Source organism: Paenibacillus harenae (genome assembly GCF_030812415.1).
In the GTDB taxonomy this organism is placed as follows: Bacteria; Bacillota; Bacilli; order Paenibacillales; family Paenibacillaceae; genus Pristimantibacillus; species Pristimantibacillus harenae_A.
This window is the reverse complement of the sequence record NZ_JAUSST010000008.1, coordinates 115,343-173,013: the sequence shown is the minus strand read 5'-3', so window position 1 is coordinate 173,013 and position 57,671 is coordinate 115,343. Positions and strand designations below refer to the sequence as shown.

Annotated in this window: 56 protein-coding genes and 1 riboswitch (1 of these 57 cut by a window edge); of the genes, 11 read left to right on the top strand and 45 right to left on the bottom strand. The window is 52.3% G+C overall.

From position 1 onward, the window contains the following. Positions 1–137: 137 nt before the first annotated feature. The 7 genes from J2T14_RS26525 to J2T14_RS26495 all read right to left on the bottom strand — a co-directional run bounded on the left by J2T14_RS26525 (position 138) and on the right by J2T14_RS26495 (position 5,375). On the bottom strand, positions 138–566 hold the full coding sequence (locus J2T14_RS26525) for a hypothetical protein (RefSeq protein WP_307475775.1): 429 nt from the start codon (positions 564–566) through the stop codon (positions 138–140). A 33-nt stretch (positions 567–599) separates the two neighbouring features. Further along, positions 600–956, bottom strand: coding sequence for a hypothetical protein (locus tag J2T14_RS26520; protein WP_307475773.1), 357 nt, complete (start codon positions 954–956; stop codon positions 600–602). Between the two features lie 37 nt (positions 957–993). Next, entirely contained in the window at positions 994–1,452 is a 459-nt protein-coding gene (locus J2T14_RS26515; protein WP_307475772.1) for a barstar family protein, read from the bottom strand. Between the two features lie 280 nt (positions 1,453–1,732). After that, the gene (gene rlmD / locus J2T14_RS26510; protein ID WP_307475770.1) at positions 1,733–3,223 is read right to left on the bottom strand and encodes a 23S rRNA (uracil(1939)-C(5))-methyltransferase RlmD; all 1,491 of its coding nucleotides are present in this window, start codon (positions 3,221–3,223) and stop codon (positions 1,733–1,735) included. Positions 3,224–3,334: 111 nt separating this feature from the next. Then, positions 3,335–4,243, bottom strand: coding sequence for a diacylglycerol kinase (locus J2T14_RS26505; RefSeq protein WP_307476053.1), 909 nt, complete (start codon positions 4,241–4,243; stop codon positions 3,335–3,337). Between the two features lie 54 nt (positions 4,244–4,297). Further along, entirely contained in the window at positions 4,298–5,077 is a 780-nt protein-coding gene (locus J2T14_RS26500) for a sirohydrochlorin chelatase (protein WP_307475768.1), read from the bottom strand. A gap of 7 nt (positions 5,078–5,084) precedes the next feature. Further along, on the bottom strand, positions 5,085–5,375 hold the full coding sequence (locus J2T14_RS26495; RefSeq protein WP_020619046.1) for a YerC/YecD family TrpR-related protein: 291 nt from the start codon (positions 5,373–5,375) through the stop codon (positions 5,085–5,087). A gap of 259 nt (positions 5,376–5,634) precedes the next feature. On the opposite strand from J2T14_RS26495, the gene J2T14_RS26490 reads away from it, so the two are divergent. Then, entirely contained in the window at positions 5,635–6,246 is a 612-nt protein-coding gene (locus J2T14_RS26490; RefSeq protein ID WP_307475765.1) for a tyrosine protein kinase, read from the top strand. Between the two features lie 114 nt (positions 6,247–6,360). Here the strand turns inward: J2T14_RS26490 and J2T14_RS26485 are convergent, their stop codons facing one another. The 10 genes from J2T14_RS26485 to J2T14_RS26440 all read right to left on the bottom strand — a co-directional run bounded on the left by J2T14_RS26485 (position 6,361) and on the right by J2T14_RS26440 (position 16,908). Further along, positions 6,361–7,191, bottom strand: coding sequence for a CPBP family intramembrane glutamic endopeptidase (locus J2T14_RS26485; RefSeq protein WP_307475763.1), 831 nt, complete (start codon positions 7,189–7,191; stop codon positions 6,361–6,363). A 15-nt stretch (positions 7,192–7,206) separates the two neighbouring features. Further along, positions 7,207–7,752: a PadR family transcriptional regulator gene (locus tag J2T14_RS26480; RefSeq protein ID WP_307475761.1), complete on the bottom strand. Its 546-nt coding sequence runs from the start codon at positions 7,750–7,752 to the stop codon at positions 7,207–7,209. A 219-nt stretch (positions 7,753–7,971) separates the two neighbouring features. After that, the gene (locus J2T14_RS26475) at positions 7,972–8,970 is read right to left on the bottom strand and encodes an inorganic phosphate transporter (RefSeq protein WP_307475758.1); all 999 of its coding nucleotides are present in this window, start codon (positions 8,968–8,970) and stop codon (positions 7,972–7,974) included. A gap of 32 nt (positions 8,971–9,002) precedes the next feature. Then, positions 9,003–9,614 (bottom strand): DUF47 domain-containing protein, encoded by a 612-nt coding sequence (locus J2T14_RS26470; RefSeq protein ID WP_307475756.1) that lies wholly within the window; start codon positions 9,612–9,614, stop codon positions 9,003–9,005. A 234-nt stretch (positions 9,615–9,848) separates the two neighbouring features. Next, positions 9,849–10,937, bottom strand: a complete 1,089-nt coding sequence (locus J2T14_RS26465; protein ID WP_307475755.1) for a DUF3048 domain-containing protein — start codon at positions 10,935–10,937, stop codon at positions 9,849–9,851. A 175-nt stretch (positions 10,938–11,112) separates the two neighbouring features. Beyond that, complete coding sequence (locus J2T14_RS26460) at positions 11,113–11,934, bottom strand: alpha/beta hydrolase (RefSeq protein WP_307206355.1); 822 nt, start codon at positions 11,932–11,934, stop codon at positions 11,113–11,115. Positions 11,935–12,294: 360 nt separating this feature from the next. Continuing rightward, entirely contained in the window at positions 12,295–13,686 is a 1,392-nt protein-coding gene (locus J2T14_RS26455) for a sensor histidine kinase (RefSeq protein WP_307475753.1), read from the bottom strand. Next, complete coding sequence (locus J2T14_RS26450) at positions 13,683–14,516, bottom strand: response regulator transcription factor (protein ID WP_307475751.1); 834 nt, start codon at positions 14,514–14,516, stop codon at positions 13,683–13,685. The genes J2T14_RS26455 and J2T14_RS26450 overlap by 4 nt, the downstream gene beginning before the upstream one ends. Positions 14,517–14,544: 28 nt before the next feature. Next, complete coding sequence (locus J2T14_RS26445) at positions 14,545–15,993, bottom strand: FG-GAP repeat domain-containing protein (RefSeq protein ID WP_307475749.1); 1,449 nt, start codon at positions 15,991–15,993, stop codon at positions 14,545–14,547. 33 nt (positions 15,994–16,026) lie between these two features. Further along, positions 16,027–16,908: a polysaccharide deacetylase family protein gene (locus J2T14_RS26440; protein ID WP_307206359.1), complete on the bottom strand. Its 882-nt coding sequence runs from the start codon at positions 16,906–16,908 to the stop codon at positions 16,027–16,029. Between the two features lie 697 nt (positions 16,909–17,605). On the opposite strand from J2T14_RS26440, the gene J2T14_RS26435 reads away from it, so the two are divergent. Then, positions 17,606–18,103 carry a DinB family protein gene (locus J2T14_RS26435; protein WP_307475747.1) on the top strand — a complete coding sequence of 166 codons (498 nt, stop codon included), beginning with the start codon at positions 17,606–17,608 and terminating at the stop codon, positions 18,101–18,103. 112 nt (positions 18,104–18,215) lie between these two features. Here the strand turns inward: J2T14_RS26435 and rbsB are convergent, their stop codons facing one another. The 24 genes from rbsB to purE form a co-directional block, all read right to left on the bottom strand. Continuing rightward, complete coding sequence (gene rbsB, locus J2T14_RS26430) at positions 18,216–19,157, bottom strand: ribose ABC transporter substrate-binding protein RbsB (RefSeq protein WP_307475745.1); 942 nt, start codon at positions 19,155–19,157, stop codon at positions 18,216–18,218. Positions 19,158–19,184: 27 nt separating this feature from the next. Next, on the bottom strand, positions 19,185–20,141 hold the full coding sequence (locus tag J2T14_RS26425; protein WP_307206362.1) for an ABC transporter permease: 957 nt from the start codon (positions 20,139–20,141) through the stop codon (positions 19,185–19,187). Further along, positions 20,131–21,639, bottom strand: a complete 1,509-nt coding sequence (locus J2T14_RS26420; RefSeq protein ID WP_307475743.1) for a sugar ABC transporter ATP-binding protein — start codon at positions 21,637–21,639, stop codon at positions 20,131–20,133. The genes J2T14_RS26425 and J2T14_RS26420 overlap by 11 nt, the downstream gene beginning before the upstream one ends. 20 nt (positions 21,640–21,659) lie before the next feature. Next, on the bottom strand, positions 21,660–22,055 hold the full coding sequence (rbsD, locus tag J2T14_RS26415) for a D-ribose pyranase (RefSeq protein ID WP_307475740.1): 396 nt from the start codon (positions 22,053–22,055) through the stop codon (positions 21,660–21,662). 6 nt (positions 22,056–22,061) lie between these two features. Then, complete coding sequence (rbsK, locus tag J2T14_RS26410) at positions 22,062–22,997, bottom strand: ribokinase (RefSeq protein ID WP_307475737.1); 936 nt, start codon at positions 22,995–22,997, stop codon at positions 22,062–22,064. After that, positions 22,994–24,019 (bottom strand): LacI family DNA-binding transcriptional regulator, encoded by a 1,026-nt coding sequence (locus J2T14_RS26405; RefSeq protein ID WP_307475735.1) that lies wholly within the window; start codon positions 24,017–24,019, stop codon positions 22,994–22,996. The genes rbsK and J2T14_RS26405 overlap by 4 nt, the downstream gene beginning before the upstream one ends. Before the next feature lie 238 nt (positions 24,020–24,257). Continuing rightward, entirely contained in the window at positions 24,258–25,253 is a 996-nt protein-coding gene (locus J2T14_RS26400) for an asparaginase (protein WP_307475733.1), read from the bottom strand. After that, the gene (locus tag J2T14_RS26395; RefSeq protein WP_307206367.1) at positions 25,250–25,972 is read right to left on the bottom strand and encodes an amino acid ABC transporter ATP-binding protein; all 723 of its coding nucleotides are present in this window, start codon (positions 25,970–25,972) and stop codon (positions 25,250–25,252) included. Before J2T14_RS26395 ends, J2T14_RS26400 begins: the two co-directional genes overlap by 4 nt. Then, complete coding sequence (locus tag J2T14_RS26390) at positions 25,969–26,622, bottom strand: amino acid ABC transporter permease (protein WP_307206368.1); 654 nt, start codon at positions 26,620–26,622, stop codon at positions 25,969–25,971. The genes J2T14_RS26395 and J2T14_RS26390 overlap by 4 nt, the downstream gene beginning before the upstream one ends. A gap of 34 nt (positions 26,623–26,656) precedes the next feature. Then, the gene (locus J2T14_RS26385; RefSeq protein ID WP_307475731.1) at positions 26,657–27,448 is read right to left on the bottom strand and encodes a transporter substrate-binding domain-containing protein; all 792 of its coding nucleotides are present in this window, start codon (positions 27,446–27,448) and stop codon (positions 26,657–26,659) included. A gap of 340 nt (positions 27,449–27,788) precedes the next feature. Further along, the gene (locus J2T14_RS26380; RefSeq protein ID WP_307206370.1) at positions 27,789–28,682 is read right to left on the bottom strand and encodes a response regulator; all 894 of its coding nucleotides are present in this window, start codon (positions 28,680–28,682) and stop codon (positions 27,789–27,791) included. Then, positions 28,654–29,970, bottom strand: coding sequence for an ATP-binding protein (locus tag J2T14_RS26375; RefSeq protein WP_307206371.1), 1,317 nt, complete (start codon positions 29,968–29,970; stop codon positions 28,654–28,656). Before J2T14_RS26375 ends, J2T14_RS26380 begins: the two co-directional genes overlap by 29 nt. A 235-nt stretch (positions 29,971–30,205) precedes the next feature. Then, positions 30,206–31,471: a phosphoribosylamine--glycine ligase gene (gene purD / locus J2T14_RS26370; RefSeq protein ID WP_307475729.1), complete on the bottom strand. Its 1,266-nt coding sequence runs from the start codon at positions 31,469–31,471 to the stop codon at positions 30,206–30,208. Positions 31,472–31,538: 67 nt separating this feature from the next. Further along, complete coding sequence (purH, locus tag J2T14_RS26365; RefSeq protein ID WP_307475726.1) at positions 31,539–33,086, bottom strand: bifunctional phosphoribosylaminoimidazolecarboxamide formyltransferase/IMP cyclohydrolase; 1,548 nt, start codon at positions 33,084–33,086, stop codon at positions 31,539–31,541. Between the two features lie 129 nt (positions 33,087–33,215). Beyond that, the gene (purN, locus tag J2T14_RS26360; RefSeq protein ID WP_307206374.1) at positions 33,216–33,827 is read right to left on the bottom strand and encodes a phosphoribosylglycinamide formyltransferase; all 612 of its coding nucleotides are present in this window, start codon (positions 33,825–33,827) and stop codon (positions 33,216–33,218) included. Continuing rightward, positions 33,827–34,870, bottom strand: coding sequence for a phosphoribosylformylglycinamidine cyclo-ligase (gene purM, locus J2T14_RS26355; protein WP_307206375.1), 1,044 nt, complete (start codon positions 34,868–34,870; stop codon positions 33,827–33,829). Before purM ends, purN begins: the two co-directional genes overlap by 1 nt. A gap of 59 nt (positions 34,871–34,929) precedes the next feature. Then, complete coding sequence (gene purF / locus J2T14_RS26350; protein WP_307475723.1) at positions 34,930–36,408, bottom strand: amidophosphoribosyltransferase; 1,479 nt, start codon at positions 36,406–36,408, stop codon at positions 34,930–34,932. After that, on the bottom strand, positions 36,393–38,636 hold the full coding sequence (purL, locus tag J2T14_RS26345) for a phosphoribosylformylglycinamidine synthase subunit PurL (protein WP_307475721.1): 2,244 nt from the start codon (positions 38,634–38,636) through the stop codon (positions 36,393–36,395). The genes purF and purL overlap by 16 nt, the downstream gene beginning before the upstream one ends. Then, positions 38,614–39,309: a phosphoribosylformylglycinamidine synthase subunit PurQ gene (gene purQ / locus J2T14_RS26340; protein WP_307475719.1), complete on the bottom strand. Its 696-nt coding sequence runs from the start codon at positions 39,307–39,309 to the stop codon at positions 38,614–38,616. Before purQ ends, purL begins: the two co-directional genes overlap by 23 nt. Before the next feature lie 4 nt (positions 39,310–39,313). Then, positions 39,314–39,559 (bottom strand): phosphoribosylformylglycinamidine synthase subunit PurS, encoded by a 246-nt coding sequence (gene purS / locus J2T14_RS26335; RefSeq protein ID WP_307476050.1) that lies wholly within the window; start codon positions 39,557–39,559, stop codon positions 39,314–39,316. Between the two features lie 586 nt (positions 39,560–40,145). After that, a complete protein-coding gene (locus J2T14_RS26330) occupies positions 40,146–41,042 on the bottom strand; it encodes a phosphoribosylaminoimidazolesuccinocarboxamide synthase (RefSeq protein WP_307475717.1) in 897 nt (298 codons plus the stop codon). 16 nt (positions 41,043–41,058) lie between these two features. Beyond that, positions 41,059–42,354 (bottom strand): adenylosuccinate lyase, encoded by a 1,296-nt coding sequence (gene purB / locus J2T14_RS26325; RefSeq protein WP_307475715.1) that lies wholly within the window; start codon positions 42,352–42,354, stop codon positions 41,059–41,061. Positions 42,355–42,361: 7 nt separating this feature from the next. Next, entirely contained in the window at positions 42,362–43,549 is a 1,188-nt protein-coding gene (purK, locus tag J2T14_RS26320) for a 5-(carboxyamino)imidazole ribonucleotide synthase (RefSeq protein ID WP_307475713.1), read from the bottom strand. Next, entirely contained in the window at positions 43,546–44,031 is a 486-nt protein-coding gene (purE, locus tag J2T14_RS26315) for a 5-(carboxyamino)imidazole ribonucleotide mutase (protein ID WP_053377464.1), read from the bottom strand. Before purE ends, purK begins: the two co-directional genes overlap by 4 nt. Before the next feature lie 238 nt (positions 44,032–44,269). Next, positions 44,270–44,369: riboswitch (purine riboswitch) on the bottom strand. A 297-nt stretch (positions 44,370–44,666) separates the two neighbouring features. Between purE and J2T14_RS26310 the strand changes: the two genes are divergently transcribed. Further along, on the top strand, positions 44,667–45,350 hold the full coding sequence (locus J2T14_RS26310) for a hypothetical protein (RefSeq protein WP_307475709.1): 684 nt from the start codon (positions 44,667–44,669) through the stop codon (positions 45,348–45,350). 126 nt (positions 45,351–45,476) lie between these two features. After that, the gene (locus J2T14_RS26305) at positions 45,477–46,754 is read left to right on the top strand and encodes a LysM peptidoglycan-binding domain-containing protein (protein ID WP_307475707.1); all 1,278 of its coding nucleotides are present in this window, start codon (positions 45,477–45,479) and stop codon (positions 46,752–46,754) included. A gap of 313 nt (positions 46,755–47,067) precedes the next feature. Here J2T14_RS26305 and J2T14_RS26300 read toward each other — a convergent pair whose 3' ends face one another. The 3 genes from J2T14_RS26300 to J2T14_RS26290 form a co-directional block, all read right to left on the bottom strand. Further along, positions 47,068–47,640, bottom strand: coding sequence for a nitroreductase family protein (locus tag J2T14_RS26300; RefSeq protein ID WP_307475705.1), 573 nt, complete (start codon positions 47,638–47,640; stop codon positions 47,068–47,070). A gap of 51 nt (positions 47,641–47,691) precedes the next feature. Next, complete coding sequence (gene msrB / locus J2T14_RS26295) at positions 47,692–48,678, bottom strand: peptide-methionine (R)-S-oxide reductase MsrB (RefSeq protein WP_307475703.1); 987 nt, start codon at positions 48,676–48,678, stop codon at positions 47,692–47,694. Between the two features lie 93 nt (positions 48,679–48,771). Beyond that, positions 48,772–50,487: a stalk domain-containing protein gene (locus J2T14_RS26290; protein WP_307475701.1), complete on the bottom strand. Its 1,716-nt coding sequence runs from the start codon at positions 50,485–50,487 to the stop codon at positions 48,772–48,774. Between the two features lie 584 nt (positions 50,488–51,071). Between J2T14_RS26290 and J2T14_RS26285 the strand changes: the two genes are divergently transcribed. From J2T14_RS26285 to J2T14_RS26265, 5 genes are all read left to right on the top strand, one after another. Then, positions 51,072–52,196 carry a tetratricopeptide repeat-containing glycosyltransferase family 2 protein gene (locus J2T14_RS26285; RefSeq protein WP_307475699.1) on the top strand — a complete coding sequence of 375 codons (1,125 nt, stop codon included), beginning with the start codon at positions 51,072–51,074 and terminating at the stop codon, positions 52,194–52,196. Further along, positions 52,186–52,395, top strand: coding sequence for a hypothetical protein (locus J2T14_RS26280; RefSeq protein WP_307475696.1), 210 nt, complete (start codon positions 52,186–52,188; stop codon positions 52,393–52,395). The genes J2T14_RS26285 and J2T14_RS26280 overlap by 11 nt, the downstream gene beginning before the upstream one ends. A 136-nt stretch (positions 52,396–52,531) precedes the next feature. Continuing rightward, positions 52,532–52,963, top strand: a complete 432-nt coding sequence (locus J2T14_RS26275) for a hypothetical protein (protein WP_307475693.1) — start codon at positions 52,532–52,534, stop codon at positions 52,961–52,963. Continuing rightward, positions 52,960–54,042 carry a phosphodiester glycosidase family protein gene (locus J2T14_RS26270; RefSeq protein ID WP_307475691.1) on the top strand — a complete coding sequence of 361 codons (1,083 nt, stop codon included), beginning with the start codon at positions 52,960–52,962 and terminating at the stop codon, positions 54,040–54,042. The genes J2T14_RS26275 and J2T14_RS26270 overlap by 4 nt, the downstream gene beginning before the upstream one ends. A gap of 117 nt (positions 54,043–54,159) precedes the next feature. Further along, positions 54,160–55,083 (top strand): proline dehydrogenase family protein, encoded by a 924-nt coding sequence (locus J2T14_RS26265; RefSeq protein ID WP_307475689.1) that lies wholly within the window; start codon positions 54,160–54,162, stop codon positions 55,081–55,083. A gap of 173 nt (positions 55,084–55,256) precedes the next feature. On the opposite strand, the gene J2T14_RS26260 is transcribed toward J2T14_RS26265, so the two are convergent. Continuing rightward, positions 55,257–55,529, bottom strand: a complete 273-nt coding sequence (locus J2T14_RS26260; protein ID WP_373458213.1) for a PadR family transcriptional regulator — start codon at positions 55,527–55,529, stop codon at positions 55,257–55,259. A gap of 148 nt (positions 55,530–55,677) precedes the next feature. Here J2T14_RS26260 and J2T14_RS26255 point away from each other — a divergent pair, with 148 nt between their 5' ends. Continuing rightward, on the top strand, positions 55,678–57,255 hold the full coding sequence (locus J2T14_RS26255; RefSeq protein ID WP_307475687.1) for an MBOAT family O-acyltransferase: 1,578 nt from the start codon (positions 55,678–55,680) through the stop codon (positions 57,253–57,255). Positions 57,256–57,266: 11 nt separating this feature from the next. Beyond that, positions 57,267–57,671, top strand: partial view of a hypothetical protein gene (locus J2T14_RS26250; protein ID WP_307475685.1) — the 5' end (the start) only. The gene runs 702 nt beyond the window's last position; only the first 405 of its 1,107 coding nucleotides appear in the window; it begins with the start codon at positions 57,267–57,269; its stop codon lies beyond the right edge, outside the window.

Here is a 57,671-nt window from a genome sequence, read left to right as displayed (position 1 = left end):
CATAATACCCGTGCATACTCGGTATGTCAAATACTTTTTTCGAAAAAAGAAAAGCCACGTGTAGGAATGCCCACAGATGGCTTTAATTCATGATAGTCAGAGGTGTAACCCCATGCTCCTAGATTATTGTTCTTATGCTATCCTACGAACCAAGCATCCCCAACAAATTCATTCCAATAAAGAATAAGACCTTTTGCTTTTACCCTCCATTCGCAGAATTGGTTATCCGAACCGAAAATTTCGTACAAATAATCATCGGGTTGTTTACTTCGGGCAAATTTGAGAATCTCCAATTCCTTAAAGTCAGTACATTCAATTTGTTGGGGAATCTTATCTTCAAGGAAAAGTGTTGCTTCACTAAACGTTGGATGTACGAATATCAATCTGCAATGATCAGTATTCTTAGCCACCCCATAAGGATTGAGTGGATGATCTGCCAGTATGTTTATCGATTCTATATCTACAACAATTTGGTTCTCAAATACTTGAATCTTCTCTACTACAGCATCATGAAAATCCAAGAAATCAAAGTAATCATCGTTAGTTGAATATTTCCATATATTCACGTTCCACACCACCAAAACGTTAATAAAAAATGTCTATAGAACAGTAGGATTTTTCATCCAATCTTCGATAGTATCCCTTATCTCATAACGATTTTTGGAATATTTCTCCCTTATAACTTCCCAAGACTCATTAACTTGTACCAGTCTGTATTGACCAGTGATACGACTATCTGGATACCATCCTAAATCAATGATAAGTTTTTCGGACTTTGGTAATATCCAATTCCCATCAACAATTTTCATCATTGCTATTTGCAAAATATCTTCCGTAAAATACTCGCAGTTTTCAATAAAACCGTCCCCAGTTTTACATGGTATCGGGTCTAAATCTACAAAATTATTAAAACAAATAGCAAATCCCACTGGTACTCTAAGTGGTAATAGGGACATATTGTTACCTCAATTCTGGATAATAAGGTTTCGTTGTCTAAACCCCTCTGCTCTTATTAAGCCATTCATCGTTGTTCCAAAGAACAGTCAATGCTCCAACATTTTGTATATGTAATCGAGGGTCACTTGAATGCAAAAAAGCGATCAACTTCTTTTGATTTCCGACAAGTAATTTCCAAGAATTATTTTGGATAATGTCTAGCACATGATACGCAGTGTCTTTATCTCGTGCATTGAATTTGTCGAAGTTCTTGAAAACAAGCACAAAGCCTTCACCACTAGGGACAATATCGGAGAGGCAATCATTGAAAGCATCTAGGTTTTTTCCGTAGTAATCTGGGAAATCAAGAGCATTACCTATTTCCAAAAGACAACTGTTCTTATCCCATGATTCACAATCAAAGATATAAACGTCGAATCCTTCTTCTCTTATATTTTCAATGTACTTTTCTAATATGCTTTGTCTCCAAAACATAACAATAGAACCGTTAATCATCAACGACTTCCATAGAACTTCCCGTAGCACTTTTCTTTCCCCCTATCATCATCAGAACAATGACCTAGATATACTATACCATATGTTGGCATTTTGCTTTCGTATCGTTTGTATTTTTACGTCTGGTTGCTGAGAAGATGTGTTCCACCCGATATTGCAAACAGATTCATCCATTTAGCTGTAAACCACCCCCGAGTGTCCTATCGCATCCAACTCCCGCTCCCTTGTGAAGAAAAAAAATACCCTCTCAATGAAGAGAGGGGAATCCCACATTAACTTCTCATTCGTTATTTCCGTTCCAAACTAATAGTGAACAGCACTCCACATGCGTCGTATGAGGAAACATATCCACCGGCACAACCTCCACCGTCCGATACCCGCCATCCTCGAGCACTCTCAGATCCCTCGCCAACGTCGAAGGATTACAACTCACATAAACTACCCGCTCAGGCTGCATCTTCAAGATCGTCTCCAACAGCGCCGGGTCACAGCCCTTGCGCGGGGGATCAACGACGATGACGTCTGCGGTGATACCTTCCTCGCGCCATCGAGGAATGACGACCTCGGCCGGCCCAGCCTCGAAAATCGCATTCTCGATGCCATTCAGCTTCGCGTTCCGGGCAGCATCCTCGATCGCCTCCGGCACGATCTCTACACCGTAGACTCGCCCCGCCTTCCGAGCGAGAAACAGCGAGATCGTCCCGATGCCGCAATACGCGTCGATGACATCTTCGTTGCCCGTTAGACCTGCATATTCTACGGCTCTTCTGTACAACTCAACCGTCTGCATCGGATTGACCTGGTAGAACGATCTCGCGGAGATCGCGAAGCGAATGCCGTCCAGTTCGTCATAGATGACGTCGCTTCCCCACAGCGTGCGAGTTTCGTCACCGAAAATAACGTTCGTCTCGCGCGTGTTCACGTTCTGCACAATGCTCTTCACGCCTGGCAGCTCCTCGCGGATGCGCTCTATCCAGCGGTCTGCCGATGGCAGCTTCTTAACGTTGGTTATGAGCACGACCATAATCTCTCCGGTCACGACACCGGTCCGAGCCATGACGTGGCGAAGCACACCGCACCCAGTCTCCTCGTCGTAAGGCGTGACGCCGAGCTCGCGGCCGATTCGCTTGACGACGCGGACAACCTCGTCGTTATGCTCGTGCTCGATGAGGCAATCGTCCATGTCGATGATGCGATGGGTGCCGCGGGCGTAGAAGCCGGCGATCAGCTCGCCGCTCGCGTTATGCGTGCCGATTGGCACGCTAGCCTTATTGCGGTAGCGCCAAGGCTTGTCCATACCAACCGTAGGATGAACAACGATTCCATCCGACGCCTCTCCCTCACCAGCCACATTCAACTTCCCGATCCGCACGAGGTTATCGACGACATGCTGCCGCTTCCATGCCAGCTGCGCTGCATAATCGAAGTGCTGCAGCTGACAACCGCCGCATTCCTTGAATATATCGCAAGGCGGCTCCTGCCGGTCCGCGCTCTTCTCCAGCAATTCTACCAGACGTGCATAGCCGTACTGCTTCTTCACCTTCATGACCTTCGCACGCACGCGCTCGCCGGGCAGCGCCCCTTGGATGAACAGGGTGAAGCCGTTCGCGCGGCCTACGCCTTCGCCGTCATGGGTGAGGCCGATAATATCGACCGTCACCTCTTCGTTCTTCTGGAACGGCGCATCCGCCCGTTCCTTCTCGGCCGCCGCATTGCGTCCTCTATTTGATCTACCGTTATGGCTGCCGCCCTTGTTCGTTCCTTTACGCATGTAATCTCTCCGCTCTGCCTTCATAGCCGTCCTTATTGAAAATCTAACTCCTATCATACAATACGGCCAGCCTCATTGCCATTCGCATGGTCATGGGACTAGCCGCAGCTATTAACGATATGTGGAAATGCCTGTTTCATCCGCAAAAATATTCAGGCGCGACGGCAGCACCGAGAACGTGCACGGCAGCACGCCGCCATATTCGCCGTCCAGATTGATCTGTACATAATCCGGTGTCGTCACCTTAAGCTCATTCGTCCGGAAGTGGATCACATGAGGATCATTCAGATGCTCCCCTCGCAGCGCGAGCGTAACGAGCTTGATGAACTCCGCCAGGTTGCACTTGCGGATGAGCAGCACGTCGAGCAAGCCGTCATCGAGCAACGAATCCGGCGCCAGCCGCTCGAAGCCGCCCACGGAGTTGCTGTTGCAGATCAGGAACATCATGAACTCGTCGTGGAACTCCCCGACGCCGGCCGCTTCGAACTTCAATTCGGTCGGGCGCAGGCGGGTCATTTTCTCCATGCCCTTCATATAATAAGCAAGCTGCCCAACCATCGTCTTGAGCTTGCTCGGTACATCGTAAGTGAGCTCCGTTAACGAGCCGCCGCCGGCGATATTAATAAAGTAACGATCATTCGCCTTGCCCACGTCAATCGGACGGGTATATTGCTGAATGATAAGGTCGCAAGCGTACTCCCAATGCTTCGGAATGCCCGTCGCTCTGGCAAAATCATTCGTCGTCCCCACGGGCAATATGCCCAGCGGAGGAATGTTCGGCTTATTCGCCAGACCGTTAATGACTTCATACAACGTGCCGTCGCCGCCCGCCGCGATAATCATATCGTAGCCGCGATCCGCCGCTTCGGCCGCAGCCATCGTCGCATCGCCTTCGCCGATCGTCGCGTGGCAACTCGTCTCGATACCGCCCTGCTCCAGCCTCTGCAGGATGTCCGGAAGACGCCGCTTCATCTCTTCTCTGCCCGATGTCGGGTTATAGATGAGCCTTGCCCGTTTAATACTCATACTTGATTCACACCCCTAACTATCCCATCCAGCTAACTATTCATCCTATTAATCAACGATTCTCTCCAGCCAGCTCGTCATCTGCCGCGTCAGCCATCGTTCAATCGCCGGATTCGGCAGCATCGCCCGTCCGTTGTACCGATAGGTAAGGCCTGCAAGACGAGTCGGCACGACATGGTTTGTAAAATAGCCCGGGCTCAAGAACAGCGGCACAACGATCACCGCCAGCTCCGGACGCTCGCTCTGCATAGCCGCAAGCTTAGCCGCAGCTTGATCGGGGAGCAGCATCGCATGCTCCGAATGAGCGAAGCCGCCAAGCGCCTCCAGACGCGCAGCCAGCAAAGAAAGTCCATGCTTCCAGCGCTCGTGGAACACCTTCTCCTTGCTGCCGTGCCCGATGAGCAGCACCGCTTCACGCTCCGGCGCCTCTGACAGCTCGGCAATGTTAGCCAGCAGCAGCTCGGCAATCTCCGGATCGTCGTCGATCGGCGAACCATACGTCACCTTCGCTTCTACGCGGAACGTGCCGAGATCGCCTTCGAGATCCGAAACCCATGGCAGACCGAATGCCTGTCCGATCTCATCCACATGCGTGCTGCCGGACGAGACGAACAGCGGCAGCACCAGCATATCCGTGACGCCGGCACGCTCCAGCACGTCGATACCATCCTGAATAAGCCGTCCCTCCACGATCTCCAGGAAGGACGACACGATAGGCACGTCGGCTAGCAGCGGGGAAGCCGAAGCCTGCCGAACGGCAGCATCGACGAGCTCCACCCAGCTGGCTTCCCTGGAGCCGTGACTAATAACGAGAATGCCCGCTTTCATAACGGGCTTACCTTCCAAGACGCTCTAATGCCATTTTATACCCGTCATTGCCGTAATTCAAACACCGTTTTACACGCGAGATCGTTGCCGTGCTGGCCCCCGTCTCCGCTTCGATCTGATTGTATGTACTGCCCTTGCCAAGCATGCGAGCGACTTCCAGACGCTGGGACAGCGACTGAATCTCGTTCACCGTGCACAAGTCGTCAAAAAACACATAACATTCCTCGACCGATTTCAAAGTCAGAACCGCTTCGAACAATTGGTCGATCGCTTTATCGTTCAGCTTCTTAAGCTGCATGAGCATTCACTCCAGTTAGTTATAAGGTATCTCGCGAAATATTGAACTATCGCTATTATTGTAGCTTTTTTGGACCTTTTTTTCAAACATTACCGTATTCACGCTTTACAGGATGGAAGAGCTCGCGGAGGACATGGCATGCCCGCCCCCTATACAAGCACAGGGCGAATATCATGGAAAAAGTTCGTCAATCGGGACATTCGTCCAATCCGACAAAACGCCTATGCATAGACTAATAAAAAAAAGGGTTGTGATCCGTGTGAATTATCGCAATAACCCGAGTGGCGGGGGCCCGCAGTTCCCGACGCACGGCACCTACCGCCAAGGGCAGAGCCAGCACAGCCAGTCGTTCAGGAACCATTCGAGCGGGTACAAATCAGGCGGGTTCAAATCGAGCGGCTTTAAATCCAGCGGGTTCAAAATGGATGCGGAGACGTCGGCCCTCCTTCCTGCCGAGCCGCCGCTTGCTCCGATTGTATTGCCGACGACGCAAGAGCTGCTGCCCGCCATACCGAAGGACCCGACGCTTAGCGAGCTTGTCGAGGCTGCGCCGGTCACGACCAAGACTGGCGGCTTCTCGCTCTCCAACTTAAGCGATATTAAAGGCTACATTGACCGGATTGGCGGAATTGACGGCATTCTGTCGACGGTGACGAAGGTGCAGAAGGTCGTCTCCAGCGTCTCCCAGATGGCGCCTCTGGTGAAAGTTCTGCTCGGCTCCTTCAAGAAATCGTCCGACGACAAAGTCGAAGACGACGATGCGCTGGAATGGAAGCCTTCGCGCAAGAGACGCCGCAAGAAATCGGCCGCTGGCGGCAAAGGCACGCCTAGACGTCGCGGAACGAAGAAGCGCCGCCCGCTGACACGCTAGCCATATGCGCCACGCCAGCAAGCTCCATCAAGGCTTGCCAACGAAGCACGGCATTCGATATGCTGCAACTATAAGTAACCATTCTTAAGTGAAGAACACCCCGGCTTTGGCGCGTTATGCGCTGCGGCTCGGGGTGTTCGGCTTTGTGTTCCTTCTATACAGCCACAATCCCGCAAGAGCGGTAAACGCAATCGGGATTACGCCTGAAGTCGGCATGACCAAGTATTCATAAGCGTCAGGTACGACCAGGTAGTTTCCCAGAAATAACGTATCCAAAACGGAATTTCCTATCGTATGCATGATCAGAGCCGGCCATACGCTGCGTGTCATGATCCATATTTCGCCTAACACGACGGATAAAGCAATAACGCCGATTAACATGCGCGGGATGAACGTGATCAAACTCTCGGTCGTGTGCATAATGGTAAAGGTGTATGGGATATGCCACGCTCCCCAAACAAGTCCGACGCAGCTATGAAAGAAAAGCCTGTTGGATCCCATCGAATACAGCCTCGGAGCTAGGTAACCTCTCCAAGCGAATTCTTCGAACATATTTTTGATAAAACTAGGTATAAGGGCCATCCCGAATGCAGCCAGAAAAGACGATGATAGATTCGCTGCATCCAACCACTTCAATTGATGTCCGATCACAATCATAATCGCAGCCAGGATGGGGAAGAACAGGATGCTCGCCATATAAGCGAAGCTATTCCCCTTCAGGCTTGGCTTAATGCCAAAATCCTTCCAACCGTCTCCCATGAAAGAACGAAGAATAACCATGGTGAGAAGAGGTGAAACAATCCAAATTAGCATGCCAAGGCTGCCGTTGTCATCCGTACCGGCCTTCATATCCACAAGCCGGCCTATCCATCCGCAGCTTAAGACGACCAATGAAAAAATAACGATATTTCTTAGCGTTTTTTTATCGTTCGCTCTTTCACTCATGAGTATCATCCTGCCTTATTCGTTTTTTAACTGCATGACGTATTTCTCGTACCACTCATTCAAAAACGTATAATAGTCCAAGCCGAATGTTAAGGTTGCCATTCTGCTTTCGATCTTCCCGGTGTCCAGAGGTTGTTGAAGCTTCGCTATCTGCTCTTGCGACATTTGTTTCATGATCGTCATCGTTGCGATCACGGATTTGATTTCCTGTAAATACTGCTCGACCAATTCAATCCTCCGGCCCTGTTCCACATAGTTAAAGAAATACATTTTCACAAGCGCGGGATCTCTTGGTTTTTCTAATTCGATCGCTTGGGAAGCCCAATGAATAAACGCTTGCTTTCCTTCATCCGTGATTCGATAGATCTTCTTGACTCTTTCCCCTTGATGCTGTTCGGAGCAGGTGACATGGCTACTGCTCATCAGCTTCTTCAAAGCGGGCTGAATGCTGCCTTGGCTCGCATTGTAGAAATAACCCGTGCTTTTTTCCATCGTTTTTTGCAGTTCGTACGAGGATTTATCTCCATCCAATAACAATCCTAAAATGATTTTATCCTGCATAGGCCCTCCATTTATATCTTATAGATATGTCTTCTAGATATATATGATAATGACGGATTCCATTTGTAATGTCAATAGTCTGTTTATATGTGTGTTTATATGTGCATAATTAGCCGGTAAATAAGAAAAACACCATCGTTGTCCACATGTGGATAACGATGGTGCCCTCAGTCCTAACTGCTATTTACCATCAAAAGCAACTCCAACCCTGCTCCCCCTCTACGCCAGGAAGAAGAGGTCGATCAACCAGAAGAACAACATCGCCATCAGAATCGTGATCGGAATCGTAATAATCCACGATATGACGATTTTGCCCGCGACGCCCCATTTAACGGCGGAGAAGCGCTTCGCGCTGCCGACGCCGAGGATGGACGACGTAATGACATGCGTCGTACTGACAGGCAGATGAATCATGGTGGCCGTTAAAATAACGGCAGCCGAACCGATATCCGCGGCGAAGCCGTTGATTGGCTCGATTTTGAAAATCTTCGTGCCCATCGTCTTGATGATCTTCCAGCCGCCGATTGAAGTACCGAGCGCCATAGCTGCCGCTGCCGACAGCTTGACCCACATCGGAACGGACATATCGTCCTGAATGCCTGCGGCAACCAGGGCGAATACGATAATGCCCATCGCCTTCTGCGCATCGTTCGTGCCGTGCGAGAACGATTGGAACGCAGCCGTTAAGATTTGTCCGAAGCGGAAGCCCTTATTCACCTGATGCGGACTTGACTTCGCGAATATTAACTTCAGTATCCACATGATGATAAAGCCCGCCGTAAAGGCGATGAGTGGAGATGCGATCAACGCCGTAATGATTTTCTTCAAACCTTCCGCGTTGACGTTGCCGATGCCCGCGCCGGCAATAACCGCACCCATCAGGGAGCCGATAAGGGCATGCGACGAGGACGACGGAATGCCGAACCACCAAGTAATCAAGTTCCATGCGATGGCCGACAGCAACGCTGCTATAACGATCTCGACCCCATGCTCCAGCTTGGAAGGATCGGCTACGCCCTTGCCGATCGTGGCCGCTACGCCCGTGAACGTAAGCGCCCCGACGAAGTTCATGACCGCCGCCAGAAGAATCGCGATACGCGGCTTAAGCGCCCGCGTCGATACGGTCGTGGCGATGGCATTGGCCGTATCGTGGAAACCATTTATAAAATCAAACGCAAGCGCCAGAAAGACAACGATCCATAATACGTACATATCCATATTGAATGACTCCTACCCTCTTGGATTAGCTATTAGCTGTTACGCATAATAATCGATTCCAGCGTATTGGCAACATCCTCGCAGAAGTCGGTCGTTTCTTCCAACATTTCGTAAATCTCCTTGCGCTTCATCAGCTCAATCGGATCCTTCACGTTGGCGAACAGGCTCTTGATACATACGCGAAGCAGGTCGTCGGCTTGATTCTCAAGCTCGTTCAAAGCGATATTCGGCTCGCGGATCGCAAGCAGCTTCTTCTCCGTCAGCAGGTAGATCGCTTTCTTGATCTGGTGAGAAGAGCGAACGAGAATGTCGCCGAACAACGTTATGTATTCATCCTTCTCGCGAATGTTGTACATTTCGAAGCGGGATGCGCATGCCTCGATTCCGTCCAACACGTCGTCAAGCGATTTCGTAAGCGCCATGATATCGTCGCGCTCGATCGGGGTAATGAACGTTTTGTTCAGTTCCTTCAATATCGTATGCACGTACTTGTCGCATTTGCTTTCGTATTCCTTCATTGTTTTCGCGAAAGTGACAACGTCCGACAGATCGGATACGCCCTTCGAGAAATACTCCACTGCTTCGACTAACGCGTCTGCCATTTCTTCGAACGTCTTAAAGAAAATGTCTTTTTTCCTGAACATCGTAATCCCCTTTACCCGACTTGATGTTTGTTTGTTTTAGGCCAAGCACTGCTATGACCCACAATATCTTATCACAGTTTAGCCGACAATTGTTAAGAGAATGTAAACATTGGTGAAAAGGTTTTAAAGTTTTCATTTTCGACACAAAAACAGCGGAATCCCGTCAAGGGGATCCCGCCGTCTTGCAACTGCAGCTCATGGATCCACACCTGTAATAACAGTGTTTCCCACGAACTAATTTTGTACCCATGTTACATGCTCCGCGAACGTTGGTTTGTTAGGCACGATGTGAAAAAAAGTTTTGCCGGGCACGAAAGGAAGCTCCGTACCGTTCTTCACGATTCGAATCATACCGTCCGGAGCGCGCACCCAATCCGCTTCGACAGCCTTGCCCTGCTGGAACAAAATAGCCGAGCCGCCCCGCTCCAGATCGACCGAGAGCCGTCCCTCGTTATCGAGCGTCTTATGGTTGGCGCCGAGCACGACTAAATTGGAAGCCGACAGCTGCTGGTCGTTATTCATATCGATATGCGGCTTATCGCCGATAGACCGTTTGTATTGCCCGCTCGCTGCGTCGTATTCGTAACCAACCTTATAGTTCTGCATCATGAACGTAATCGCAATGCTCGTTGCAGGGACTCCCGTTTCGGACGAGCCTTTCTCGGCGAACGTATACGTCGGTACGGTCACGTCCGTTTTATACCCCTTCTGATCCGCGCCTTCACGCAGCTTCTCCAGGCTCGTATACAAATTATGAGGCGCTTTGCGTTCTTTGCTCCGCCAGAAGGAACCGCCCGCATTCGATATTTCGTCCAAATAAGGCTTCTTCTGCCGCTGCAGAATCGCATAGCCGTCCGTGCTTCCTCCCGCATGCGCGAGCACGCTGCCGAAGCTCTCGCCAATATCAATCAAATAAGGCCGGATGCTTCTTACAGGTCCAACCGTATCCGCGATCGCTTCCGTGCTTTGAAAAATCGCGATCAAGCGCGTAATGCCGCCCTCTGCCAGCACCTCGTAGATAACGTCGGCGTTGGTGAGCCCCGATTGCGGACGGGCCGCCGCGAAGTTGTTGATCATGACGGCAATCGGCCGCGCCTTTGCTTCCTTCTCCATGGCAATGCCTGTCAGCGAAGCCTTATACGGAAGCGGCTTAGGCGTTTCGGGTATGCTCGTTGTGACCGGCGTATCCGTCCCAGCCGACGTCACCGGACCTTCCACCGCTTTGTTGCCGCCGCTGCATGCTGTAGCCAGAAGGACAAGCGCAAGCGCTGCCGTCTTGGCCACCGCTCCCGATCCTGCCTTGAATCGCCTTTTCTTGTTCATGGGCACCTTCCTTTATGAAGAAGAATATCGGATGAATTCGTTTACACCTTTCTCCCATTTAATCACAAAACGAACCGCTTGTCCCGATAAAATATGGTGCCGTCAAACGAAAAAGGACCGTCACCCTCCGATTCGACTCGAAGGCTGCGGTCCTTGTTTGCTTGCCGGCTTGCGCCTATATGCTCCAGTTATGCCACTCCTGCTGCTGGCGGTCGAGACCGCTTAACCAGTCGGAAGTAACGCGGATCGCTTCCTCCTGATGGCTGCGGCTGGAGTACGTATGATTCGCTTGAAAAATGATTTCTTTGTCGCATAATCCCTCGTTGCGCGTCCAGAACACCTTCTGGTAGAGGAAGCTGTAGTCGACCGGGATAAGCTCGTCGCTCGTGCCGTGAACAAGCAGCACCTCGCCGCCGAACTTCGTCGCCGCCTGGAACGGCTGATGCTGAAGCAGCGATTCGAAGAACACCTGTTGAAGCGTATAGCCGTTATGGTCGGAGCTTCCGGAGGTGACCGCTTCATCGTAGCTGCTTCGGCCGACGATGCGCACGATGTCGTTGAACGGATAAGCGACCGGCGACCATAGCACAAGCCGCTTGATTCTGCGGTCTCTAACCGCCGTCATGATCGCCAAAGCGCCGCCAAGGCTGTGGCCTAGCAGGACGATCCGCCTCGGATCTACGCAATCCATGCTGGCGATATAATTGATCGCGGTTCGCGTCTGATCGATCATCGACTCGAAACCAAGCGCGCCGTAATCGCCGCCGCTCTCGCCGCAGCCTCCGTAATCGAAGCGCAGCACATACGAGCCCTGCGCCGCCAAGGCGCGAGCCGCCTTGACGAACAGCCGATCGACGCCGACGCGGCTGCCAATGAACCCATGGCATATAATGATCGCTTGCTTCTTCTCCGTTTCCTTATGGCTTCCGTCCTTCGGATAATGAAGCGTTGCGGCGAGCTCCAGCCCGTCATGCCTCAAGGTGATAGGTTTTTCCATGCCGACTGCCTCCCGATAACCTATATATAATAATTCCTACCCGTATACTATGAATTGATGTAAACCTATAATAGCATCCGTTATGGCCGCTGTCAAATGCGATTTGGCCGGTGGCAGGGCCATACGTATGCAATCAATATTTTCATCCATATGGGGGATACTATGCGAGGTAACAAGAGGCAGTCTATATGCTCATACACGTTAGGAGGTGCTTCCTCATGCCGCTATGGCTTGAATGGTTGGATAATCATTGGCTTCCGGTTCTGCTGACCCTAGGCGTTATTATTGCAATCGTCTATGTCTTTAACAACCGGAAGCAGTTGTTCTATAAAGAGTAACGGCCTTGCCGCTCGGGCCTGCTTACGTCTCGCGTATAAGCGGCAAGCGGACCGTCACGATCGTGCCCGCTCCCAGCTCGCTGTCGATCGTGAGCTGACCGTCGTGAAGCTCGATAATTTCTTTGCAGATCGCGAGCCCGAGACCCGAACCGCCCTGCCCCGCATGGGCTTTATAGAAGTTTTCCGTCACATGCGGCAGATCTTCCGGGTCGATGCCGCAGCCCGTATCGGCTACCGTCACTTGCGCATGGTCATCCGTAGCGGTTGTCGTTATGCGAATCGTCCCGCCGGCAGGCGTGAACTTAAACGCATTATCGATCAGATTAATAATGACCTGCTTGAGCCGGTTCGCATCGCCGTGAACGACTATCGGGCTTTTGCCGTATTCGGCCACCAGTCTTACGCCCGTCTGGCTTTTGCGTACGGCTAATTGATGCACCGTTTCCTTGACCGGCCCGCTCAGGTCAAGCACCTCCGTATGCAGATCCATCGTGCGCGCCGACAGCTTGGAGAAGTCGAGCAGGTCTTCCACAAGACCGGACAACCGCTCCGTCTCCCGGCTAATGATCGACATGCCCATTTTGAACTCCTCGTCGTCCGTAGGATCGCCTTCCTTGAGCGTCTCGCTCCAGCCTTTGATCGAAGTTAACGGCGTCCGAAGCTCATGCGAGATCGAAGAAATGAAGTTGTTCTTCAGTTTCTCCCGCTTGTTCAGCTCGACGACCATCGAATTGAAAGTCTCCGCCAATTGGCCGATCTCGTCGTCATTCCTCTTCGTAGCTCTTCGCGTCCAATCTCCCTCCGCCATATATCTCGCCGCGCGAGTGAGCTCGCGGATCGGCTTTACAATGCGCTGGGCAAGAAACAAGCTTAACCCCAGGAAGAGCAGAACGACCGCCGTTCCGACCGCCGCGGCCATCCGTATAAGCAAGCTCACCATCGCATCGACCTGCTCGATCGAAGCCGAATACCGAAGCAGCGATACGACTCGCTTCTCGTTCCACAGCGGAATCGTGACGGACATGACCCGCTCGCCGTAATAAGGGTCAACGCCGCGCCAGCTGCCGGTCGTCCCGGCGATCGCCGTCTTCACGTCGCCCGTCGTATACCGGATGTCTTCGGCGAACCCATCCGAATCGATGCGGATCTTGCCCGTGCTGTCGAGCAGCTGCAGCCCCGTTCCGCCCTCGATCATATATTGCAGCATGTAATCGGCCTGATCCTGCACGCTAAGCGAGGAGAGCGATCGGCCATGCAGCGCAAGCGCCGTCTCTGCCCGCTGCTTAACCGAGCTATGCGCGCTCCCGTAATAATAATTCCACATCAATGCCGCGAACGTCGTGCCGAGCACCGTAACGACAAGCACGATCAGCAGGAGGAAGCTCCATACCATTCGGGATTTGACACTTCTCATTGCCTGACTCCCCGTTTCCACCGGTAACCGAAGCCCCATACCGTCTCGATGAAAGAGGGCTCGGACGGATTCGTTTCGATCTTCTGCCGAATACGCCGGATATTGACGTCCACGACCTTCAGGTCGCCGACATAATATCTGCCCCATACTTCGCTTAGTATGTGATCGCGGCTTACGCTTGCGCCCTCGCGTTCCATGAGCAGCCTTACTAACGTCCATTCCGTTGGCGTAAGAATGATCTCGCGATCCTCCTTCCATAGCTTCCGCTCGGGCACGGATAAGACGAACGGAGGAATACGGATTTCCAGACCGACGGAGGTGGAAGCGGTAGTGGCGGTAATAGCAGTAAAGGCAGCGGCATCAGAAGCATGTACATGAGCCGGAGTTTCGTTTTGTTCCACTGATGTGTTGCCGCCCCCGCCGTTCGTCATACCGGCTTCGCTCGGCACCGGCACAGCCGGCTCGGACTTCATTCTCCGGTACAGCGACTTGATTCTCGCGATAAGCTCGCCGGGGCTGAACGGCTTCTGGACGTAATCATCCGCCCCAAGCTCCAGGCCGTATATTTTATCCTCTTCCTGCGACTTCGCCGTCAACATAATGATGCCCATGCCCGGATACTGCTTGCGCAGCTGCTCGCATACCTCGAAGCCGCTAATCGTCGGAAGCATCACGTCGAGCAATGCGATGTCGAAAGGTCCTTCGGTTTCCGCGAGCGCAAGCGCGGCTTCGCCCGTCTCCGCTTCCGTTACCTCCATCTCGTTGCGCTTCAAGTTAATGCGCACGAATCCGCGGATCGACTCTTCATCCTCCAGCAACAATATTCGCATAGGTCACCGCCTGCTTCTTTTATAGGAATCATTCATTGCGGATCGTCAGATAAGAAGCCATCTGCTCCTCGATCTTCAGCATCTCGCCAAATGTGTTTTTCTCCGTTTCGTTCCAGCTTTGCGGAGCTTCCTTCACGAAGGAAACCGCGAATACGTTGCCGCTGTCCGCGAACAATTGCCGATACGATTTCATCTCATCCTTCCAGATCGTCTCCAGCGCCTCCCAATCCTTCTGAGGCACCGCGTACAGCGTGGCAAGCTCCGACTTCTCGTTGGCGGACCGGTTCAACACATCGATCGTCACTAGGCTATAGGGATCGTTCTTCGACTTGCGCAGCGTGTACTTGCCCGACCATTCCCCGGGAATCCGCATCGTCAGCCCGTAGCTGGAATCCGTAAATTCCTCCATAACGGGAGTGAAGCTTTCCTTCCCGTCCCATTGCACCCAGTCGTTGATCCAGACCGTATCTACGTAAGGCACGCCCGTAACCTCCGGTGCTTCGCGCACCCAGGACAACTCGATAATGCCGTCCTCGTTCACATCATCACTCATTGTCGGCTTTCCGCTTATGCCGGATGCTTGGTCATCCGGACTTGGGTATACGAGCCGTAGGCCCCTCTTCTCCCATACATACATAGAGGTGAACGTGCCGTGAGCTCCTGTGGATGCTTCGAGTACAATCCCGCTATGCCGGGGCGATATTTGGCCGATCAACAGCCTATCGTACGCGTTGACGTCGCTGAATAAACGTTGTTCCACGATTTTGCTCAAAATGCCATTGCCCAAGTTGAAGATCTCCAATTGAAACGCAGGCTCCTCCATCTCCCGGTTCGTGTGCGACTCCGTCAGGAGCGCAAGCTCGGTCTTGCCGTCTCCGTTCAAATCGCCGGTCTCCGCATAAGAATAAGGCAGCGATTCCAGCGGCTTCAATACGAGGCTCCCGCGATCGTTGCGTTCCGTCTTTCCATGAAAAGTATACAGCTCCAGCACGTTCGAGCTCTCGAAGGCGCCCGTCCAGCCGACCAGCAGCTCCATGACGCCGTCCTCGTCAAGATCGACAATATCGAGCCAAGCAATCTGCCTTGCCATAGGCTGCTCTATCCCGACCCACGACCTCCACTTCCCGTCCGAGTGCCTCAGGACCATCAGCTCCGGCGTACTGTACTCGTTGTAGAAGGAGACGATCGCCTCCTTCACGCCGTCGCTATCCACATCAAGGGTGCGAATCGCTTCCATGTTCTTCTCTCTTAGCGGCAGCGTCAGCTTGCTATAGTCGGGCAGCTCCTTCTCGATGGCTCGCACGAGCACCTGCTTGTCCTCCGCGATCCTCGGCTTCTGCAGCAAATCCGCAGGCGCCGCCGTATAGCGGCAACCTGCGGATAGGATAAGGGTGAACAAGGCGGCACTGAGAAGGCCGCCTATTCGTATTATATTTCCGTACAGCCCGGATCGTTGCGATGAGCGAGCCTTGTTCAATGGTTTTGCCTCCTCCTGTTGCATGGCGGCGGATTAATGCAGTTCATCTATGCCAGCGAACGAATAACCCATATCCGTTAGATCGTCTATAATTCCAGGCAGCGCCTCCACCGTATGAGCGATGTGTTTGCCTCCGAAAGAATGCATCAATATTATACCACCGGGCTTCGCTTCCGTTCGAATCATTTCTTGCATGTCGGCTACGGATGTCCCCGCCCAATCTCGCGTATCGATATTCCAGCCGATCATATGACGGCCCGTCTTCTCCAGTATTTCCTTAAGCGTATCCGACACCGCCCCGTATGGCGCGCGGAACAGCATGGGCGTGAAGCCTACGGCTTCCTTAATCACTTTGTCCCCGGCATTAATCTCCTTTAGGATTGCATCCTTGCCCAGCTTGGACAAGTCTTTATGATTGTATGTATGATTGCCGATCTCATGGCCTTCCTTCACGATTCGCTCCAGTACCTCGGGGCTCTTGCTTACTTGCAGGCCAACGACGAAAAACGTCGCCTTCACACCTTTTTCCTTCAGGATATCCAATATGGCCGGCGTATAACGTTTGTCCGGGCCGTCGTCGAAGGTGAGTGCGATAACCTTTTGTTCAACACTTTCTGCAGGGCCTTCCGGAACAATCTCGATTGGAACAACGTTCCCGCTGAGGTCATCGTCGCCTCCATCCTGCACCAATATAACTTCCCCCGGCTTGACTCCGCTATCTGCCTCGTCCTGCGCGCCGCCGAGATCCAGGCCAAGATCGGAGTAAATCTCATCCGTCTCCTGCTCGTCCCCATCCACCGCGTTGGCCGTCAGATCAAGAGTCTGGCTTACTGCACAGCCGCTCGTCCATACCATCACTGCCGCCAGCAGCACCATAACCAACCATCCCCGATAACGCTTCATTCTCCTCGCCATTACACTCACCTTCTACTCCCCCGCTTATTACTCTATCGTAGCGGAATGGTAGATGAAGAGAGTTACAAAATAGTAACACCTTTCGAGTGTATATGACATTTATTTTGGCGGCATTTGCGGATCGTAATGACTTTATGGAGGTGGTATTGCTTGTCTTGCAGCATAACTAAACGTATTTCTTATGTTTTAATTGCAATCGGAGTGTTAACTGGCGGATTACACCAATGAATATTCTTCCAACCTTTGGGTAGATTAACTCGATAAAACCTAGAGGTATGAGGTGTATTTATGGAATGGAGCAGGGTTTTTGGGCTTATATCCAGTGTCCTTTTGCTCATCGGTCCTTACCAGTTATTTCGTTTGAGAAGAGAATTTCAAAAGTTGAATGCATTACAAAGTGTCCCAGATGAATTTGCACGAAAGTGGGATAAACGGTTAACTTTAATAGGTGTTCTAACCATATTAGGAATAATCTTTGGAATAGCTTCTGTATTTTTAAGGTGAACGATTACGGGTACGTTAGTTGAACTTTATTCTTGCTGTGATGACGATTGGAGCCGGCATTCTGGGGCAGTACCGGCTTTCCCTATTTACTATCATTTGTTATTCTAATCGTTATACTCGCTTGTTTAATTTTGTAGGGAGCGTATATGGTGTGGAAAAGAAAATAAGTGTTGGATGAAAGGAGAAAATATGCATGTCGGAGTCCAATCGAGCTTTTGGTCAAGCGCTAGTGAAATCTTTAGTGGGCGAACGAGGACATCTTCCCATTGCTCGTGCGTTGCCAGATATTACAGTTGAGCTAGCAGGCAAACGTATGGAGGGTGCACCCTATACGATCTACCAGCTATTGAAACATATGAGCTATTGGCAGAACTTTTTGTTAACTTACTTGGATGGAGGCAAGCCTCAATTGCCTTCAAGTGTCGTGGAAAGCTGGCCGAGTGAGGGAGAACCAGAAAGCGAAGACGAATGGCAGTTGGTTATCAAGCAATTTCTGCAAGGAATCGATAAGGCCATTAGCTATTCAGAAAGCATGCAGCTTGATGAAACCTTAACCCACTTCCCAACGGAAACGAAAGCTGGCATTTTGCGCAATATCGCTTCCCATAATTCGTATCATCTTGGAGAAATTGTTCTGCTTCGTCGTCTGTTCGGCGCTTGGCCACCTCCCGGTGGAGGCTATCCTGCATAGCTTGGATTTGAATGGTTAAGGTCGGCGCGGAATATGCAGAGGTTAGCCGTCCGCATACGAAGGGGCTGTCCCTAAGCCATTGGCTTTCGGGACAGCCCCACTCTATGAAAGATTATGGTTTGGTCACAAGCTCCAGCTCGACAGGAATAGCTGCTTCCACTGCCTCGCCTCCGGCTACTTTCACCGCTGTTTCAATCGCCTTTTGTCCGATCGCTTCAGGCTTCTGCGCAACCGTGGCAGCCAGCGTACCGGCATTGACGGCGCTTACCGCATCGGCAGTCGCATCGAATCCGACAACGATAATGTCTTTTTTGCCGGCAGCTTCGATCGCCTGAAGAGCGCCTAGCGCCATTTCGTCATTATGGGCGAATACCGCTTGAATGTCACTGTTGCTTTGCAAAATGTTCTCCATTACCGACAGGCCTTTGGCACGGTCGAAATCAGCGGGCTGCGAAGAAGCGACTTTCACGCCTTCCTTGTCGTCTACAGACTTATGAAACCCTTCGCCGCGGTCGCGGGCGGCGGAAGTGCCGGCCGTCCCCTGAAGCTCGACGATGTTCCCTTTGCCTCCGAGCGCTTCCAATATATAATCGCCTGCCATCTGACCGCCCTTTACGTTATCGGACGCGATATGCGAGACTACGGTTCCGCCGTTAGCCGCACGGTCAACCGTAATGACAGGAATGTTCGCGTCATTCGCCGCTTCCACGGCCGTCACGACGGCGTCGCCATCCGTCGGGTTGATCAAGATAACGTCGACCTTCTTCTGGATCAAGTCTTCGATGCCGCTGATTTGCTTCGCCGTATCGTCCTGAGCATCTACGACGATCAGCTCCGCGCCAGCCTCCGCTGCCGCTTTCTCGGCGCCTTCTTTAAGCGTTACGAAGAATGGGTTGTTCTGTGTCGAAATCGACAAGCCGATCTTAACCTTGCCGTCCGCCGCTTGATTGCCTCCGGCCTCTTCCGTTGTATCCGTGTTCGTGCCGGTCGAGCAAGCGGAAAGCATGACAACTGCAGCAAGCAATAGCGAGAATCCGAGAGATCTTTTTTTCATAGTCGTTTGTCTCCTTATAGTTAGGTTTTATTTGTGTTTTTTCGAGCGGTCTAACAGTACTGCAACTAAAATGACGGCCCCTTTTACAACCTGTTGATAAAATGACGATACGTTCAATAGATTGAGTCCGTTGTCCAGCACGCCGATAATGACGGCTCCGATCAACGTTCCGACGATCCAGCCTCTGCCGCCCGACAAGCTCGTTCCGCCGAGCACGACCGCCGCGATAGCATCCAGCTCGTAAGAAACGCCCGCCGTAGGTTGGGAGGAATTGAGCCGGGAGGTCAAGATCAGGCCGCTAATCGCCGCCAATAAACCGCTGATGGAATAGACCCATACTTTTACCTTCGAGGTGCTGATCCCCGATAACCATGTCGCCTCCTCGTTGCTTCCGATCGCGTACACGCGCCGGCCGAAAGTCGTATGTTTCAAAATGATATATAATACTGCAAACGAGACGACCATCCAAATGATCGGCATCGGAATTTGCAGAAAATACCCTTTGCCCAGCAAGGCGAAATCTTTGTTCAAGCCCGTAATCGGCTTCCCGTCGGTGTAGACGAGCGTCAATCCCCGGAAGACGGTCATGGTGGCCAGCGTTACGATAAACGGAGCGAGCCGCCCTTTCGCAACCAGCAGCCCATTGACCGCGCCCATTGCCATGCCTGCCCCGAGACCGGCGATGACGGCAATCCAAGTGTCCGTTCCGCCAGCCATCAAACCGGCCGACAGCGCACTGGATAAAGCGAGGATCGAACCGACCGAAAGGTCGATGCCCCCCGTCAAAATAACGAACGTCATTCCGAACGCGATCAACGCGTTAATGGAAACCTGCCGGAGCACGTTAAGCAGGTTGTTGACCGTTAAAAAGTTTTCTGCCGAAACCGCAAGCACGATCATGATCAACAATAATCCGACTAACGATCCGAGCCCCTGGAACTTCAACCCTTTTCGTTTCTGAATCCCTAATGCATCAGCCTGCATGCTGTTCTCCTCCCCCTGTTGCGCACATCATGATATTTTCTTGGGTAGCTTCTTCTTTGGTAAAATGTCCGGATATTTTCCCTTCATGCATAACGAGAATCCGGTCGCTCATCCCGAGCACTTCGGGAAGCTCGGATGAAATCATTAATATCGCGACTCCTTCCGACGCCAGCTTGTTCATCAGGTCGTAGATCTCTTTCTTCGCCCCGATGTCGACGCCTCTCGTCGGCTCGTCCAAGATGAACACCTGCGGATTCGTCGCCAGCCATTTGCCGATGACGACCTTCTGCTGGTTGCCGCCGCTAAGCGACCCGACCGTCTGCGCGCCGCTGGACGCCTTAATGAGCAGCTGTTTCATCATCTTATCCGAAAGCTGCTTCTCCTTCGCGCCGCTCAGAAAACCGAGATTCGAAACCGTCGTCAGATTGGTCATGGACAAGTTGTCGCTGACGGACATGGGAAGGAGCAGTCCTTCATCCTTCCGATCCTCCGTTACAAGCGCGATTCCCGCGCGGATCGCGTCCATCGGCTTGCGGAGCGCTAACTGCTTGCCGCCTACGGATATCGTTCCCCGGTCAACCTTGGAAACACCGAAGAGCGCCTTGGCAAGCTCCGTCCGTCCCGCACCCATTAGACCTGCGAGTCCGACAATTTCGCCAGCCCGTACGGAGAACGAGATATCGTGCAAGATCCCTTTCTGCGAAAGCCCTTCGACCTTAAGCTTCTCCTCGCCGAACTTGATGTCTACCTTCGGGAAGCGGTCTTTGATTTCGCGGCCGACCATCATTTTCACGATTTGGTCCATATTCGTTTCAGGCACCTTCTCCGTGCCGACATACCGGCCGTCGCGCATAACCGTGATCCGGTCGCACATCCGGAAAATTTCCTCCATCCGGTGCGAAATGTAAATCATGCCGACGCCCCGTTTTTTGAGGGAAGCGATTACATCAAAGAGTGCATCGATTTCCTTGTCGGTAAGCGCAGCCGTAGGCTCGTCCAACACCAAAATTTCCGTATTCATCGATAATGCCTTTGCGATTTCGACCATTTGCTGCTGCCCGACGGACAGCTCGCCGACGATCGTATCCGGATCGATCGCGAGCCCGAGCTGCGACAGAAACCGGGTCGATTCCCGCTTCATTTTGCGCCAATCGATGAGCTTGGTCGGTCCGAAAGTAAACTCCCGGCCGAGGAAGATGTTTTCCATTACCGTCAAATGCGGAATCAGATTAAGCTCTTGATGAATCATGACGATTCCGAGCTGCAGCGCGGCCGATGGCGAAGAAAGCGTCTGCTCGACTCCCTTAACTTTCACGGTGCCGCCGTCTCTCATGTATATGCCGTTCAATATTTTCATCAAAGTCGATTTCCCGGCTCCGTTCTCCCCCATCAGAGCATGCAATTCACCGCTTTCGAGCGAGAACTGCGCCTGCTGCAGTACCTTTACTTCGGAAAAGCTTTTGTCGATCCCCTTCATCTCCAGCAGCTGATCTGTCATCTTGTGTAGTACCTCCCTTTCTAGAACGTGACCCCCGCGTGTAAAATAACATTCGCGTAAGGCGAGCATTCACCGGTGCGAATAACCGCTTTCGCTTGACGGGTCAATGCTTTAAACTGCTCGTGATTGACGATTTCCGCCTCCGCTCCGTCCAGCATCCGCTTCGAGAGTTCGAACAGCTCCGGATTCACTTTCTTCATTTCATCCGCAACCGTATAGCGTTCGACCTGCATTTCTTCCAAAATGGTCTCCAGCGTTTCCAGATAACCCGGCACGCCGCGCTTGAGCGCCAAGTCGATCCGTTTCACGCCGGGCGGTATCGGCAATCCGCTATCCGATATTACAATGGTGTCCGTATGACCAAGCTCGCTGATCAATCTCGACAACTCGCTGTTGATGATTCCAATCTTTTTCATGCTGCTTTACGCTCCCGTCTTCTGCTGTTCCTCCGCAAACCGCCGCGCTTCCGCTTCCGTCGGCATTCCCGCCTGCGCCCCGAATTTCGTCACGGCGAGCGCGGAAACAAGCGATGCGAAAGCGATTGCTTCCTCCAAACTCCGTCCGGCGGCGATGGATAACGCCAGACCGGCATTATAGCAATCGCCTGCGCCCGTCGTGTCGACTACCGGCACTTTATAGCCCGGTATCGTATGCATCGATCCGTTATCGTCCAAATAAGCGGAGCCGTCCGACCCGAGCGTCGTCACGATATGCGCGGCTCCCATTTCTTTCATGCGCTGCATCGCCTGCTCGAGCGCTTCGCCGTCTGTATCCATGCCCGTGTACCGGCCAAGCTCCGAACGGTTCGGCGTCATATAGTCGACGAGCCCGAACAGCTCGTCCGGCAGCGGCTGCGCCGGCGCCGGATTAAGCACGACCGTCTTGCCGAGCGACTTCGCTTTGCGGGCGGCGTATACGACCGTTTCCACCGGAATTTCCAGCTGCAGCAGCACGATATCCGCCTGCCGCAGCTTATCTTCGCTGCGGTCAATGTCGGCCGGCTCCACCCGGCTGTTCGCGCCCGGCACGACGACGATGCTGTTGTCGCCTTCGGCGACATAGATCGAAGCGACGCCGGTCGACATGCCGGCTACCCGCTTGATGCCGGATACGTCGACGCCGTCCTCTTGCAGGCTGCGTAGCAGCTCTTCGCCGAAGGCGTCTTCGCCGACCGCTCCGATCATCGCCGTCTCCGCTCCTAGACGAGCTCCCGCGACCGCCTGATTCGCCCCTTTGCCGCCGGGAATGAACCTGATGCGCTCTCCCATAATCGTCTCGCCTATTTGCGGATACCGATCGGTTTCGACGACGATATCCATATTCAAGCTGCCGATGACGACCAACTTAGGCTTGTTCATATGCCGTTTTTCCTCCTTAACGTCGATTCTCGGGCAATCAGCTTCACATCCAGCTCGTACAGCCGGTCTTCTTCGAGATTGCCTTCGATTTTTTTGATGAGCAGACGGGAGATAAGCGCGCCCATATCGTAAATCGGCTGCGCAATCGTCGTGAGCTCCGGCGCCGTAATCTCCGTCGTTTGAATGCCGTCGAAGCCGCAGACGGCGACCTGCTCGCCAACACGGATTCCCATGCGGTGCAGCGCTTTCAGCGCGCCGACCGCCATCAAGTCGTTGCCGGTAAAGATGCCGTCGATATCCGGATGGCGCTCCATCAGCCGCTCCGTCGCTTTCATCCCCCCGGCTATCCGGAAGTCGGCCGGCTCCAGCAGCGTCGGCGTATACCAATCGAATCCCTGCACCGATTGCTCGAAGCCGATGAGCCGTTCCTTCCCTGTAACCAGATGCTGCGGACCGTATATATGGGCGATTTTGCGGCAACCCACGTCCCGCAAATGCTGAACCGCCATGACGGCGCCTTCCCTGTTCTTGGAACGGACGACGCTGAAGTTCTGCTCATCCGGGCCGCGGTCCAAACATACGAACGGGATGCCAAGCTTTGTCAACATTTCCGCATCTTCGTGCCCGAACGTGTTCGAGGCAAATATAATTCCGTCGATATACTTCTGCTTCAGCGTTTCGATATATCTTTTCTCTTTCGTGCCCTGATCATCCGAATTGCCGAAAATAACCGTGTAGCCGTATGTGGCCGCGACATCCTCCACTGCCCGGGCGAGGTCCGAAAAGAACAGGTTCGAAATGTCGGGCAGGATGAGCGCGATCGTGTTCGTTTTTTTGCCGGCCAAGCCTCGCGCTACCTGATTCGGCGCATAATTCAGTTTCTCGATGGCGTTCTTGATCGATTGCTCCGTTTCCGCATTCACATAACCGCTTTTGTTCAAGAAACGCGATACGGTCGATACGGAAATACCGGCCAATTTGGCAACATCACGAATCGTTGCGATGGCGATCCCTCTCCTCATGCATCATGGTAACGATACCATGTATTTTCATAATGCCAATTTATTTGTTATTGATATGCTAATATAATGTATTTTTACGATGTGGTAACGTTACCACAACGAAAATATACCACAACTTTCGACAAAGCGCAAGTATACAGAATATCCCAATCTTGAAAGTGATGCGGTCATAAAAAATAGCGGTGCAGAAAGTTATTCCTGCACCGCCATTTTTCGTTTAGCAAGAGAAGTAAATCCCCTAATGTATTGTTATATCGTCTGCAATCGGCATTTCCATCATTCTCTTAACCTCTCCGAGATCGTCGGTTTTGCCGAGCGCCCACATTAATTTAGGAACGATCGCCTCCGTATTCATATCCTTCGATGAAATAATGAGCTCCCCGGCCGCTAATCGCCCTACCTCGTAAAGCGTCCGGTCTTCGCCCTCTTCCAGGCATTGCGTCGTCATAACGACAGCTACTCCCGATTGAAGCAGCTCGATTATTTTCCGAACCAGGCTTCTACCTTGGTTAGGCACGCCTCCAAGTCCGAAGCCTTCGATGATTACCCCTCTATAATGACATCTCAGAAAGTCAAAAAGCTCCGGCTTGGTACCCGGGTGCAGTTTCAACAAAAAAACATCCGGACATAAGGAAACCTCTAATTTCATCTCCGCGTCGCCGCGTAACAGCGAAACGGACTTATTGTACCTGATTTCTCCCTCTTCAATAAAGGCCGCGTATGGATGATTAATGCTTTCAAAAGCATGATAGCTTCGGGTTCTCACTTTCACGGCTCTAGTCCCGTGAATCGCCTTGCCGTCAAAAACAAGAAATACGCCTCCGATGTCTTCGGAGGCAAAGCGTACAGCGTCGACAAGGTTTTTGCCGGCATCGGTATTGTCATAATGAATAGGAACCTGCGAGCCCGTCATAACAACCGGCTTAGCGATATTTTGCAGCATATAGGAAAGGGCGGCAGCCGTATATCCCATCGTGTCCGTCCCATGCGTGATGACAAATCCGTCATAATCGCAGTAACTCTCATAGATGGCCTCGGCTATACGGACCCAGCATTCAGGCTGCATATTCGTGCTGTCTATTTCCATCAGCGCTTTGCTTTCAATTGTGCATCCGAGATTTTGTTCAAGCAAATAGCCCGCTATTTCCGCATCCGTTATGCCCGGAATCAGTCCGTTTGCCCCCGAGACCGATGCGATCGTTCCGCCTGTAGTCAGCAACAGCAATTTTTTCATAAGAGCTTTCCGAGGAATGCTTTCGTCCTTTCATGCTTCGGGAAATCGAATATTTCGGAAGGAGTCCCTTCCTCGACGATGTATCCCCCGTCCATGAAGATGACGCGGTCTGCCACTTCGCGGGCGAACCCCATTTCATGAGTGACGACAATCATCGTGATGCCTTCGCGAGCCAGCTCCTTCATGACGAGCAAAACCTCGCCCACCATTTCGGGATCCAATGCCGAGGTCGGCTCGTCGAACAGCATGACGCGGGGATTCATTGCCAAGGCGCGGGCAATGGCTACGCGCTGCTTTTGTCCGCCGGATAAACGATCGGGGGATTCATCCTTTTTCTCCGCCAAGCCCACTTTTTCCAACAGCTCTATTGCTCTTTTCTCATTGAGCTGCTTATCCAACTTTTTAATATGTTTCGGGGCGAGCATAATATTTTTTAACACCGTTAAGTGGGGAAATAAATTAAAGCTCTGGAACACCATCCCCACGTTTTCGCGCAATTTATCGATATTCGTTTTCGGTGAAGTCACTTCCACGTCGCCAATCGTAACCTTTCCCGACGTCACATCCTCAAGAAGGTTCAGACACCGGAGGAATGTGCTTTTTCCCGATCCCGACGGCCCGATAACGCAAACCACTTCTTTCTCCCGGACCGTTGTGGATATATCCTTCAGTACTTCCAACGAACCGTATTTCTTTCTCAGGTTTTGTACGACGATCATGAGCTGAACCTCCTCTCAAGCTGACGGAATAATCGGGTTAATATATAGATGATCACGAAGTAAATAGCGCCTACGATACCCCATATTTCAAAAGCGCGGAAATTAGAAGAAATGATAATTTCACCGTTTTGCGTCAATTCCCGAATACCAATGACGGACAGCAGGGACGTATCTTTAAGGCTTATAATAAATTGGTTTACGAAAGCCGGGATCATTCGACGCAGCGCTTGCGGTAAAATGACCAGCCTCATCGTCAAGAACCGGCTTAGCCCTAAAGACCGGGAAGCTTCCACTTGCCCTTTATCAATGGAAACAATGCCTCCGCGGACAACTTCCGCAATATAGGCGCCCGCATTCAAACTAAGCGCCGCGATTCCGCCGATCTCTTCCGATATTCGAATGTCCAGAAAGGCGGGCAAGCCCAAATAGATAAAAAAGATTTGAACGAGCAGCGGCGTGCCCCGAATGAGGTCCACATAAAACGTGGCAACCCCCCGAAGGATCTTATTTTGGGATGTATTCATCAATCCCGCGATTAAGCCTATAACAAACGCAATGCACAACGAAATGAACGCCAGCTTCATCGTAATCAGAACGCCTTGCAGCAGCGTCGGCAATGCATCCAAAATAACTTGCAGCGAGGACATCAATGTATTCCCCCCTTCATCTTGTATTATCGATTATTTATTTTGCCGTTGTTCCGATATAAGTTTTAACGATTTCATCGTATTTCCCGTTTTCTTGCAGCTTTTTCAATCCATCGTTAATTTTTTGCAGCAGCTCTTCATTGTCTTTCCCGACGGCGATGCCATAAAAATCGCCGTTCAACCGGTCTCCGACAACTTTCAAATTAGCATCGGGGTCAACTGCGATCTTGTACGAAATGACCGGAAAATCCTCCAGCGTAACGTCGGCGTTTTTATTGACGACTTCCTGGTACATTGTCGGGCTGTCGTCGAAATATTTGATTTCCGCGCCGTATTTTGTCGCCAATTCCTCTGCCATCTTTGCGCCCGATGTTCCTTTTTTGATCGCGATCGTTTTTCCGGCCAAATCTTCCGGACGATTGATCGTCGTATTATCGGACCGAACGATAAGCGAAAGGCCCGCCTCGTAATACGGATCGGATAAGCTGACAACCTGTTTGCGCTCGTCCGTAATGCTGATGCCCGCAATGGCGCCATCCAATTGGCCCGCCGTGATTGCCGGAATAATCGCCTTGAAATCCATTGGCTTGAGCTCAACCTCGAAGCCCTCTACTTCGGCAATGGCGTTGATCAAGTCGATATCGATGCCGGTGTACTTCCCATCCTTTTCGAACTCGAAGGGAGGATACGTGGCGTCGGTGCCGAACGTGTATTTCTTAACCTCTTCCTTGTTGGTTCCCGTTCCAGGATCAGCCGTATTTTCATTTCCGCAGGCACTAAGCGTTAACGCGATGACAGCCCCAATTAACGATAAAACGATCTTCTTCATATAAGTCCCTCTTCTCTCTTCTTGGTTTTGTAACAATCGTTCCGTTTCACGTCCTTATCGTACCTCCTCCGCTACAGTATCCTACAGCATCCTACATGAACCATTACACACAATGTAAATAAACCTTACATAGAGAATAAACTTGCTCCTTACGGCCAAGGTGAAACGGCTAATGCCATCCTTTGGTGGCGTGGCGCGTTTCATTCCGGTGAAATATAGGCGTGAGTATAAGAGTGAATCTTATACTTTCCTATATTTAAAAAAAAGAATCCGTAACGTTAATCTGGACACTAACAGATTGAACGTTCGAATTCTTAAGCGAGGGGGATACAAAAACGATTCAGCTTTTCATTTTTTCCAGTACCTCTATATAAAAAACCTGCAAAAATTTTTTAATGTTTACTTTCCCTTTTTCGGGCTGCAGCTCTTCGTCCATAACCTTCATTCTCATCCGGATATCTTGAAAATCAAAGTAAAGCGGCGCATAATATTCGAATTTCGGGTTGCCGTAATCCGTAAGACCGATGGAAGCCAAATGATTTAACGCAGCCATCACGGTCCGCCTGATCCGCTGCTCGATCGCTTTGCTCTCCTTCTCTATATCGCTTTTGCTTTGTTTATAAGCCCGGGCTAAGGATTCATATAATTCTTTCAGCGGCGGGAAGTCGGCAGCCTGGCGCTGTTCGATTAAACATTCCATTAACGCAACGATATCTTTACTGCCGGTTTCGCCGATTATTCCCAAGTCCATTAGAATAGGCTTTACGACTTCGCGGGCGGTCGGTTCCCGGCGAACCGCCGTTGATTCTACGGGATCGAATTTAGCCAAAGATTGCTTGATTTCAATAATCTGCCGCTCGTATTTCCGCCGTTCGTTTACTTTCAACAATACGGCTTCCACTTCCAAACGGTTTATCGGCTTATGGATAAAAAATTCAATTCCGCTCTGATAGGCTTGCCCTACCAATTCTTTATTTTCGATTTGCGAAATCATGATAAACTTTCCGTTATAACCTCTATCCTTCAATTGCGTTATCGTCTCGATCCCGTCCTGATTAGGCATCAATAAATCGATCAACACAATATCCGGCTTCAGTTCAAGAATGATCTGAGTCCCCTCTATTCCTTCATCCGCAGTGCCTGCAACCTCGCCTAGCTTGCACTGCTCGATAATGTTTTGCAGCATCCGCCTGCTGACTGCGTCGTCATCCACGATTACGAAAGATATCGACATCTGCTCCCCCCCCTTTTTGTAAAGCGGTTATTGGAATATGAACGTAAAACCGCGCACCGGCTGCCTCCCCCGATGATTCCGCTTCGATCACGCCTCCGAATGAATGAACAATATCGCGTACGTGAGAAAGCCCGATCCCTGTTGCCGCAATTCCCTCTACATCAAACTTTGTCGTAAAGCCCGGTTCGAAAATAATCGAAATATCTTTTTCGGAAATGCCGTCCCCTGAATCCGAAACGACAAAAACGATTTCTTTTTCCTTTTCGACAACCTGCACGGTTATCGTACCGTTCTTCTCAATGGCTTCCACGGCATTGGATACCAGGTTGTTAAGTATCGTCAATAGAGGAATGTAATGCGGGGTATGGAAGTTTGACTCCGCTTCTTTTACGATGACGATTTTTTTGTCCAGCATCTCGCTGTATTTTTGATTTCCTTTTACGACGAAATCGAGAATTTCCGGCAGGCTCAGGTCGACCACGATTTCAGTGTCGTATAATTTCAGCAAGCCTGCCAATATACGCTGGGAATCCTTCTTCACTTCGTGGATCTGCTGGGCGACCCCCAATGCTTGTCCGCTGTATCCGTTCAAGTTCTCTTCCTTTAATTGACGGGCAAGATTAAAGCTGTCTACGGTAATGGACTCGATCGTCTCCATTGATTTTTTCAAATAAAAGACTTCTCCATACAAACCCGCGCCGATGTTGATCATTTGCTCCATCCGTTTTTGCTGCTCCGCATGAATGAAACGCATTTGACTAATCGAAATGCTGCTGTAAAGCCCGATCACAAAATAGCTTCGCACAACCGCTACGGCCATTAATTGAACCCATTCCCCTAGATAAAAAACATGCGTATCAAGCAGCATTCCGCGTATGAAGAGCTCGGTCACGTTGCAAGCAAAATCGATGACTGAAATAACCGCGCCTAAGACCAGAGGGTGAAAGTCGTTTATTCTATGTTGAAACCTGCTCATTCCAAATGCGAAAACGACATAATAAATGCCGGCCGCCACGTTGTTTTGTATGCTTTCCACGATGGAAAAGGTGCCCGTAGCGATCATCCAATCCGCCGCCTGGAACACCATACTGAATATCCCTGTCAGGATTCCGATCGTTAAATAAGACAAGTGGCGCATAAACAGCAAAAAAAACAAAAAAATGCTGACACCCAGACCGATACGGAAATCATCGCCGCTGAAGGGGTTAATCTTGAATTGCGCGCCGATCGCCGTAGCCAATGCGATAGCGATCATTTGCAGTCTTTCGTTTTTAATAATATTGTTCATCCTTCGATCCGCCCCCAGCCTGAGAGTCAGAAATTGTACACTAACATATCTTATTTATGACATATATATTAACATAGATTTGACATTTGTTGAACTCATGGTAGAAATTGAAAGGCACCTCAATCGAGGTGCCTTCGAGAAACATAGCGATGATAAGCTCCATGAAAAAGACCGCCCGACATCGATTTCCGTTAGGAAAAATGATGTCGGGCGGTCTTGAACCGCAGCCGCTTCTTTAACGAAGCGCTTTGGCAGCGATATCGGTACGGCTTTGCTTGCCTTCGAAGTCGATAACGCTGACCGCCTCGTAAGCGCGTGCGCGCGCTTCGGCAATGTCTTTGCCTCGGCCTACGACGCCAAGCACGCGTCCGCCGTTCGTGACGAACTCGCCGTCCTTCGATGCCGTGCCGGCATGGAACACAAGCGCGCCTTGCGCTTCAGCTTCCGCAAGGCCCGTAATGACGCGGCCCTTCGGATACGATGCCGGATAACCTTCGGATGCGATAACGACGCACACGGCTGCTTCGTCATCCCACTGGATGTCAAGGTCGCCCAGTCTGCCGTTGAGCGAAGCGAGTACGATGTCGACAAGATCGGTTTTCAGTCGCGGCAACACGACCTGCGTCTCCGGATCGCCCATGCGAGCGTTGAACTCGATCGTTTTCGGACCGTCCTTCGTAATCATAAGGCCCGCGAACAGAACGCCGCGGAACGGCCGGCCTTCGCTGACCATCGCTTTTGCCGTAGGGATAATAATATTCGTGATCGACTCGTCGATGATCGCTTGGTCGATATGCGGAAGCGGCGTGTACGTGCCCATGCCACCCGTATTCGGCCCTTTGTCGCCGTCGAAGATCGGTTTATGATCCTGTGCAGGCACCATCGCGCGAACCGTCTCGCCGTCGACGAATGCCAGAATGGACATCTCTTGTCCTTCGAGGAACTCCTCGATGACGATCTGGTTGCCCGCATCGCCGAATACTTTGTCGACCATTGCTTCGCGAAGCGCCTTCTCGGCCTCTTCGAGCGTAGCTGCAACCGTTACCCCTTTGCCTGCGGCAAGACCGTCGGCCTTGATGACGATCGGAGTAGACTGCTCGCGCAAGTAAGCGAGCGCCGATTCGTAGTTCGTGAACGTCTCGTATTTCGCAGTCGGGATGTCGTATTTTTTGAGCAGGTTTTTCATGAAAATTTTGCTGCCTTCGATTTCGGCCGCGTTTTTGCGAGGTCCGTACGTTGGAATGCCCTCTGCTTCGAAAGCATCAACGATGCCGTCTGCGAGCGGATCATCTGGACCGATGAACACGAGGTCGATGGACGCTTCCTTCGCGAAGCGAGTAAGCTCGGCGAATTCGCTGACCGCAATCGGCACGCATTCCGCAAGCTGCCCGATACCTGCATTGCCCGGCGCGCAGAACACTTCCTTAACTTTCTCGCTTTTCTTGAGCGCCCAGACGATCGCATGCTCCCGTCCGCCGCTGCCAACAACCAATATACGCATATGCTGATCCCCCTATAAGTTGCCTATTTATTAAACAAGGGGCACGGCTGTGCCCCTATTTCAATCATTAGTGTTTGAAGTGGCGAACGCCGGTGAATACCATCGCGATGCCGGCTGCGTTAGCCGCTGCGATCGATTCCTCGTCCTTGATCGAGCCGCCCGGTTGGATGATCGCCGTAATGCCCGCTTTGGCAGCAAGCTCAACCGTATCTCCCATCGGGAAGAACGCATCGGAAGCTAGCGCGGCTCCTTTAGCCTTCTCGCCTGCTTGCTCGATCGCGATGCGAGCTGCGCCTACGCGGTTCATTTGACCGGCCCCTACGCCAACTGTCATATCGTCCTTCGCTAGAAGGATCGCGTTCGACTTCACATGCTTGACGACTTTCCATCCGAACAGCAATTGCTTCAGCTCTTCTTCCGTCGGCTTGCGGTCAGTGACGAATTGCAGATCGGCTTCCGTCACGCTATGCACGTCGCTCTCTTGCACGAGCATGCCGCCAGCTACCGAAGTAACGATCCATTCCGGTTGGCGTTCTGCCGCCGAAGTGAGTGCGCCTAGCGTGAGAAGACGTATATTTTTCTTCTTCGTCAGAATGTCGAGCGCTTCCGGCGTGAAGTCCGGCGCGATAATGATTTCCAGGAAAATGCTGCCGAGCAGCTCAGCCGTGTCCGCGCCGATCGTACGATTAGCCGCTACGATGCCGCCGAAGATCGACGTCGGGTCAGCCGCGTACGCTTTTTCATACGCTTCGTGGATCGTTGCGCCGATGCCTACGCCGCAAGGGTTCATGTGCTTAACCGCAACTACCGCCGGCTCGTCGAACTCTTTCAGGATGCCAAGCGCCGCGTTCGCGTCGCTAATGTTATTGTAGGATAGCTCCTTGCCATGCAATTGCTTGGCTGTGGAGATATTGCCCTCAGCAGCAAGCGGCTTGCTGTAGAAAGCAGCCTTCTGATGCGGATTTTCGCCATAGCGAAGGTCTTGCACCTTCTCGTAAGTAACCGTGTACGTCTCGGGAAGCGGCTCGCCCATTTGCTTCGAGAGGTAATCCGAGATGAGGGAGTCGTAAGCAGCCGTGTGCCGGAACACTTTGGCAGCGAGACGTTTGCGCGTTTCGAGCGTCGTGTCGCCTTGCGCTTTTACTTCTTCCAGAATCGTGCCATAGTCGCCAGCGTCGACAACGACCGTTACGAACGCATGGTTCTTGGCTGCCGAACGAAGCATTGTCGGGCCGCCGATGTCGATGTTCTCGATCGCGTCCTCGTACGAAACGTCCGGCTTCGCGATCGTTTCTTTGAACGGGTACAAGTTAACGATAACGAGGTCGATGTAGTCGAGGCCAAGCTCCTTCATCGCCTTCTGATGCTCTTCGTCGTCGCGAACGGCGAGCAGGCCGCTATGTACCGCCGGGTGCAGCGTCTTCACTCGTCCGTCGAGAATTTCCGGGAAACCCGTCACGTCGGAAATGCCGATAACCGGTACGCCTTCCTTCTGAAGCAGGCTGAACGTACCCCCTGTCGAAATAATTTGCACGCCTTGCTGCGCCAGCTCGCGTGAAAACTCCACGATGCCGGTCTTATCCGAAACACTGATTAACGCTCTGCGAATAGCCACGCCAAATTCCTCCTCATCTATATGGAACAACAATTTTTTAGCTTTATTTCGCTGAAACTAACCTTAGTTTGTGGAATAGAGCTAATTTCTAGCTCTATTCGGTCAGCTTCGCCACGTTCCGTCCGCCAACTAGCGGCGGATTGTCACATGCCTTCCATCCAGCGACACGCGGTTCTCCGCGATGAGCTGGATGACGCTTGGCAGCAGCGCTTGCTCCGCTGCGTGAATGCGCTCGGCGAGCGACGATTCCGTATCGTCGCTCGCCACCTCTACCGGGACTTGCGCGATGATCGGCCCGCTGTCCATGCCGCCGTCCACATAGTGGACGGTGACGCCGGTCAGCTTGACGCCGTAAGCCAGCGCCTGGCCGATGCCGTTCACGCCTGGGAAAGCCGGCAGCAGCGCCGGATGAATATTAATCATCCGGCCGTAAAACGGCTCAACCAGCACCGATGTAATGATCCGCATGTAGCCGGCCAGCACAATGAGCTCAACGCCGCGGCGCTGCAGCTCGGCGATAATTTCCGTCTCGTAAGCTTCGCGAGACGGATACTCCTTCGGCGTGAACAGGAACGTGTCCACGCCCGCCTTCCGCGCGCGCTCCGCAACGGGAGCCGCAGGCTTGTCACAAACAAGAAGCTCGATGGTTACATCGAGCTTCCCCTCTTGCACCGCATCCACGATCGCTTGGAAGTTCGTGCCTTGTCCCGAAGCAAAGACGGCGATGCGAAGCGATGCCATTATACGTCCGCTCCCGTAAACGTTACGATGCGGCTTCCTTCCGTAACCGTTCCGATACGGTAAGCCTCCTCGCCAAGCTCCGCCGCTACGCGCAGCGCAGTCTCCGCTTGATCCGCCGGTACCACTACGACCAAACCAACGCCCATGTTGAACGTGGTGAACATATCGCGGTTCGTAATGTTGCCCTTCTCCTGCATCAAGCCGAAGATCGGCAGAATCGGCCACGAGCCGTAAGCGATATCGACGTTAACGCCTTCCGGCAGCACGCGCGGAATGTTCTCGATGAAGCCGCCGCCCGTAATATGCGCCATGCCCTTCACGTTCACTTGCTCGATCAGCTTAAGCGCCGATTTCACGTAAATGCGAGTTGGTTCGATCAATACGTCGCCTAGTCGAGCTCCGCCAAGCTCTTCGAGCGTCTGCTCCAAAGAGTAGCCGGCTTCCTCAAGCAGCAAGCGGCGAACGAGCGAGAAGCCGTTGCTGTGAATGCCGCTCGATGCGAAGCCGATAACCGCGTCACCCGCCGCAATGGTCGAGCCGTCGATCATTTTTTTCTTATCTACGATACCGACCGTGAAACCGGCGATGTCGTATTCACCTTCCGAGTACATGCCCGGCATCTCTGCCGTTTCCCCGCCGATCAGCGAGCAGCCCGCTTGCACGCAGCCCTCGGAAATACCGGCAACGATCGCTTCGATCTTCTCGGGCACGACCTTGTCGCATGCCAAGTAATCGAGGAAAAACAAAGGCTCGGCGCCTTGCACGATAATATCGTTCACGCACATCGCTACCGCGTCGATGCCGATCGTGTCATGCTTGTCCATGGCAAAAGCAAGCTTCAGCTTCGTGCCGACGCCATCCGTTCCGGATACGAGAACAGGCTCCTCGTACTTGTCCTTGTTCAGGCCGAACAAGCCTCCGAAGCCGCCAAGCTCCGCCATAACCTCCGGACGGTAGGTGCGCTTGACATGCTTCTTCATCCGTTCAACCGCTTCATTGCCCGCCGCAATATCGACGCCGGCTTTTTTGTACGCTTCTGACACTTTCGGTCAACTCCTTAAAATGTAATGCATGCTTTATTTCTGCCACGCTCTGCCTCGTTCTAGCAGCTGCAGCTTTTGTCCGATTCTTCGTTCACCGGCGTCGGATAATCGTTATCGAAGCAGGCCAGGCACATACCACGGTTGTAAGCTCCGTCATTGCCGCCGACCGATTCCACGAATCCTTCATCGCTTAGGAAAGATAACGAGTCCGCGTTGATCTGCTTCCGGATCTCCTCTACCGTCCGGTACGAAGCGATCAGCTCCTTGCGGTCAGGGGTATCGATGCCGTAGTAGCACGGGTTTTTGAAAGGCGGCGACGTAATCCGCACATGCACCTCGGTCGCTCCTGCTTCGCGAAGCAGGTTCACGATACGAAGCGAGGTCGTGCCGCGCACGATCGAATCGTCGATCATGACGACGCGTTTGCCTTCCACGACTTTGCGAACGGCGGAAAGCTTCATCTTTACGCCTTTCTCGCGCAGCTCTTGGGAAGGCTGGATGAACGTCCTGCCTGTATATTTATTTTTGATAAGTCCAAGCTCATAAGGAATACCCGTTTGCTCGGCATAACCGATCGCGGCCGAAATACTGGAATCGGGCACGCCCGTTACAATATCCGCGTCCACGAACGATTCCTGCGCAAGCTGACGCCCCATCCGTTTGCGCGCCGAGTGAATGTTGATTCCGTTAATATCGCTGTCCGGGCGGGCAAAATAAATGTATTCCATCGCGCAAGTCGCGCGGCGCTCCACTTCGGCATAACGGTCTTCACGCATGCCGTCAGCGTCGAAGATCAGCAATTCGCCCGGCTGCACATCGCGCACATATTCCGCGCCGATCGACTCGAACGCGCAAGATTCCGACGAGAATACGAATCCGTCGCCGATGCGTCCCATCACAAGCGGACGAAGTCCGTTCGGATCGGAAGCGACGAGCAGTTTATCGTTCGTCATGATCAGGAAGGCGAAGCCCCCGACAATACGCTGCAAAGCTTCCTTCGCCGCCGTCTCGAAGTCCTTCGAGGAACGAGCGATCAGATGCGCAATAACCTCCGTGTCGCTTGATGTCTGGAAGATCGATCCCGACATCTCAAGCTCCTTGCGGATTTCCGGCGCATTGACGATGTTGCCGTTCGTTGCAACGGCAAGGTCACCGTCGCGATAGCGGAAGATCAGCGGCTGCGCATTCGCCAGCTTGCTCTCTCCAGCCGTGGAATAACGAACGTGGCCAATCGCCCGGTCGCCTTTCAGATGGTCAAGCTCGTCCTTGCCGAACACTTCCTTAACAAGCCCCATGTTGCGGTGGTAAGCGAAGGCATTGCCGTTAGCCGTATCGACCGTGCAAATACCCGCGCTTTCTTCGCCGCGATGCTGAAGCGCATGCAGGCCGTAATAAGAGAGGCTCGACGCCGCCGGGATATTGAATACCCCGAAGACGCCGCACTCTTCACGCAGTTTGTCGAAAATATCGTCACGACCGATACCCTCGTTATAATGATCTCCCGTCCAAAGCAAAGGTTTGCTTATTTCATCAGACATGGAATCGCATCCTTCCAGACCTTCTCCAGTTGTTTGACCGGCGCGTTGATGCCGGACTTGCCATTTACGTTGATGGAAAGGCTGCTGCCTTTAACCGTACCGACTGTAGCGTTGATAACGCCTTGCTCGTTCAGGTAAGCCGTCAATGCCGCAGCATTGTCAGGCTTAGCCGAGAGCAGAATACGCGATTGCGATTCGCTGAACAGCAATTGATCCGCGCGAAGCTCGGTCGACAAAGCGATCTCTGCGCCAAGTCCGCCGCTGATGCACGATTCTGCCGCAGCTACCGCGATGCCGCCTTCGGACAAGTCATGCGCCGATGCGACAAGGCCTTTTTGAATCGCGCCAAGCACGGCTCCGATTACTTTTTTCTCCGTTGGGAGATCGATTTCCGGCGGACGTCCGCTAGGTGCGCCTTCGAGCACGTATTGCAGCTCGCTGCCGCCGAACTCTGCTTTTGTCTCGCCGATCAGGATGATTACGTCGCCTTCGGCTTTGAAGCCTTGCGTCGTAATGTGGTCGACGTCGTGCACGAGACCAACCATGCCGATAACCGGCGTCGGGTAGATCGCGCCTTTCGCGTTCTCGTTGTACAAGCTGACGTTGCCGCCGATAACCGGCGTATCGAGCACGACGCAAGCTTCGGACATGCCGTCTGCCGCTTTCTCAAGCTGCCAGAACACTTCAGGCTTCTCCGGGTTGCCGAAGTTCAGGTTGTCCGTAATCGCAAGCGGCTCTGCGCCGGAGCAAACGATATTGCGCGCCGCTTCGGCAACGGAGATGCGTCCGCCGACTTCCGGATCCAAATATACATAACGACCGTTGCAGTCCGTCGTCATCGCAAGCGCCTTGCGCGTGCCGGGAATCGTCACGACTGCCGCGTCGGAGCCCGGCTGAACAGCCGTCGACGTACGAACCATGTAGTCGTATTGATTATATACCCACTCTTTGCTCGCAACCGTAGGGGAAGCAAGCACCTTTTCCAAAGCGCCGTTCAAATCCGTGATTTCGGCAAAAGCAGCCGTGTCCACTTTCGCATTGTCGCGATAGTAAGCAGGCTCTGCAGAAGGCTTCTCATAAACCGGGCACTCGTCGACGAGCGCTTTGACCGGCATATCCGCCACTTCTTCGCCTTGGTGGAACAAACGAAGACGTCCGTCATCCGTTACTTTGCCGACTTTGGCGCAAATAATGCCCCAACGGTCGAAAATTTCTTTCGCTTGCGCTTCATGCTGCGGTTCAACGACGAACAGCATGCGCTCTTGCGACTCGGAAAGCATCATTTCGTAAGGCGTCATGCCTGTTTCGCGTTGCGGAACTTCGTCCAGGTACAGCTCAAGGCCGTTGCCCGCTTTCGAAGCCATCTCCGCGCTGGAGCAAGTAAGTCCAGCCGCGCCCATATCTTGAATGCCAAGCACGATACCGGAATCGATCAGCTCAAGCGTCGCTTCCATAACGAGCTTCTCCATGAACGGATCGCCGACTTGTACCGCCGTACGCTTCTCTTCGGATTCTTCTGACAGCTCGACGGAAGCGAAAGTCGCGCCGTGGATACCGTCGCGGCCCGTTGCAGGACCCACGTAAAATACCGGGTTGCCTACCCCTTTCGCTACGCCGCGTTGAATTTTATCGTGATCGATAAGTCCTACGCACATCGCGTTAACGAGCGGGTTGCCTTCATAGCTCTCGTCGAACATGACTTCGCCCGCAACGGTAGGGATACCGATACAGTTGCCGTAGCCCGCGATGCCGCTGACGACATGCTCGAACAAATATTTAACGCGCTCATTCTCCAGATTGCCGAAACGAAGGCTGTTCAGAAGAGCAACCGGACGTGCGCCCATCGAGAAAATGTCGCGGATAATGCCGCCTACGCCCGTAGCAGCGCCTTGGAAAGGCTCAACCGCCGACGGATGGTTATGCGATTCGATCTTGAACACGACCGCTTGGTTGTCGCCGATATCGACGATGCCTGCGCCTTCGCCCGGTCCCATGAGGACGCGAGGGCCCGTGATCGGGAATTTTTTCAGGATCGGTTTGGAGTTCTTGTACGAGCAATGCTCGGACCACATGACGCTGAATACGCCGATCTCCGTATAGTTAGGCTTACGGCCGAGGAATCCGCAAATAAGCTCATATTCGTAATCGGATACGCCAAATTGGCTGTAAATTTTCTGATCGGCAATTTGATCCGCCGTTGGTTCTTTAGCCGTTAACTGCTGCGCCATGTTGTTCCCTCCATGCATTCAAAATCGATGTGAACATCCGTTTGCCGTCTTCCGAGCCGAGCAATTGGTTGACTGCGCGCTCCGGATGCGGCATCATGCCGACTACGTTGCCCGCTTTGTTGCTAATGCCCGCGATGTTCTCTACCGAACCGTTCGGGTTCGTGTCGCCTGCGTAGCGGAATACGATTTGGTTGTTCGCTTTCAGTTCAGCCAGCGTCGCCTCGTCGCAGAAGTAATTGCCTTCGCCGTGAGCGATCGGAATAGTGATCATCTCGCCTTGCGAGTATTGGTTCGTGAATGCCGTACCGTTGTTAACGACCTCAAGCTGCGTTTGGTGGCAGCGGAATTTCAATCCGTTATTGCGGATCAAAGCGCCGGGAAGCAGTCTAGCCTCGGTCAAGATTTGGAATCCGTTGCAAATGCCAAGAATGAACTTGCCCTGGTCGGCAGCTTTCTTCACTTCGTTCATGACAGCCGCGAATTGCGCGATAGCGCCGCAGCGCAAGTAGTCGCCGTAGGAGAATCCGCCCGGCACGAGAATCGCATCGTATGCGGATAGGTCGGTAGCCGTATGCCATACGTAGTCGACAGGCTGGCCGATCGTTTCTTCAACCGCCTTGTAACAGTCGATGTCGCAATTGGAGCCTGGAAATACAAGAACCGCAAACTTCATCGTCTTATCCCTCCAGCTCAAAACGGTAATCTTCGACAACCGTGTTCGCAAGCAGCTTCTCGCACATCACTTTGATGCGCGCTTCGGCTTCTGCGCGGTCGTTCGTATCAAGCTCAAGCTCCAAGTATTTGCCGATGCGCACTTTGCCGACTTCGGCGAAGCCCATCGAGTGAAGCGCGCCTTGTACGGCTGTTCCTTGCGGATCCAAAACGTTTTCTTTGATCGTGACATAGACGGTTGCCTTCATAATAGCCTCCTGGAAATGTGAGTTTTCCCTTTGCGGGCATGAGCTGGGAAAAGGGATCGTTCGCGAGTGCGCAAGGGTAATTGTCTCCGTCGCATTAGCAATCGTAAATTTTTAATTACACCTTCATGTGTAAATTTACGATAGCTAGACGCGAGCGCTGTCGCTCTACGACAACAACCCTTGCTTCCCTCTCTTACCCATTTTCCATAAACTCAAAAGCCGCTGCGGGGTGGTCGGTGAAGCTTGGACAGCCGCGCTTTGCGCTTGCGCGCCCGCTGGCTGTGAAAGAGATTGGTTACTGTTTTGAGACGGCCGCGGGGTACACCACTGCCATGCTTAATTGAGCAGCCGCACTCCGTTGGCTGCGGTGATTTGGCTGGATTTCATCCAGTCAAATCGAGCGTTTAGAGCCAAAACCTGCATTTGGCTGTATTTTGTACAGTCAAATGGGAGCCAAAGGCTCGAAAACCGGGAAACAGGCGCTTTTGATTGGATGTTTACAGTCAAAGTGAGAAAAAAAAGATAAATGTTACTTTAGACTGGACGAAATCCAACCAAACGGCGCGCTTGCATCAGACTAGACAAACCTTTATAGTTCAACGCCGACGAGGCGGCGGTAGATGTCGCGGTAGCGGGCGGTCGTCGCCGCTACGACGGATTCGGGAAGCGGAGCAGGCTTGCTGTCGCGATCCCAGTCGGAGCCTAGCAAATACGTGCGAACCGGCTCCTTGTCCATGCTGTCGATCTCGATGTCGAAGGCGTAGTTGCCCTCCGCCCAGAAACGGGACGAGTCCGGCGTGAATATTTCGTCGATCAGAATGACTTTGCCGTCGATAAGTCCGAATTCGAATTTGCAATCGGCAAGAATGATGCCGTGCTTCGCGCAATAATCATGCGCGAATTCATAGAGCTTGATGCTGTGGTCGCGAAGCTCTTCCGCAAGTTCAGCGCCGACCATCTCGGCCATCTTCGCGAACGGGATGTCCTCGTCGTGGCCGGCGTCGTTCTTAGCCGCAGGCGTGAAGATCGGCGCCGGGAAGCGCTCGTTTTTGCGAAGTCCCGCAGGAAGCTCGATGCCGTTGATCGCGGACGTTTGCTGGTATTGTCTCCAACCATTGCCCGTGATATAGCCTCGCACGACGCATTCGATATCGATGCGTTCCGCTTTGCGGGACACCATGATGCGGTTGCGAAGCAGCTCGGGCTCGGTAACGAGGTCGCCAAGCTTCTCCACGTCCGTATGCACGACATGGTTTTCTTGAATGTTAGCCGTCTGCTCGAACCAGTACGCCGACAGGCGGTTCAGCACATTGCCTTTATCCGGCACGGCCGGGTCGAGCACATAATCGAATGCCGAGATGCGGTCCGTCACGACGATCAGAAAATGCTCGCCGAGATCGTACAATTCCCGCACCTTGCCTTTATAAATAAGAGGAGCCTTAACGTAATCGACAGCGGTTGACAAAGCTTGCGATTGCACGGTCATAATAGCCCACCCTCCCCTAGATCAATCCAAGACGCGCGAAGATCGTGTCGACATGCTTCAAATGCCATGCCGGGTTGAAGCAATCGTCGATTTCCTCAGCCGACAGCATGCTCGTAATCTCTTCCGTCTCGCTGATGATATCGCGGAACTGACGTTGCGTTTCCCAAGCTTGCATCGCGCGCGGTTGAACCGTGTCGTACGCTTTCTCGCGGCTGAAGCCTTTGTCGATCAGCTTGGTCAACACGCGGCCGGAGAAAGGCACGCCGTAAGTCGCTTGCATGTTGCGCTTCATGTTCTCCGGGAACACCGTCAAGTTGTTGATAATGTTGCCCAGACGGTTCAGCATGTAGTTAAGCAGCATCGTAGCATCCGGCAAAATAATGCGTTCAACCGAAGAGTGGCTGATGTCGCGCTCATGCCAGAGCGGAATGTTCTCGTAAGCCGTCAGCATATGTCCGCGAATGACGCGGGCAAGACCGGAAATGTTCTCGCAGCCGATCGGGTTGCGTTTGTGCGGCATGGCCGAGGATCCTTTTTGACCTTTCGCGAAAGGCTCTTCCACTTCACGGAATTCGCTCTTCTGCAGGGCGCGAATTTCCGTTGCGAACTTGTCGAGCGAGGACGCGATAAGCGCCAGCGTCGCCATATATTCCGCATGACGGTCGCGCTGCAGCGTTTGCGTCGAGATCGGAGCAGCCGAGATGCCAAGCTTCTTGCACACGAATTCTTCGACGAACGGATCGATATCCGCGAACGTGCCTACGGCGCCGGACATTTTGCCGAACTGAACGCCGTCGGCCGCATGCTGGAAACGCTCCAGGTTGCGCTTCATTTCCTCGTACCAGAGCGCTACCTTCAGACCGAAAGTCGTCGGCTGCGCATGAACGCCATGCGTACGGCCCATCATAGGCGTATCTTTATATTGGATCGCTTTGTCGCGTAGGATTTCAATGAAACGCTCGATGTCTTTGAACAAAATCGCATTGGCTTGAAGCAGCAGGTATCCGTTAGCCGTATCGACAACGTCGGTCGAAGTGAGGCCATAGTGTACCCATTTGCCTTCAGGGCCCGCTTTCTCGGATACGGCGCGCGTGAACGCGATCACGTCATGGCGCGTGTCCAGCTCGATTTCGTAGATGCGGTCAATATCGAATGCCGCCGACTTGCGAAGCGCCGCGACGTCTTCCTTCGGAATCGCGCCAAGCTCGGACCAAGCCTCGCATGCGCATAATTCAACTTCGAGCCAAGCGTTGAACTTGTTCTCCTCTGTCCAGATCGCTCTCATTTCCGGTCTGCTGTAACGCTCTAACATAAACGATTCACACCTTCCAAATATTCGTTTCTTGAATCCATTCCAATGCTGCGTCGGTCGTAGGGGCAAGAACGTTCACATGGCCCATCTTCCGCTTGAATACCGCTTCCTTCTTCCCGTACAGATGCACCTTCGGCGCAACGTTCAACCGCTCCGCCGACTCATCCTGCCGCGCCATAAGCGCAAGCAGCGGCTCTACATGCTGCCCGAGCACATTTACCATAACGACCGGGCTCATGAGCGCCGTATCGCCAAGCGGCAAATTGCATACCGCGCGCACATGCTGCTCGAACTGCGACGTCCGGCAAGCTTCCATCGTATAGTGGCCGCTGTTATGCGGCCGCGGAGCCAACTCGTTGACGAACAGCTCGCCGTCCGCCGTAACGAACAGCTCTACCGCGATCAATCCAACGACGCCAAGCCCTTCGGCAATGCGCATCGCCAGCCGTTCTGCCTCGCGCTGCACGTCCTCGCCGATGCGGGCCGGCACGATGGATAAGTGCAATATATTATCGACGTGAATATTTTCCGCAGGCGGGAACGCTTTTATTTCGCCCTGCGGGCTTCTCGCCGCGATTACCGACAATTCTTTGTCGAACCGGATGAACTGCTCCAGTACGAGCTGTACGCCCGCACGCGATAACGTCTCGTAGGCTTCGACGATTTCTCCTTCGCTGCGGATGACCCATTGGCCTTTGCCGTCGTAGCCGCCCATCGCCGTCTTCAGCACGCATGGCGTACCAAAGCGGCCAACCGCTTCGCGAAGCTCGTCCACGCTTCGAATCTCGCTGTAGGGCGCGACGCGAACGCCCGCCGCTTCGATCGCTTGCTTCTCGCGCAGCCGATGCTGCGTCGTATAGAGCAGCTCGCTGCCTTGCGGCACGTACGATTCCGCCATCAGCATCGCTGCGACTTCGGCATCGACGTTCTCGAACTCGTAGGTGATGACATCCGAGCGCTTCGCAAGCTCGCGGGCCGCTTCGCGGTCGTCATATGCCGCGATGATCTGCTCCGATACTTGCCCGCATGGCGCATCCGGCGTCGGATCCAGCGCGATGAACCGGTAGCCCATCGCGCTGCCCGCGTTCGCCATCATGCGGCCGAGCTGGCCGCCGCCGAGAATGCCGATCGTACTGCCCGGAAGCAGCGTCTTCACGCTCTCTGCGGACGGCTTATTGCCCGCACCGCTGCTCATAGCGTTTCACTGCTTTCCAGCACTTCCTGCTTGATGCGCTCGCGGCGCGCTTCTACGCGCGCTTGCACTTCGGGATCGAACGCGCCGAGCATTTGCGCGGCCAGCAAGCCTGCGTTCGTACCGCCGGCGTTGCCGATCGCTACCGTCGCTACGGGAATGCCGCCGGGCATTTGCACGATGGAGAGCAGCGAATCCAATCCGCTCAAATTCGAGGACTTGACCGGAACGCCAATAACCGGCAAAATCGTCTTCGCAGCGACCATGCCGGGCAAATGCGCAGCTCCGCCGGCTCCGGCAATAATAACCTTAAGCCCGCGTTCCACCGCCGTTTCCGCGTATTCGAACATCAAATCCGGCGTCCGATGCGCCGACACGACCTTTTTCTCATAAGGAATTTGAAGCTCCTCCAGAACGTCGCAGGCTAATTTCATTGTGTCCCAATCCGATTTGCTGCCCATGATGACGCCTACCTTCGCAGACATGCGATCAAACCCACTTTCATCTATAGAATGTATGAAACAGAAAAAGCCCGCAAGCACCGTAACCAGGTATGCTTCGGGACAAGAGCGCGGAAGCAGCCTTGAGGCTCGCTGCTCCCCTTGCGTGTGATCGATAAGCCGGGCTAGATCGTATGCTGCCTTAACCTTTGAGACAACAGAAGGCTGCTCCGTCTGAGAAGCAACCTGTATGTTAGCAACATGGCCTCTTACCGCTTATATCGATCGTTCCGCTTGCGCTCGTAGTCCAGAAATTAAGGTTTCCGGGTAGAAACATTCGGGCCTTCTCCCGAAAATATACGAGTTATAATAAATCCTTTTCGCTAGCTTTAACCGTAATAGTCGAAACTTGGCGAACAAGTCGCGTACCTAAGGCAGTATGCTCCGCCTCAAGCCTACTCTAGTTTATCTAATCGCCATAGCACTGTCAATAAAATACGAACATTAAAAGACGAAGTTTTATAAAGGTTCGTTTTTTTGAATAAATCGATCGGAAAATCAGAACAGAATGCCCAAAAAAAGGGCTTTCGCCCGCTTACATCGCATGATGCAAGCGCATAGTTTATAAACAGCAACCGCGATCACGTGGACTCGCGATATATGTTCATAGGAGGATATAGATGTCTTTTCCGAATGACAATCAATACGTACCGGTAACGCTGGACGGCGTACCCGTCACCGATCCTGCTAGAGATGCGTTTCCGGACGAGACGGATATTGTCGGTAACAGCTCGTTCCCCGCCGCTTATTACGCTTACGACGGCACGAACGTTTATTTTCGCATGAGGCTTAATGCCGATCCAAGGTTCAGAAACGGCTTCCTCAACTTCGCATGGGGCGTTCTATTCGACACCGACGGCGTTGCTTCTACTTATGAATGGTCGCTCACCGTCAATGGATTGGACAATACGCTCGAGCTTGTCCCGAACACGGTTCAAATTCCGAACAGCTTCAACGATCAGGCTGAAGGCGCAGATGGCAGAGGCGTCCCGAGCTTCAGCGTGCCGATCATCAACTTCGGCGTCGCTCGCGCGAAGGAGGTCGAGGATGGATCCGCGTTCGGCGGAACGGGCAATTCCTTCATCGATTTTTTCGTGCCTGCCGCGACGCTGTTCTCTCTCCTTGGGATTACGGCCGCTTCCTCCCTTCGCTTCTTATTCTTTACCTCAACGAATGCAAATAATTTCAATAAAGACTTTATTGATCTCAAGGGCAGCGTGCTAAGCGCCGCTTTCTCCGAACGGACAGACGACTATTCTCGACGTCGTCTTGGCCGACGAAGACGAAGAATAGACTTTTATTGATCGAGTAGAGCCGTTCCAAGCTGCGCTTGCGCAGACTAGGAACGGCTCTTCTTGAATACATATAGATTAGCGTCTTCAATGACAAATGCAGGTAACTAATTGTACCGACAAGGAGGAGCGGCAAGCATGCATATACATGTCGTGCAAAGGGGGGATACGCTCTGGGAGCTATCGCAGAAATTCGGCGTCCCTCTGAATGACATACTCGCGGCGAACGGCCTATCCGGCGAAGAACCGCTCGTAATCGGCCAAGCGATCATCATTCCTCGGCAGGCGACCAGCCATAAGGTCTTGGCAGGCGAAAGTCTGTGGTTAATCGCGCACCGGTACGGACTCTCGCTGCAGGAGCTCTTGGCCGTTAATGAAATCCGAAATCCGGCGTTAATCTATCCCGGCCAGATCATAACGATTCCGCCATCTACGAAACCGTTGACGGAGGTGAACGCCTACACGGAGAAATTCGGAGAGACCGGCGTCGGCATCGTGAACGAGATCGGCCCGTACTTGACGTACTTAAGCCCGTTCAGCTATCGCGTCCAGCTTGACGGTTCAATGGCTTCGCTGGATGATTCGGCGATTATCCGGGCGGGGTATCAACATAGAGTCGCGCCGATGATGGTGATCACAAACTTCGAGAACGGCACCTTCAGTCCCGATATCGCCCATGCCGTCCTGTCCAATGAGACGGTTCAAGAACGGCTTATAACCGATATACTGGCCGTCATGAAAAACAAGGGCTACCTGGCGCTCAACGTCGACTTCGAATACGTGCCTCCTGCCGACCGCGCGCTTTATAACGCTTTTCTGCAAAATCTCGTTGATAGACTGCACCCGAGCGGCTATCTCGTATCCACGGCGCTGGCCCCGAAGATTAGCGCGGAGCAAACCGGCACTTTGTACGAGGCGCATGACTATGCGGCTCACGGGAGAATTGTCGATTTTGTCATCTTGATGACCTATGAGTGGGGTTGGTCAGGCGGACCGCCGCGTGCCGTCGCTCCGCTCAATGAGGTCGTCAAGGTGCTTAATTATGCTCTTACCGTCATACCGGCCAATAAAATCATGATGGGCATGCCTCTGTACGGCTATGATTGGACGCTCCCTTACGTGCAGGGCGGCAAGTGGGCGCCTACGGTCAGCCCGCAGGAAGCGGTTCGGCGCGCGGCGAAGTACGGCGCGGAGATCAAATACGATGCCGAGAGCCAATCGCCTTACTACAATTACTACGACGAGCAGGCACGCGAGCATACGGTCTGGTTCGAGGACGCCCGCAGCGTGCAAGCAAAGTTCAATATCGTGAAAATGTACCGATTGCGAGGCGTCAGCTACTGGGTGCTTGGCGTTGCGTTCCCGCAGAACTGGTACGTTCTGAATGCCAACTTTACGATTAAGAAGCTGGTTTAACTCCTAAATCCTATTCCTTGCCCTGAGCAACCCGAATGCCCCAATGCTATGTTGGATCCGGCAGTAACTTCGAGCGATAACGAGATGTTTCCGAACCTATGTTGGATATCTGCATTAACTATCCTCCGATAGCGAGCCTTCCCCCCCTTTAATGGGCGAAGTTCCTGCAATTATCCATCATAGACGTCTATATTGCCTCCAGAGGCGGCTTTATCCTGCAAATATCCAATATAGCCTCCATACCGCATCAAAAAGGCTGTCCGATATGCAGGCTGGATTAGACCAGAACCGCTCGGACAGCCTTTTTTTGCTTTTATTGCTCCAGCCAAACCGTCTTCTCGGAAGCCGGCGCACGTTTGGCGGCAGGGGCAGTCATATCGGGATAGCCGATAAAGATCAGCCCGACGAGCCGTTCCGCCTCGGAGAGGTCGAACGCTTCCTTCATCGCCGGGTGGTACATCGGATCGCCCGATCGCCATACCGCGCCAAGCCCGTTCGCATGAGCGGCTAACAGCAGATTCTGCACCGCGCAATGAGCGGCGGCTAATTCCTCGGCCAATACGGCGCGAGGGTCTTCGGACGGCGAGCATACTGCCGCGATTACAACCGGAGAACGGAACGCCTTCGTCCGCTCCTTCGCCAGTCGCTCCTCAAGCTCTTCCCCGCTTAGCTCGGGCAGCTGCGCTGCCGCGACTTTGGCGTATCCGTTGCCCAAAGCCGATCTGCCCTCGCCCGTCATCACGATAAACTTCCAAGGCTGCGTGTTAAAATGGTTTGGTGCCCATACCGCCGCATCCAGCAGCTTCTCGATTGCTTCCCGCGGAACGGGATCATTTTTCACTCTCCCAATCGATCTTCGTCCCTGAATCGCCTCTTCCAATTGCATGACGCACTCTCCTCAACCCATATGTTTGCTTTCGACTGCCTGCCGTGCCCATTAATCTTTGAACAAATGGAGATATTCCCCGTAGCCTTCCTTCTCCAAATCGTCTTTCGCTACGAAACGGAGCGAGGCCGAATTGATGCAGTATCGCAGTCCCGTCGGCTGCGGGCCGTCGTCGAACACATGGCCCAGATGGGAATCGGCTTCCTTGCTTCTGACTTCTACGCGCACCATATAATGGCTCGTATCCGTGTGCTCCTTAATTGACGCAGCCTGCAGCGGCTTCGTGAAGCTCGGCCATCCGCAACCGGCATCGTATTTGTCCCGCGAGCTGAATAGCGGCTCGCCCGATACAATATCGACATAGATGCCATCCTCGGTATGATCCCAATATTCCCCCGTGAACGGGCGCTCGGTTCCGCTATTTTGCGTTACCTCGTATTGAATAGGCGTTAATCTTTGCTTCAACTCGGCGGCGTCCTTGCGCATCGTCCAGTTCTGCGAGATGAAGGCGTCGCGTCCCGAGCCTTTGCGGTACATTTTGTAACGGAACGGATTCGTCTTATGGTAGCCTTGGTGGTAATCCTCGGCCGCATAGAACGGGCCCGCCGGTTCGATCTCGGTCACGATCGGCTTGTCGAAGCGCCCGCTTGCCGCCAGCTCCTGCTTCGAAGCTTCCGCCAGCTTGCGCTGCTCCTCCGTAAAATAGAAGATGCCCGTCCGGTAGGAATCGCCCCGGTCATGGAACTGGCCGCCCGCGTCCGTCGGATCGATCTGGCGCCAGAAGATGTCCAGCAGCTTCTCGTACGGGAACACGTCCGGATCGTAAGTAATGAGAACCGCCTCCGCGTGCCCCGTCGTATCGGAGCATACCTCCTCGTACGTCGGATTTTCCTTATGCCCGCCCGTATAACCGGAGACGACCGAGATGATCCCCGGCATTTCCTCGAAAGGCGATACCATGCACCAGAAGCATCCCCCTGCGAATGCGGCTTGTTCCGTGCGGCCCTTGCCGCTATTATTCGTTAATGGTTGATCCATGTTGATCTCCCTCCAATGACGTGTAGATTGAGAAACTTTCTCTCCTATTATACATGACAAGAGGGGCATACAACAAAGGATACGGCAAGACCTTTATTCAAATAAGCTTCCCGGCAAAATAACGAGCAGAACCGGCAGCGAGCTCGCGCCCGGCGACGAGAAGCGAATCGTTACCTCCGGAGGCGCCAGCAGCGCGGCATCTCCCTCCGGCATTTTCTGATGGTGCAGCAGGACGCCTTTCGACGGATCGGCGAAGCCGCCGGCCGGCACCGAGATGACTTTGCCGTTCACTTCGATCGCGCCAAGGAAGTTGCCCGCCCGCGGATTGAACAGAATACGCGTACCGTATGCAACGTCAGTCAGCTTGATCGTATTGACGGCGCCGTATTCGCCTCCGTCAACCGTTGCTTGTCCCGTCATGGCGTCGATTCCGGTTATCGATGTACCGCGATGCCCTAGGCGCAGCTTCCTCGCCGTAATCCCTAGCGGTTCATTCACGACAAGCGATAAGTCCGTTTCCGCGAACGTCCCGCGATTGCCCACCTTATCGAGGCTAGGAAGATTTCCGACAACATCAAGCGGATCCGTGCTCTCCTTCAGCGCCATCGTCGTATAGGTGAGCGGACCGTCCGAATCGACATCAAGCAAGCCGGAGAAGCCGCCGTTAGGGTCCATCACGATATTGTCGAGCTCGGGCAGCAGGACAGCGGAAGAATAAGGCTCGATGGTCATAACGCGCGGCTCTGCTCCCGTTAAATACCTTTTGACGGCGGCATATCCGAATTGAAGCGCATTATGGCTTGGGCCTGCGAGCCCCCGGTTGCCGATCGTCAGTTGAACCGCTTCGCTCTGCTCGTTCGTAACGACAACCGCTAGCTTCATTCGCTCAGAGGATCCGTTGCAGTGATGGATGAACAGGCGCCCAGCCCCTTCAAGCTCGTCCTCGTACAGCAAGCCTTCGTCATAAAAACGTTCCGGCGCGTTGGACATATACAGGGTGCGTCCGCCCCTCGTCACGGTTACGGCCGCTTCCTCGTACGTATTCATCAGCCTTGTGTCCACATCGAACATCGCTCCGGGGTTGCCGAAGCGCATATAGTATTCGAACGGCGTGTACAGGACCTCGTCCGTCACCTTGAGCTCTCGGGTTAGCGTGCTGCTGTCTCCGTCGTTGTCGTATGCCTTTTGCGTGATCGTATAAGTTCCCGCTTCAAAATAAACCTCTTTATAACCCGTCCACTCTACCTTTGCTATTTTGCCATCGGGATCGTAACTAAGGTCTTGCGTCAAAACCCGCTCCCCGCGTTTAACCTCGATCGGCAGATTGAAATCAGCCACCGGCAGGACGTTCGGATCGGGCTGAATAATAATGGAAAGCTGCGCATTCGTCTTATCGAATGCATAAGAGCCTGTCCAAAGCTGCGAGATAGCCGATACCGGAATATGCAGCGTCCCGTTGATACTTACGGCTGGCGCTGCTAATAGCTTATAGCTATCGTTGCGTCTAGCGCCTCGCATATTCACGTTCAATGTCACTCTGTTGGCATATGTATCGATATGGGTGCCGGTCTTGTCGTTGTATACTTTCGCTCCGATAGCCGACGCGATCAAGCGGATCGGAATCATCGTGACTCCTTTGACCACAGGCATCGGAGCGGCGGTCGGCTTCACGATCCCGTTCACGCTGACCCGCTTCTCTCCGTGTACGAACACGATCCGGGCAGGCTTGCGTTCCGCCGCTTCAGCCTGATGCCCCCATCCCGCAGTTGTAATGAAAAGAGCTAGCGATAAAGCAACAATCCTGTTCATTTTAGGCTTCTGTCCACATCGTATTGTCGGTCTTTGCTGTCCTTTGATCGTAAGATCCCCTCTCTATTGGCAAAAAAACTTTCGCAATCTGGCGAAAGTTAGACGTCATCAGGATAAGGAATGTTACGGAGTATACGAGGTATTCAATTATTTTCCACCAAGGAGGGTATTTCGGGATTGTTGTTGCTGGTTACTTGATAGGACTGCTATGTTGGAATTCTGCAGGATAGAGAGCCCCTAAGAAGCCCGACTCGTTGCTATATTGGATTTTTGCATCAACTTCGCTCTTGAACGGCTTGAATGAAGCTTCCCGAAGGAAAGTTAGTGCGAAAATCCATTATAGGGTCTGAGAACCACTAAATCGGCAAAAGTTAATGCAATTATCCAACATAGACGTTAGCGGGGACCGTTAAGTTTAGCTTAGTTTAAGCTCATCGGATGGTACGAACAATATAACGCCCCGACTCTTATGACACGGTTTACCAAAAACAGACGCTGCCTTAGCGAAAATCATTCATTTTCCAGCTCCCCGATGAATAACAATCAGCGTATGCCATTTCTTCTAAAATGGAGGGCGTCTTACGTTGATTACGATTAGCCTATGCATGATCGTGAAGGATGAAGAGGACATTATCGGCCGCTGTCTCGATACGGTAGCGGATCTGGCCGATGAGCTTATCATCGTCGATACAGGCTCGACGGATAATACGCAAGCGATCATTGCGCGATATACCGACAATAAGTTTACATTCGAATGGATCGATGATTTTAGCGCTGCGCGCAACTATTCGTTCGACCAGGCGACCAAAGACTATATTTTGTGGCTGGATGCCGACGATGTGCTGAAGCAGGAAGATCGAGACAAGCTGCTCGCGCTTAAACAGTCGTTAGACCCCTCCATTGATTCGGTTACGATGCCGTACAATCTCAGCGAGGACGAATTCGGCAATGTGACATTCAGCCTCCGCCGCAATAGATTGGTCAAGCGCGAGCGGCATTTTCGCTGGATCGGGCAAGTCCATGAATACCTTCAAGTGAACGGCGCCATTATGAACAGCGATATAGCCGTTACGCATAGAAGCACGAACCATGAGCGAGACTCGGACCGTAATTTGAAAATTTACGAAAAGCGCGTCGCCGCCGGCGAGCAGTTGTCGCCTCGCGACCTGTATTACTTCGCTAACGAGCTTAAGGATCACGCGCAATATACGAAAGCGATCCAATATTACGAATCGTTCCTTGCTACCGGGCAAGGCTGGATCGAGGACAATATTTCAACCTGCGGCAAGCTGGCCGATTGCTACCATGCGCTCGGCGATTCGCAGATGGAGCTGGAATCGTCGCTTCGTTCCTTGCAATACGACTTGCCGAGAGCGGAGTTCTGCTGCCGCATCGGCTACCATTTTCTGAACAACCACAATTACAACAGCGCAATCGTTTGGTACAACATGGCGACCGAGCTGAAGCTGCCGGACAATCATCTCGGCTTCGTCAACCCTGCCTGCTCGACATGGCTTCCGCACCTGCAGCTTAGCGTCTGCTACGACCGCATCGGCCAGTACGAGCTTGCCTGCCGGCATAACGAGATCGCTTTGCAGTATCGTCCCGAGGATCCGAGAATGCTGGGCAACCGCGCCTATTTCAGCACAGTTCTTGCCAAGAACGCAGCCGATGCCGCTGAAGGCGAGGCCGATGCCGATGGCAACTGACAAGCCTCCGCGTATTCTGATCGGCAGCCCCGTCCGCCAGACGCCCGATTTATTAGCCATTTGCTCGGATGGTTCGTTAAGCGTTAAGCGCAATCGCCATATGTTCGGCTGCCAATGTCACCATTGGCGGACCGGCATATGGCGTTATTTTTTGCAGCTGGCACGTATTGGCACCTCGGATTATGCCCGCATCCGTTAAAGCTTTGTTACAATTAGGTGACATCCGCAACCATTCGGGTTAAAATACGGTCTAATCTATTTGAGAGGTTCAATCTGCAGTTCCGTTCATCCGTTCTTCTTCGCTAATTACAAACAAGAGAGGTGAACGCATACATATGAACGATATCGCTTTGGATTCGAGAGCGGGCGTCAGCACCGATATGACACGCCGCAAGAAGAGAAACGGCCGGGCATTAATCCTGTTTGCCTGCCTATGGCTCGTCCTGATTTCCTCCGGTATTTACGGGGCCAAGTGGTACACCGACCGTATCCAGCAAAATATTAGCGCAAGCCTCGAGCGGCAAACCGCCAGCCAAATAACGGCGATGCAGCAAACCTACGAGGCGCGCATGAAAGAGCTGGAGACCAACTATACAGCCGATATTGCCGATCTGGGGGCAAAAGTCGATGCTCTGAACGAGCTTCTGACCTTCACGAAGGATAATGCCGATTCGAAGACGGATAACAGCAACAAGCTGTACACGCAATTGAATGAAGTGAAGAAACAGCTGAACGAACTGCAAAAAAGCCTGGAAGTGCTCAAATGATTACGAACTTGACCGTCAAAAGCTTCAATCGGACCACCCTGCTCGCCGTCGCTCCTTTTCTCGGCATTATGCTGTGGCTGCTCATATCCGATATCGTTGTGTCGTTATCGAAAGCTGCTTTTCCGGCAGCTATTGCCGAGCAAGCGCCGCTTGATTCCGCCAAGGTTGAGGAAGCGTCGGCGGGACTGGATATCGCTAATCTGATCGCAGCCGAGACGAGGCAGTCGATTCAGAAACAGCTGAAGCTGTACAACCAGACGAATGCGGAAATGGCGAAAATCTCGTCCATGGCCGCCTCGAATGCGATGAAGCCGCTCCTGATCTACGACCGCAACATAACGGGCAAGCTCGGCAAGCCTGCTTCAACGATCGAATCGGACAAGCTCCGCGCCCAGCTCTTCTACAAGCAGGCGGAGAACTTTAAGTACTATGCGCTGAAGGTGCAGCTGAAGTCTGACCGCGCGATGACGATGACGCTAGGCAAAGACAGCATCGGCTCATCCGAGACGACGCTAGCCGCAGTGAAAAGGCATAAGGCAGTCGCCGGCGTGAATGCGGGCGGTTTCGCCGACGGCGGCGGCAAGCGCTATCCGCTTAGCACGACGATCGTAGACGGCGAATATACCGGCGGGTTCGAGGCGACCTATGCCGATCTGTTCTTCGTCGGGCTGAACGACAACAACGAGCTGATCGGTGGCAAATTCAATAGCCGGCAGCAGCTCGATGCGAAGAAGCCGAAGTTCGGCGCGTCGTTCGTCCCCGTTCTGCTAAGGAACGGAGCGCCTACGAAGATCCCGACCAAATGGCAGACGAGCCCGAAGCGTGCTCCGCGTACCGTCGTGGCGAACTACAAGGACGATCAGCTCCTGTTCCTCGTCGTGGACGGCTACAATGAATCGGGCAGCTCCGGCGCAACGCTTGGCGAGCTGCAGCTGCTGCTCCAGCGGTTCGGCGCTGTTGACGGCTACAACCTCGATGGAGGAGGCTCTTCCTCCCTTGTGTTTAACGGCCGCGTCATTAACAATCCGTCGGACGGGCAGCTCCGTAAGCTGCCAACGCACTTTTTGTTTTTCAAATGATAATCGCCGCAAAAAAGATCAGCCCTCGGGGGCTGATCTTTTTGCATTGCTGAATATACTAGTAGCATAATCCATGGAACGACACTCCTAACCCGCCTAAAGAAAGGAGCGGCATAGATGGGCATCGCAACGAAATGGTATCGCAAGTCGCTGCTCACGGTCGCCGGCATTCCCGTGGTCGAGAAGCTGTCCATGCGCTATGGACGGAAGCTGGCTGGCAAGTTCATCGCCGGCGACACGCTCGCGGAAGCGCTGGAGGAAGCCGAGGCGCTGAATCGGCTTGGCATTATGGTTACGCTCGATCACTTGGGCGAGGGCATTAAGCAGCTTAGCGAGGCGGCAGCCTACAAGGAGCAATACTTGAAGCTGCTCGATGGCATAGCAGAGCGCAAGGTCGACGCCAACGTCTCGCTGAAGCCGACCCAGATGGGACTTGCGCTTAACCAGGACGCCTGCTTGTCCAATATTCGGGATGTCGTGAAGCAAGCGCGGCATCACCGCAATTTTGTCCGGATCGATATGGAAGATACCCCGCATACGCAAGCGACGATCGACATCGTGCGGAGACTGCATAAGGAAGGGCTCGCGAATGTCGGCACGGTGCTGCAAGCGTACTTGTTCCGAACGGAGCAGGATGCGGCCGATATGATCAGGGAAAACGTCAATCTCCGCCTCGTCAAAGGCGCCTACAAGGAAAGCGACTCCGTCGCCTATCAGCAGATGAGCGAGGTGCGCGGCCAACTGAAGAAGCTCGCGAAGCTTCATCTCGACGAAGGCGTCTACACGGCCATCGCCTCGCACGATGACCAGATCATCGACTGGGTGAAGCAGTATGCACGCGATAACGGCATCGACAAAAGCCGCTTCGAATTCCAGATGCTCTACGGTCTTCGCTCGAACAAACAGGCGCAGCTAGCCAAGGAAGGGTATCGGATACGCTGCTACGTCCCTTACGGCGTCATGTGGTATCCCTATTACACGCGCCGGCTGGCCGAGAAACCCGCCAATCTGATGCTCGTGCTGAGGAATATGTTCCGGTAGCTTTGGGTTAGACTCGCGGCAACTTTGGAGGCGGGTTGCGGATTTGCAAGGAAATGGCGGACTCTGTTGGAAATCCAATAACGATTTATTTGGTTATTCGATATTTGCGGTCTAACCATTTCGTAATGTAAATAATCGCGACGCCTCCAATGAGGTATACGTATCCGCCAAATTCAATTGCATATCCAAAGGGAGGAACAAGCCTTGGCAGAAAAATAATACCGATCATGAAAAGGTCCTGTCGGGGAAGCCCGCACTTCCCCCTTAATCATTTTCTCCTTTTGAAGACGCAACAATATCGGATAAATGGATCCTTCACTTACGTCATTCAGGCCAAATTGCTGAAGCTTTTGCGAGAGTTCATATCCATATACCATTTCTTTATCAATAATGGACAAAATACATCCTTCCAAAATTCCTTTTAACAATTGACTTCTCAGAGACATGATTTTTTCGTCCTTACTTTTATATTGTTTGCAAGATACTTTATTTAGTGAAGCTACCTTGCTTAACAAGATAGCTCTGTCAAATTCAATATAGTCGATTATGCGCTTCGTGTACAAAGTCTGACTTTGGGACTACCGAAGTAGTATTATGTCATATTGTGTCTATTTGTTCTTTATAAAGCACGAAAAAAGTGGTATAGTTTTCCTACTTGAATATGCGCCCAAAGATACAAGGCTGCAATTGACCTTGGGTGGCCTATTTGAACAACAAAGAGATCAAGGAGTGCGTTGTATCATGGTATTTGCCTCATATGAATTTATTTTTTGGTTTTTCCCGTTCGTTTTTGCCGGGTATTTTTTACTATCCAAGTTCGAATCGTTTAAATTTCAACATTTTTTTTTAGTCCTATCATCGCTCGTTTTTTACGCTTGGTTTAATGTATCTTATTTATGGATCATTCTGTCATCCATTCTCATTAATTATCTCATTTCGAAGTGGATGAACAGCTCATCGGATCAAAGGTCTCGGAAATTCATATTCATATTAGGAATTGCATTTAATATCTTTCTGTTAGGCTACTACAAGTACTATGACTTCTTTGCGGATAACTTCAACTCATTATTCGGTACAAGCTATACGTTAAAATACATATTGCTCCCTTTAGGCATTAGCTTTATTACCTTTCAGCAGATAGCCTTTTTGCTTAGCTCCTATCGAAATGAATGGAGAAACAGCGACTTTCTGCGTTATTGTTTGTGCGTATTGTTCTTCCCTCATCTTATAGCGGGACCTATCGTATTATACAGCGAGCTGATGCCGCAATTCGGCGATAATAAGCGACGCTTCATCAACTGGGAAAACATTGCATCGGGTTTCTACATTTTTGTATTGGGACTATTCAAAAAAATAGTTATTGCGGACACGTTAGCCGTATGGGCCAATAACGGCTTTGATAATATGGGGAATATCGGTTTTTTCGCGGCATGGGCGACGGCTTTGGCGTATACGCTTCAAATATATTTTGACTTCAGCGGATACTCCGAAATGGCGATCGGCTTAGCCAAAATGTTAAATATCGATCTCCCCGCTAACTTTAAGTCACCCTATAAAGCGAGAAACATAGGCGAGTTTTGGCGCCGTTGGCATATCACCCTTAGCAGAGCGCTTTCAGAGTTTATTTATAAGCCTCTTGGGGGAAATAGAAAAGGCGAATATCGTACATACCTCAATATCGGCATCACCTTCTTTATAAGCGGATTTTGGCATGGGGCCTCCTGGCTGTTTATAATCTGGGGAGTCCTGCACGGCTTCGCAAGCATCATACATCGGATTTGGACTAAAACAGGATTTAAAATGAACCATTATGTTGCCGTTCTTATCACTTTCTTGTTTATTAATTTTACATGGGTCATTTTTAGAGCGACGAGCATGGAGCAGGCGATACGAATTCTTAAAGCTATGGTCATTCCGAAGTCATTTGACGTCATGCAGATCGGGCTTTTATATTATGACGGAATCATGAATTTGCCTACTATACTTTGCACGCTCATCATCTTGGCAACATTATTGACGCTGTTGATTATTGTGTTTAAAGCCACTAATGCGCTTGAGCTTGCGGCGATTTTTAAAGTCAATAACTTAACTGTTTGGAAAACGAGCGTCGCGTTGTTTGTTTCGATCATTTGCCTCGGAAGATCAAGCGTATTTATTTATTTTAACTTTTAGGATGTGTGCACATGGACAATATAATAAAAGGTAAAAAGTTTATCCTGTACGTCATGCTGATTTTAGTTTTTTTGCTCGCTGTTACGGCTTCTCTAGGATATATCATCGATCCAAACCTTTATTACAGACCATCTAAATTCGACACCTATTACAGCGAAGCTTATACGACTGCAGGCCTTATGAAAAACTACCCCGCAGAAGCGGCTATCATCGGCTCATCGATGATGCAAAATACCGATTTGGAATTAGTGAAGAAAACGCTGGGAGTCGAGGCGGTAAAATATACAAGGAGCGGCATGACTGTAGATGAAATTGCCATGCTTGTCGACAGAGCGACTTCTTTGGAGAAGAACCAAGTAAATACGTTTATCATTAACGTCGATTCGACGATGTTTAATAATGAGAAAAGCTCGCCC

Coding starts and splice junctions, on each gene's coding strand:
- J2T14_RS26520 (WP_307475773.1), bottom strand. CDS start 956: ATGTCCCTATTACCACTTAGAGTACCAGTGGGATTTGCTATTTGTTTT.
- J2T14_RS26515 (WP_307475772.1), bottom strand. CDS start 1,452: ATGATTAACGGTTCTATTGTTATGTTTTGGAGACAAAGCATATTAGAA.
- rlmD (WP_307475770.1), bottom strand. CDS start 3,223: ATGCGTAAAGGAACGAACAAGGGCGGCAGCCATAACGGTAGATCAAAT.
- J2T14_RS26500 (WP_307475768.1), bottom strand. CDS start 5,077: ATGAAAGCGGGCATTCTCGTTATTAGTCACGGCTCCAGGGAAGCCAGC.
- J2T14_RS26495 (WP_020619046.1), bottom strand. CDS start 5,375: ATGCAGCTTAAGAAGCTGAACGATAAAGCGATCGACCAATTGTTCGAA.
- J2T14_RS26485 (WP_307475763.1), bottom strand. CDS start 7,191: ATGAGTGAAAGAGCGAACGATAAAAAAACGCTAAGAAATATCGTTATT.
- J2T14_RS26480 (WP_307475761.1), bottom strand. CDS start 7,752: ATGCAGGATAAAATCATTTTAGGATTGTTATTGGATGGAGATAAATCC.
- J2T14_RS26475 (WP_307475758.1), bottom strand. CDS start 8,970: ATGGATATGTACGTATTATGGATCGTTGTCTTTCTGGCGCTTGCGTTT.
- J2T14_RS26470 (WP_307475756.1), bottom strand. CDS start 9,614: ATGTTCAGGAAAAAAGACATTTTCTTTAAGACGTTCGAAGAAATGGCA.
- J2T14_RS26465 (WP_307475755.1), bottom strand. CDS start 10,937: ATGAACAAGAAAAGGCGATTCAAGGCAGGATCGGGAGCGGTGGCCAAG.
- J2T14_RS26460 (WP_307206355.1), bottom strand. CDS start 11,934: ATGGAAAAACCTATCACCTTGAGGCATGACGGGCTGGAGCTCGCCGCA.
- J2T14_RS26455 (WP_307475753.1), bottom strand. CDS start 13,686: ATGAGAAGTGTCAAATCCCGAATGGTATGGAGCTTCCTCCTGCTGATC.
- J2T14_RS26450 (WP_307475751.1), bottom strand. CDS start 14,516: ATGCGAATATTGTTGCTGGAGGATGAAGAGTCGATCCGCGGATTCGTG.
- J2T14_RS26440 (WP_307206359.1), bottom strand. CDS start 16,908: ATGGCGAGGAGAATGAAGCGTTATCGGGGATGGTTGGTTATGGTGCTG.
- J2T14_RS26435 (WP_307475747.1), top strand. CDS start 17,606: ATGTCGGAGTCCAATCGAGCTTTTGGTCAAGCGCTAGTGAAATCTTTA.
- rbsB (WP_307475745.1), bottom strand. CDS start 19,157: ATGAAAAAAAGATCTCTCGGATTCTCGCTATTGCTTGCTGCAGTTGTC.
- J2T14_RS26425 (WP_307206362.1), bottom strand. CDS start 20,141: ATGCAGGCTGATGCATTAGGGATTCAGAAACGAAAAGGGTTGAAGTTC.
- J2T14_RS26420 (WP_307475743.1), bottom strand. CDS start 21,639: ATGACAGATCAGCTGCTGGAGATGAAGGGGATCGACAAAAGCTTTTCC.
- rbsD (WP_307475740.1), bottom strand. CDS start 22,055: ATGAAAAAGATTGGAATCATCAACAGCGAGTTGTCGAGATTGATCAGC.
- rbsK (WP_307475737.1), bottom strand. CDS start 22,997: ATGAACAAGCCTAAGTTGGTCGTCATCGGCAGCTTGAATATGGATATC.
- J2T14_RS26405 (WP_307475735.1), bottom strand. CDS start 24,019: ATGAGGAGAGGGATCGCCATCGCAACGATTCGTGATGTTGCCAAATTG.
- J2T14_RS26400 (WP_307475733.1), bottom strand. CDS start 25,253: ATGAAAAAATTGCTGTTGCTGACTACAGGCGGAACGATCGCATCGGTC.
- J2T14_RS26395 (WP_307206367.1), bottom strand. CDS start 25,972: ATGATCGTCGTACAAAACCTGAGAAAGAAATACGGTTCGTTGGAAGTA.
- J2T14_RS26385 (WP_307475731.1), bottom strand. CDS start 27,448: ATGAAGAAGATCGTTTTATCGTTAATTGGGGCTGTCATCGCGTTAACG.
- J2T14_RS26380 (WP_307206370.1), bottom strand. CDS start 28,682: ATGTCGATATCTTTCGTAATCGTGGATGACGACGCAGTCAGCAGGCGG.
- J2T14_RS26375 (WP_307206371.1), bottom strand. CDS start 29,970: ATGAACAATATTATTAAAAACGAAAGACTGCAAATGATCGCTATCGCA.
- purD (WP_307475729.1), bottom strand. CDS start 31,471: ATGCGTATATTGGTTGTTGGCAGCGGCGGACGGGAGCATGCGATCGTC.
- purN (WP_307206374.1), bottom strand. CDS start 33,827: ATGGCATCGCTTCGCATCGCCGTCTTTGCTTCGGGACAAGGCACGAAC.
- purF (WP_307475723.1), bottom strand. CDS start 36,408: ATGTCTGATGAAATAAGCAAACCTTTGCTTTGGACGGGAGATCATTAT.
- purL (WP_307475721.1), bottom strand. CDS start 38,636: ATGGCGCAGCAGTTAACGGCTAAAGAACCAACGGCGGATCAAATTGCC.
- purQ (WP_307475719.1), bottom strand. CDS start 39,309: ATGAAGTTTGCGGTTCTTGTATTTCCAGGCTCCAATTGCGACATCGAC.
- J2T14_RS26330 (WP_307475717.1), bottom strand. CDS start 41,042: ATGACCGTGCAATCGCAAGCTTTGTCAACCGCTGTCGATTACGTTAAG.
- purB (WP_307475715.1), bottom strand. CDS start 42,354: ATGTTAGAGCGTTACAGCAGACCGGAAATGAGAGCGATCTGGACAGAG.
- purK (WP_307475713.1), bottom strand. CDS start 43,549: ATGAGCAGCGGTGCGGGCAATAAGCCGTCCGCAGAGAGCGTGAAGACG.
- purE (WP_053377464.1), bottom strand. CDS start 44,031: ATGTCTGCGAAGGTAGGCGTCATCATGGGCAGCAAATCGGATTGGGAC.
- J2T14_RS26310 (WP_307475709.1), top strand. CDS start 44,667: ATGTCTTTTCCGAATGACAATCAATACGTACCGGTAACGCTGGACGGC.
- J2T14_RS26305 (WP_307475707.1), top strand. CDS start 45,477: ATGCATATACATGTCGTGCAAAGGGGGGATACGCTCTGGGAGCTATCG.
- J2T14_RS26300 (WP_307475705.1), bottom strand. CDS start 47,640: ATGCAATTGGAAGAGGCGATTCAGGGACGAAGATCGATTGGGAGAGTG.
- msrB (WP_307475703.1), bottom strand. CDS start 48,678: ATGGATCAACCATTAACGAATAATAGCGGCAAGGGCCGCACGGAACAA.
- J2T14_RS26290 (WP_307475701.1), bottom strand. CDS start 50,487: ATGAACAGGATTGTTGCTTTATCGCTAGCTCTTTTCATTACAACTGCG.
- J2T14_RS26280 (WP_307475696.1), top strand. CDS start 52,186: ATGGCAACTGACAAGCCTCCGCGTATTCTGATCGGCAGCCCCGTCCGC.
- J2T14_RS26275 (WP_307475693.1), top strand. CDS start 52,532: ATGAACGATATCGCTTTGGATTCGAGAGCGGGCGTCAGCACCGATATG.
- J2T14_RS26270 (WP_307475691.1), top strand. CDS start 52,960: ATGATTACGAACTTGACCGTCAAAAGCTTCAATCGGACCACCCTGCTC.
- J2T14_RS26265 (WP_307475689.1), top strand. CDS start 54,160: ATGGGCATCGCAACGAAATGGTATCGCAAGTCGCTGCTCACGGTCGCC.
- J2T14_RS26260 (WP_373458213.1), bottom strand. CDS start 55,529: ATGTCTCTGAGAAGTCAATTGTTAAAAGGAATTTTGGAAGGATGTATT.
- J2T14_RS26255 (WP_307475687.1), top strand. CDS start 55,678: ATGTCATATTGTGTCTATTTGTTCTTTATAAAGCACGAAAAAAGTGGT.